Origin of the sequence: Microbacterium sp. zg-YB36, from assembly GCF_024623575.2 — a bacterium.
In the GTDB taxonomy this organism is placed as follows: domain Bacteria; phylum Actinomycetota; class Actinomycetes; order Actinomycetales; family Microbacteriaceae; genus Microbacterium.
In genome coordinates this window covers 1-55,666 of sequence record NZ_JANJFD020000012.1, presented here as the reverse complement: position 1 = coordinate 55,666, position 55,666 = coordinate 1, and the positions used below count along the sequence as shown (strand labels likewise).

At 70.4% G+C, this 55,666-nt stretch carries 58 protein-coding genes (1 of these 58 cut by a window edge); 47 read left to right on the top strand and 11 right to left on the bottom strand.

Going from position 1 to position 55,666, the window contains the following annotated elements:
* The 3 genes in view from NQ151_RS15285 to NQ151_RS15275 are tightly spaced (each overlapping or abutting the next) and all read left to right on the top strand, a layout consistent with a single transcriptional unit that may run on beyond the window.
* On the top strand, positions 1 to 1,193 hold the 3' portion of the coding sequence (locus tag NQ151_RS15285) for a hypothetical protein (RefSeq protein WP_257528618.1). It extends 439 nt beyond the left edge of the window; 1,193 of the gene's 1,632 nt are visible here — the last part of the coding sequence; its start codon lies beyond the left edge, outside the window; it ends in the stop codon at positions 1,191 to 1,193.
* A complete protein-coding gene (locus tag NQ151_RS15280; RefSeq protein ID WP_257510179.1) occupies positions 1,190 to 1,867 on the top strand; it encodes an ABC transporter ATP-binding protein in 678 nt (225 codons plus the stop codon). The genes NQ151_RS15285 and NQ151_RS15280 overlap by 4 nt, the downstream gene beginning before the upstream one ends.
* Positions 1,867 to 3,165 (top strand): ABC transporter permease, encoded by a 1,299-nt coding sequence (locus NQ151_RS15275; RefSeq protein ID WP_257528617.1) that lies wholly within the window; start codon positions 1,867 to 1,869, stop codon positions 3,163 to 3,165. The genes NQ151_RS15280 and NQ151_RS15275 overlap by 1 nt, the downstream gene beginning before the upstream one ends.
* Before the next feature lie 117 nt (positions 3,166 to 3,282).
* Here the strand turns inward: NQ151_RS15275 and NQ151_RS15270 are convergent, their stop codons facing one another.
* Positions 3,283 to 3,753 carry a GNAT family N-acetyltransferase gene (locus tag NQ151_RS15270; RefSeq protein ID WP_257528616.1) on the bottom strand — a complete coding sequence of 157 codons (471 nt, stop codon included), beginning with the start codon at positions 3,751 to 3,753 and terminating at the stop codon, positions 3,283 to 3,285.
* A 31-nt stretch (positions 3,754 to 3,784) separates the two neighbouring features.
* Here NQ151_RS15270 and dapB point away from each other — a divergent pair, with 31 nt between their 5' ends.
* Positions 3,785 to 4,600: a 4-hydroxy-tetrahydrodipicolinate reductase gene (dapB, locus tag NQ151_RS15265; protein WP_257528615.1), complete on the top strand. Its 816-nt coding sequence runs from the start codon at positions 3,785 to 3,787 to the stop codon at positions 4,598 to 4,600.
* The gene (locus tag NQ151_RS15260; RefSeq protein ID WP_257528614.1) at positions 4,597 to 5,070 is read left to right on the top strand and encodes a hypothetical protein; all 474 of its coding nucleotides are present in this window, start codon (positions 4,597 to 4,599) and stop codon (positions 5,068 to 5,070) included. Before dapB ends, NQ151_RS15260 begins: the two co-directional genes overlap by 4 nt.
* Here NQ151_RS15260 and NQ151_RS15255 read toward each other — a convergent pair.
* The 4 genes from NQ151_RS15255 to NQ151_RS15240 all read right to left on the bottom strand — a co-directional run bounded on the left by NQ151_RS15255 (position 5,067) and on the right by NQ151_RS15240 (position 7,506).
* Positions 5,067 to 5,978: a TIGR01777 family oxidoreductase gene (locus NQ151_RS15255; protein WP_257528613.1), complete on the bottom strand. Its 912-nt coding sequence runs from the start codon at positions 5,976 to 5,978 to the stop codon at positions 5,067 to 5,069. The genes NQ151_RS15260 and NQ151_RS15255 overlap by 4 nt on opposite strands.
* The gene (locus NQ151_RS15250; protein ID WP_257510173.1) at positions 5,978 to 6,403 is read right to left on the bottom strand and encodes an OsmC family peroxiredoxin; all 426 of its coding nucleotides are present in this window, start codon (positions 6,401 to 6,403) and stop codon (positions 5,978 to 5,980) included. The genes NQ151_RS15255 and NQ151_RS15250 overlap by 1 nt, the downstream gene beginning before the upstream one ends.
* Before the next feature lie 85 nt (positions 6,404 to 6,488).
* Positions 6,489 to 7,076, bottom strand: a complete 588-nt coding sequence (locus NQ151_RS15245) for a DUF4395 domain-containing protein (RefSeq protein ID WP_257528612.1) — start codon at positions 7,074 to 7,076, stop codon at positions 6,489 to 6,491.
* A complete protein-coding gene (locus NQ151_RS15240; RefSeq protein WP_257528611.1) occupies positions 7,069 to 7,506 on the bottom strand; it encodes a TlpA family protein disulfide reductase in 438 nt (145 codons plus the stop codon). The genes NQ151_RS15245 and NQ151_RS15240 overlap by 8 nt, the downstream gene beginning before the upstream one ends.
* A 118-nt stretch (positions 7,507 to 7,624) precedes the next feature.
* Here NQ151_RS15240 and NQ151_RS15235 point away from each other — a divergent pair, with 118 nt between their 5' ends.
* The 3 genes from NQ151_RS15235 to NQ151_RS15225 are packed head-to-tail and all read left to right on the top strand — an operon-like array spanning position 7,625 to position 9,714.
* On the top strand, positions 7,625 to 8,434 hold the full coding sequence (locus tag NQ151_RS15235) for a thymidylate synthase (protein ID WP_257528610.1): 810 nt from the start codon (positions 7,625 to 7,627) through the stop codon (positions 8,432 to 8,434).
* Positions 8,431 to 8,940: a dihydrofolate reductase gene (locus NQ151_RS15230; protein ID WP_257510169.1), complete on the top strand. Its 510-nt coding sequence runs from the start codon at positions 8,431 to 8,433 to the stop codon at positions 8,938 to 8,940. Before NQ151_RS15235 ends, NQ151_RS15230 begins: the two co-directional genes overlap by 4 nt.
* Positions 8,941 to 8,949: 9 nt before the next feature.
* Entirely contained in the window at positions 8,950 to 9,714 is a 765-nt protein-coding gene (locus tag NQ151_RS15225; protein WP_257528609.1) for an SDR family NAD(P)-dependent oxidoreductase, read from the top strand.
* Here NQ151_RS15225 and NQ151_RS15220 read toward each other — a convergent pair whose 3' ends face one another.
* Positions 9,715 to 10,254, bottom strand: coding sequence for an NUDIX domain-containing protein (locus tag NQ151_RS15220; RefSeq protein ID WP_257528608.1), 540 nt, complete (start codon positions 10,252 to 10,254; stop codon positions 9,715 to 9,717). It lies immediately after the preceding gene.
* A 47-nt stretch (positions 10,255 to 10,301) separates the two neighbouring features.
* Between NQ151_RS15220 and dapA the strand changes: the two genes are divergently transcribed.
* The 13 genes from dapA (at position 10,302) to dapF (ending at position 23,839) form a co-directional block, all read left to right on the top strand.
* Positions 10,302 to 11,279: a 4-hydroxy-tetrahydrodipicolinate synthase gene (gene dapA / locus NQ151_RS15215; protein ID WP_257510166.1), complete on the top strand. Its 978-nt coding sequence runs from the start codon at positions 10,302 to 10,304 to the stop codon at positions 11,277 to 11,279.
* Entirely contained in the window at positions 11,276 to 12,955 is a 1,680-nt protein-coding gene (locus NQ151_RS15210) for a ribonuclease J (RefSeq protein WP_257528607.1), read from the top strand. The genes dapA and NQ151_RS15210 overlap by 4 nt, the downstream gene beginning before the upstream one ends.
* Before the next feature lie 274 nt (positions 12,956 to 13,229).
* Entirely contained in the window at positions 13,230 to 15,881 is a 2,652-nt protein-coding gene (locus tag NQ151_RS15205; protein WP_257528606.1) for an FtsK/SpoIIIE family DNA translocase, read from the top strand.
* Between the two features lie 24 nt (positions 15,882 to 15,905).
* On the top strand, positions 15,906 to 16,484 hold the full coding sequence (pgsA, locus tag NQ151_RS15200) for a CDP-diacylglycerol--glycerol-3-phosphate 3-phosphatidyltransferase (RefSeq protein ID WP_257510163.1): 579 nt from the start codon (positions 15,906 to 15,908) through the stop codon (positions 16,482 to 16,484).
* Positions 16,481 to 17,032, top strand: coding sequence for a CinA family protein (locus NQ151_RS15195; protein WP_374113826.1), 552 nt, complete (start codon positions 16,481 to 16,483; stop codon positions 17,030 to 17,032). Before pgsA ends, NQ151_RS15195 begins: the two co-directional genes overlap by 4 nt.
* Before the next feature lie 138 nt (positions 17,033 to 17,170).
* A complete protein-coding gene (locus tag NQ151_RS15190) occupies positions 17,171 to 17,485 on the top strand; it encodes a helix-turn-helix domain-containing protein (RefSeq protein WP_257510162.1) in 315 nt (104 codons plus the stop codon).
* Positions 17,486 to 17,492: 7 nt separating this feature from the next.
* Positions 17,493 to 17,717: a DUF3046 domain-containing protein gene (locus NQ151_RS15185; protein WP_257510161.1), complete on the top strand. Its 225-nt coding sequence runs from the start codon at positions 17,493 to 17,495 to the stop codon at positions 17,715 to 17,717.
* Positions 17,718 to 17,993: 276 nt separating this feature from the next.
* Positions 17,994 to 19,046, top strand: coding sequence for a recombinase RecA (gene recA, locus NQ151_RS15180; protein WP_257510160.1), 1,053 nt, complete (start codon positions 17,994 to 17,996; stop codon positions 19,044 to 19,046).
* Positions 19,046 to 19,828, top strand: coding sequence for a regulatory protein RecX (locus NQ151_RS15175; RefSeq protein ID WP_257528605.1), 783 nt, complete (start codon positions 19,046 to 19,048; stop codon positions 19,826 to 19,828). The genes recA and NQ151_RS15175 overlap by 1 nt, the downstream gene beginning before the upstream one ends.
* A 204-nt stretch (positions 19,829 to 20,032) precedes the next feature.
* Positions 20,033 to 21,583: a tRNA (N6-isopentenyl adenosine(37)-C2)-methylthiotransferase MiaB gene (miaB, locus tag NQ151_RS15170; RefSeq protein WP_257510158.1), complete on the top strand. Its 1,551-nt coding sequence runs from the start codon at positions 20,033 to 20,035 to the stop codon at positions 21,581 to 21,583.
* Positions 21,576 to 22,493, top strand: a complete 918-nt coding sequence (gene miaA / locus NQ151_RS15165) for a tRNA (adenosine(37)-N6)-dimethylallyltransferase MiaA (protein ID WP_257528604.1) — start codon at positions 21,576 to 21,578, stop codon at positions 22,491 to 22,493. The genes miaB and miaA overlap by 8 nt, the downstream gene beginning before the upstream one ends.
* Complete coding sequence (locus tag NQ151_RS15160) at positions 22,490 to 22,915, top strand: GNAT family acetyltransferase (protein ID WP_257510156.1); 426 nt, start codon at positions 22,490 to 22,492, stop codon at positions 22,913 to 22,915. Before miaA ends, NQ151_RS15160 begins: the two co-directional genes overlap by 4 nt.
* Before the next feature lie 48 nt (positions 22,916 to 22,963).
* Entirely contained in the window at positions 22,964 to 23,839 is an 876-nt protein-coding gene (gene dapF / locus NQ151_RS15155; protein ID WP_257510155.1) for a diaminopimelate epimerase, read from the top strand.
* Between the two features lie 46 nt (positions 23,840 to 23,885).
* On the opposite strand, the gene NQ151_RS15150 is transcribed toward dapF, so the two are convergent.
* Entirely contained in the window at positions 23,886 to 24,527 is a 642-nt protein-coding gene (locus tag NQ151_RS15150; RefSeq protein ID WP_257510154.1) for a class I SAM-dependent methyltransferase, read from the bottom strand.
* Positions 24,528 to 24,611: 84 nt separating this feature from the next.
* Between NQ151_RS15150 and hflX the strand changes: the two genes are divergently transcribed.
* On the top strand, positions 24,612 to 26,162 hold the full coding sequence (hflX, locus tag NQ151_RS15145) for a GTPase HflX (protein WP_257528603.1): 1,551 nt from the start codon (positions 24,612 to 24,614) through the stop codon (positions 26,160 to 26,162).
* A 74-nt stretch (positions 26,163 to 26,236) separates the two neighbouring features.
* Here hflX and NQ151_RS15140 read toward each other — a convergent pair whose 3' ends face one another.
* Positions 26,237 to 28,144, bottom strand: coding sequence for a S9 family peptidase (locus tag NQ151_RS15140; protein WP_257528602.1), 1,908 nt, complete (start codon positions 28,142 to 28,144; stop codon positions 26,237 to 26,239).
* Positions 28,145 to 28,294: 150 nt separating this feature from the next.
* Positions 28,295 to 28,993: a transcriptional repressor LexA gene (gene lexA, locus NQ151_RS15135; RefSeq protein ID WP_257528601.1), complete on the bottom strand. Its 699-nt coding sequence runs from the start codon at positions 28,991 to 28,993 to the stop codon at positions 28,295 to 28,297.
* Positions 28,994 to 29,249: 256 nt separating this feature from the next.
* On the opposite strand from lexA, the gene NQ151_RS15130 reads away from it, so the two are divergent.
* The 6 genes from NQ151_RS15130 to NQ151_RS15105 are packed head-to-tail and all read left to right on the top strand — an operon-like array spanning position 29,250 to position 33,561.
* Positions 29,250 to 29,609, top strand: coding sequence for a LysM peptidoglycan-binding domain-containing protein (locus NQ151_RS15130; RefSeq protein ID WP_257528600.1), 360 nt, complete (start codon positions 29,250 to 29,252; stop codon positions 29,607 to 29,609).
* A 28-nt stretch (positions 29,610 to 29,637) separates the two neighbouring features.
* Positions 29,638 to 30,723, top strand: a complete 1,086-nt coding sequence (locus NQ151_RS15125; RefSeq protein ID WP_257510149.1) for a histidinol-phosphate transaminase — start codon at positions 29,638 to 29,640, stop codon at positions 30,721 to 30,723.
* Positions 30,720 to 31,331: an imidazoleglycerol-phosphate dehydratase HisB gene (gene hisB, locus NQ151_RS15120; RefSeq protein ID WP_257510148.1), complete on the top strand. Its 612-nt coding sequence runs from the start codon at positions 30,720 to 30,722 to the stop codon at positions 31,329 to 31,331. Before NQ151_RS15125 ends, hisB begins: the two co-directional genes overlap by 4 nt.
* Positions 31,328 to 31,990: an imidazole glycerol phosphate synthase subunit HisH gene (gene hisH, locus NQ151_RS15115; protein WP_257510147.1), complete on the top strand. Its 663-nt coding sequence runs from the start codon at positions 31,328 to 31,330 to the stop codon at positions 31,988 to 31,990. The genes hisB and hisH overlap by 4 nt, the downstream gene beginning before the upstream one ends.
* 55 nt (positions 31,991 to 32,045) lie before the next feature.
* A complete protein-coding gene (gene priA, locus NQ151_RS15110; RefSeq protein ID WP_257510146.1) occupies positions 32,046 to 32,792 on the top strand; it encodes a bifunctional 1-(5-phosphoribosyl)-5-((5-phosphoribosylamino)methylideneamino)imidazole-4-carboxamide isomerase/phosphoribosylanthranilate isomerase PriA in 747 nt (248 codons plus the stop codon).
* The gene (locus tag NQ151_RS15105) at positions 32,776 to 33,561 is read left to right on the top strand and encodes an SseB family protein (RefSeq protein WP_257510145.1); all 786 of its coding nucleotides are present in this window, start codon (positions 32,776 to 32,778) and stop codon (positions 33,559 to 33,561) included. Before priA ends, NQ151_RS15105 begins: the two co-directional genes overlap by 17 nt.
* A gap of 156 nt (positions 33,562 to 33,717) precedes the next feature.
* On the opposite strand, the gene NQ151_RS15100 is transcribed toward NQ151_RS15105, so the two are convergent.
* Complete coding sequence (locus NQ151_RS15100; protein ID WP_257510214.1) at positions 33,718 to 34,128, bottom strand: DUF1844 domain-containing protein; 411 nt, start codon at positions 34,126 to 34,128, stop codon at positions 33,718 to 33,720.
* A gap of 270 nt (positions 34,129 to 34,398) precedes the next feature.
* On the opposite strand from NQ151_RS15100, the gene infC reads away from it, so the two are divergent.
* The 10 genes from infC to pheT all read left to right on the top strand — a co-directional run bounded on the left by infC (position 34,399) and on the right by pheT (position 44,096).
* Entirely contained in the window at positions 34,399 to 35,415 is a 1,017-nt protein-coding gene (infC, locus tag NQ151_RS16830; RefSeq protein WP_257528668.1) for a translation initiation factor IF-3, read from the top strand.
* A gap of 71 nt (positions 35,416 to 35,486) precedes the next feature.
* Entirely contained in the window at positions 35,487 to 35,681 is a 195-nt protein-coding gene (gene rpmI, locus NQ151_RS15090) for a 50S ribosomal protein L35 (protein WP_257510144.1), read from the top strand.
* A 30-nt stretch (positions 35,682 to 35,711) separates the two neighbouring features.
* Positions 35,712 to 36,092 (top strand): 50S ribosomal protein L20, encoded by a 381-nt coding sequence (gene rplT / locus NQ151_RS15085; RefSeq protein WP_257510143.1) that lies wholly within the window; start codon positions 35,712 to 35,714, stop codon positions 36,090 to 36,092.
* Between the two features lie 110 nt (positions 36,093 to 36,202).
* Positions 36,203 to 37,003 (top strand): TrmH family RNA methyltransferase, encoded by an 801-nt coding sequence (locus tag NQ151_RS15080; protein ID WP_257510142.1) that lies wholly within the window; start codon positions 36,203 to 36,205, stop codon positions 37,001 to 37,003.
* A gap of 85 nt (positions 37,004 to 37,088) precedes the next feature.
* A complete protein-coding gene (locus NQ151_RS15075; protein ID WP_257528599.1) occupies positions 37,089 to 37,883 on the top strand; it encodes an amino acid ABC transporter ATP-binding protein in 795 nt (264 codons plus the stop codon).
* 58 nt (positions 37,884 to 37,941) lie between these two features.
* On the top strand, positions 37,942 to 38,856 hold the full coding sequence (locus tag NQ151_RS15070) for a glutamate ABC transporter substrate-binding protein (protein ID WP_257510140.1): 915 nt from the start codon (positions 37,942 to 37,944) through the stop codon (positions 38,854 to 38,856).
* A gap of 76 nt (positions 38,857 to 38,932) precedes the next feature.
* Entirely contained in the window at positions 38,933 to 39,580 is a 648-nt protein-coding gene (locus NQ151_RS15065) for an amino acid ABC transporter permease (RefSeq protein WP_257510139.1), read from the top strand.
* Positions 39,577 to 40,485, top strand: coding sequence for an amino acid ABC transporter permease (locus NQ151_RS15060; RefSeq protein ID WP_257510138.1), 909 nt, complete (start codon positions 39,577 to 39,579; stop codon positions 40,483 to 40,485). Before NQ151_RS15065 ends, NQ151_RS15060 begins: the two co-directional genes overlap by 4 nt.
* A gap of 60 nt (positions 40,486 to 40,545) precedes the next feature.
* Positions 40,546 to 41,586, top strand: a complete 1,041-nt coding sequence (pheS, locus tag NQ151_RS15055; protein WP_257528598.1) for a phenylalanine--tRNA ligase subunit alpha — start codon at positions 40,546 to 40,548, stop codon at positions 41,584 to 41,586.
* The gene (gene pheT / locus NQ151_RS15050; protein WP_257528597.1) at positions 41,586 to 44,096 is read left to right on the top strand and encodes a phenylalanine--tRNA ligase subunit beta; all 2,511 of its coding nucleotides are present in this window, start codon (positions 41,586 to 41,588) and stop codon (positions 44,094 to 44,096) included. The genes pheS and pheT overlap by 1 nt, the downstream gene beginning before the upstream one ends.
* Positions 44,097 to 44,242: 146 nt before the next feature.
* On the opposite strand, the gene NQ151_RS15045 is transcribed toward pheT, so the two are convergent.
* Complete coding sequence (locus NQ151_RS15045) at positions 44,243 to 45,367, bottom strand: AAA family ATPase (RefSeq protein ID WP_257528596.1); 1,125 nt, start codon at positions 45,365 to 45,367, stop codon at positions 44,243 to 44,245.
* 131 nt (positions 45,368 to 45,498) lie between these two features.
* On the opposite strand from NQ151_RS15045, the gene NQ151_RS15040 reads away from it, so the two are divergent.
* The 9 genes from NQ151_RS15040 (at position 45,499) to NQ151_RS15000 (ending at position 55,273) form a co-directional block, all read left to right on the top strand.
* Positions 45,499 to 46,476 (top strand): NAD-dependent epimerase/dehydratase family protein, encoded by a 978-nt coding sequence (locus NQ151_RS15040; RefSeq protein ID WP_257528595.1) that lies wholly within the window; start codon positions 45,499 to 45,501, stop codon positions 46,474 to 46,476.
* A gap of 315 nt (positions 46,477 to 46,791) precedes the next feature.
* Positions 46,792 to 47,862: an N-acetyl-gamma-glutamyl-phosphate reductase gene (argC, locus tag NQ151_RS15035; RefSeq protein WP_257528594.1), complete on the top strand. Its 1,071-nt coding sequence runs from the start codon at positions 46,792 to 46,794 to the stop codon at positions 47,860 to 47,862.
* Positions 47,859 to 49,016 carry a bifunctional glutamate N-acetyltransferase/amino-acid acetyltransferase ArgJ gene (gene argJ, locus NQ151_RS15030; protein WP_257528593.1) on the top strand — a complete coding sequence of 386 codons (1,158 nt, stop codon included), beginning with the start codon at positions 47,859 to 47,861 and terminating at the stop codon, positions 49,014 to 49,016. The genes argC and argJ overlap by 4 nt, the downstream gene beginning before the upstream one ends.
* Positions 49,013 to 49,912, top strand: coding sequence for an acetylglutamate kinase (gene argB / locus NQ151_RS15025; protein WP_257510131.1), 900 nt, complete (start codon positions 49,013 to 49,015; stop codon positions 49,910 to 49,912). Before argJ ends, argB begins: the two co-directional genes overlap by 4 nt.
* Entirely contained in the window at positions 49,909 to 51,141 is a 1,233-nt protein-coding gene (locus tag NQ151_RS15020) for an acetylornithine transaminase (RefSeq protein WP_257510130.1), read from the top strand. Before argB ends, NQ151_RS15020 begins: the two co-directional genes overlap by 4 nt.
* Positions 51,138 to 52,061, top strand: a complete 924-nt coding sequence (gene argF / locus NQ151_RS15015; RefSeq protein WP_257528592.1) for an ornithine carbamoyltransferase — start codon at positions 51,138 to 51,140, stop codon at positions 52,059 to 52,061. Before NQ151_RS15020 ends, argF begins: the two co-directional genes overlap by 4 nt.
* The gene (locus NQ151_RS15010; protein WP_257528591.1) at positions 52,040 to 53,137 is read left to right on the top strand and encodes a heparan-alpha-glucosaminide N-acetyltransferase domain-containing protein; all 1,098 of its coding nucleotides are present in this window, start codon (positions 52,040 to 52,042) and stop codon (positions 53,135 to 53,137) included. Before argF ends, NQ151_RS15010 begins: the two co-directional genes overlap by 22 nt.
* Positions 53,138 to 53,146: 9 nt before the next feature.
* Positions 53,147 to 54,580 carry an argininosuccinate lyase gene (argH, locus tag NQ151_RS15005; RefSeq protein ID WP_257528590.1) on the top strand — a complete coding sequence of 478 codons (1,434 nt, stop codon included), beginning with the start codon at positions 53,147 to 53,149 and terminating at the stop codon, positions 54,578 to 54,580.
* Positions 54,581 to 54,628: 48 nt separating this feature from the next.
* Complete coding sequence (locus NQ151_RS15000) at positions 54,629 to 55,273, top strand: SatD family protein (RefSeq protein WP_257528589.1); 645 nt, start codon at positions 54,629 to 54,631, stop codon at positions 55,271 to 55,273.
* Positions 55,274 to 55,666: the final 393 nt, after the last annotated feature.

Sequence of the window (55,666 nt, the reverse complement as noted above, 5' to 3'; positions counted from 1 at the left end):
CGCTGTCGGTGGCGCTGGAGGTCGCCGGCCGGCCGGTCATCGTGCTGCCCGGCGACCTGCCCGCCTATCGCACGCTCGTGTACGGCCTCACCGGTCCCGACGTGGTGCAGTTCAAGGAGGCGATGCGCCAGGTGGGCATCGACGCCGGCGACCCCGCATCGGACCGCTTCGACGAGACCGCTGCGGCTGCCGTGACCGCGCTGTACACCCAGATCGGCTACCCCGCGCCGGCGGCGGATCCCGGTGCGGCCGACGCGGTGCGTGCCGCGCAGGAAGGCGTGAGCGCCGCGGAGCAGGCGCTCGCCGCCGCGCGGGCCGATCTCGGGCAGGCCGCCGGCGGCGCCTCCGCGGTCGAGATCCGCGCCGCCGACAACGCCGTCAACAGCGCTCAGCGTGCGCTCGACGTACGACGAGGCCAGCCCCCCGGAGATCCCGCGGAGGTGCCGGCGTGGCAGGCCGAGCTTTCCGACCTGCAGGACGCACTGGAGCTGCGGCAGCTGGAACGGCGCCAGCTGGATGCCGCTCCCGACACCAGCGGGCAGCGCGGAGCCGTCGAAGCGGCCAACCGCCAGCTCGCCGACGCGCGCGACGGCCTCGCCCGGGCGCGGGATCAGGCGCTGCCGGCGCTCCCGGCAGGCGAGGTGCTGTATCTGGGGGATCTGCCCCGTCGCGTCGACGCCGTCAACGTGGCGCGCGGCCAGGTGCTGCAGGGTGCGGCGATGATCGTGTCGGGTGCGACGATCACCGTGACCGGCAGCGCGGCCCCCGCGGACGCGGCGTTGCTGACCGTCGGGGGCGAGGCGACGTTCGAGCTGCCCGACGGCACCCCGCACCGCGCGGTGATCTCCGCCCTCACACCCGGGCCGACCCAGGGTGACCGCTGGGAGATCGCCCTGCAGCCCGACGAGCTCACGACCGAGCAGGCGATGCAACTGCAGGGCAGCAATGTGCGCGTGTCGCTGCCGGTGGGTGCGACCGCCGGCGAGGTGCTGTTCGCTCCGCTCGCCGCGCTCACTGCGGGCCCGGGCGGTGAGGCCCGCGTCGAGGTCGTCGAGGGCGATCCCCGCGACGGCGCCGACGCGGTCACCCGGCTGGTGGCCGTGGAGACCGGACTGGCAGCCGGGGGATCGGTGGAGATCGTGTCGGCCGACGGCGCACTGAGCGAGGGCGACCTCGTGGTGGTCGGCCGGTGACCCAGGCGCTGCTCGAACTGCACGATGTCACGCGGTCGTTCCCCGGGCCTCCGGAGGTGCAGGCGCTGAAGGGCGTGAACCTGCGGGTGGACCGCGGCGACTACGTGTCGATCGTCGGTTCCAGCGGCTCGGGCAAGTCGACGATGCTCAACATCCTGGGGTTGCTGGACCGCCCGAGCGTCGGGGAGTACCGCATCGACGGCGTCGTCACCGGCACGCTCACGGAGAACGAGCGCGCCGCCGTGCGCGCTCGCCGCATCGGTTTCGTCTTCCAGTCCTTCCACCTCATGCCCAGGCGCACCGTGCTGGACAACGTGCTCATGCCGATGCTGTACAGCGGGGTACCCCGCGGCGAACGGGAACACCGCGCCCGCCGCACGCTGGAGCGGGTGGGGTTGAGTCACCGCACGGAGTTCCTGCCCACGACCCTTTCGGGCGGGGAGCGGCAGCGCGTCGCCGTCGCGAGGGCCGTGGTGAGCACGCCCAGCGTGCTGTTGGCCGACGAACCCACCGGGAACCTCGATGCCGCGACGTCGGAAGAGGTCATGGCGCTGTTCGACGACCTCCGCGCCGACGGGCTCACGCTCGTGGTGATCACCCACGATGCCGCGGTGGCAGCACTCGCCGATCGTCGCGTGCGCATCGCGGACGGCCGCCTGACGGAGGAAGCCTGATGGTCCGCTGGTTCCGGCGGCGCCGCGCCGCGGCATCCGCCCCCCTCGCATCGCACGATCTCGTGACGCAGGTGCCGCGGGCCGACCGGTACACGGCGGCGGATCTGCTGGTTGAGGCCACCGCCGACATCGGGTCGCGTCCCGGACGGCTCGCCATGACCCTCGTGGGAACCGTGCTCGGCATCGGCGCGCTGGTCGCCACGATCGGCTTCTCGCAAACCGCCGCACACCAGATCGCCCGGCAGTTCGACGCCGTCAAGGCGACGCAGGTCGTCGTCGCCCCCGGTGAGGCGCGCACCTCCTCCGGCGGCAGCGCGGCGACCACACGGCTGCCGTGGGACGGTGTGGACCGCGTCGTGCGGCTGGTCGGAGTGGAGGCGGCCACCCTCATCGCCGACGTGTCGCTGGGCACCGACACCATCACGGCCGTGCCGGTCAACGACCCGTCGGCGCCGGCGACGGCCTCGCCGGATCTCATCGCCTCGACACCCGGTCTGCTCGACGTGCTGGGCGGACATCTCGTCACCGGGCGGATGTTCGACGCCGGCCATGACGAGCGCGCGGACCGCGTCGTCGTGCTCGGCGCCGGTGCCGCCGAACGGCTCGGCATCAACCGGGTCGACAGTCAGCCGTCGGTGTTCATCGGCGGGGTGCCCTACGCCGTGCTCGGCGTGTTCGACGGCGTCCAGGCGCGCGGCGACCTGCTCGACGCGGTCGTCGTCCCCATGCGCACCGCCCGCCATGAGCGCGCGCTGGGCGCTCCCGGCCAGATGCAGATCCGCATCGTCATGGGCACCGGCCCGCAGGTCGGGGAGCAGTCGGCGATCGCGCTGTCGCCGGATGCGCCGGAGAACCTCGAGGTCTCCGCGCCTTCGGCCCGCTCCGACCTCGGCGATTCGGTCAGCGCCGACGTCAACGTGGTGTTCCTCGTCCTCGGGGGCATCGTGCTCCTGGCCGGCGCGCTGGGCATCGCGAACGTCACCATGCTCAACGTCATCGAGCGGGTGCCGGAGATCGGGCTGCGCCGCGCGCTGGGGTCGACCGGGCGTCAGATCGCGTCGCAGTTCGTCGTGGAGTCGATCATCATCGGGTTGCTGGGCGGGCTGCTGGGCGCCGCCCTGGCGGTGCTGTCGGTGGTGGGTTTCGCCGCGGTGCAGCAGTGGACCCCGGTGGTCAACCCTTGGATCGCGGTGGGTGGCGCGGTGCTCGGCGCCGTGGTGGGGCTGGTCGCCGGTTGGTTCCCGGCGCGACGGGCGTCGCGGATCGAGCCGGTCACCGCGCTGCGCGGCGGGAGCTGAGCCTGCGCCGCTGCCGCCGAGTGAGTATTCGTCACGCCGAGTGAGTATTCGTCACCCCGAGTGAGTATTCGTCCGTGAGCTGCGGCATCCGTCCGGCGTCTTGGGCTGTGCCGAGGGCTACAGCACCTTTCCGTACCAGCGCGTCGCGTTGGGGTTGTCGTTGTAGGGCTCGATCGCCTGGAAACCGGATGCCGCGTACAGCCGTCCCGCGGGTTCGAGCGTGTGGTGGGTGTCGAGGACGAGTTCGCCCGCTCCCCACTCCCGCGCCCTCGCCTCGAGCCCGGCCAGCAGCACCCGCCCCCAGCCGCGGCCACGCGTCTCGGGTCGCAGGAACAGGTGCTTCACCTCATAGCGCCGGCCGTGGGGACCGTCGGGGATGAGACGGATGCCACCGCAGCCGACCGCTCGACCGTCGTCGTCGTCCAGCGCCAGCAGGAACACTCCCGCCGGGGGCGTGAACGTATTCACTTCGGGGAATACGGTGCGATACGCCTGCTCGGGGAAGCCCTCGGCCCGCATCCCGAAGTACTCGGTCAGCAGCTCTCGCGCGGTGGGATCGTCGACGGGCGCGGGACGCAGGCTCACCATGGCTTCGAGCGTAGCCCCGTAGGCTGGAGCCATGACGACACGCGTGGCCATCGTGGGCGGGACCGGCAAGCTCGGCAGCATCGTCCGCGACGTGGTGGCCGACCTGGACGACTTCGAACTGGTGGCTTCACTGTCGTCGTCGAGCGATCTGGCCGAGATGGATGCCGCCGACCTGGTCGTTGACACCTCGACCCCGGCCGTCTCGATCGACGCCGTGCGCCACGCCATCGAGCAGGGCAAGCAGCTGCTGATCGGCACCTCGGGCTGGTCGGCCGAGCGCATCGCACTGGTGCGCCCGCTCGTGCATCAAGCCGGCACCGGCGCGGTGTTCATCCCGAACTTCTCGCTCGGCTCCGTGCTCGGCTCGGCGCTGGCGGCGGCATCGGCCCCGTTCTTCCCCTCGATCGAGATCATCGAGGCGCACCGCGAGACCAAGGTCGACTCGCCCAGCGGCACCGCAGTGCGTACCGCCGAGCTCATCGCCGCCGGCCGCGCCGCCGTCGGCCCGGTCGAGTCTCCCTACGTCGACCAGCGGGCGCGCGGCCAGCAGGTCGCGAGCGTGCCGATCCATTCGCTCCGCCGCCCCGGCGTGGTCGCCCGTCAGGAGACGATCCTGTCGGGTCCGGGGGAGTCGCTGTCGATCGTGCACGACACGATCGATCCGGCGCGCGCCTACGCGCCCGGCATCCGGCTGGCGCTGCAGGCTGCCCGTGACGCCCGCGGTGTCACGGTGGGGCTGGACAGCTTCCTCGACATCGGGTTGCGCGTCCCTGGGCCCGAGCCGACCGGCAAGCCGGTCGACGAGGGCGGCGTACCGGGCCAGGTCGCTCGCACCACCGGCGCATGAGCACCCGCATCGGCGTCGCCGTGATGGCGACGATGCTCGCGCTGTACATCGCGCTGGTCGCCCACCGCGGCTGGCTACTGCTGACCAGCGGCGAGCCGGTGGGCATCGCCATGGGCGTCGCGCTGTTCGTGCTGCCGCTCCTGGCGGCATGGGCGCTGGGGCGTGAACTGTGGTTCGGCATCCGCGCGCAGCAGGTGGGGCGGCGGCTCGAGGCCGAAGGCGCCATCCCGACCGAGGCCGTCGCGACCCGTCCCAGCGGTCGTCCGCTGCGGGAGGATGCCGATGCCCTCTTCCCCGCGTACCGCGCCGCCGTGGAGGCCGCTCCCGACGACTGGCGTGCCTGGTATCGGCTGGGTCTGGCCTACGACGGCGCCGGCGACCGCCGTCGCGCCCGTGGCGCGGTGCGGCGGGCTATCGCGCTGGAGCGCAGGGACCGCAGGGAGCGCGCCGAGCGGGCCGAGCAGGGCTAAACCGCCAGCGCCGCCGCGACCGCCGCCTCGACGGTGGGGTGGTCGAAGGTGAATCCGGTGCGCTGCAGCACCTCGGGCACGACGTGCGCATCGGTCGTCAGCAGCGCCTCGGTCGCGTCGCGGCCCAGCACCAGCCGCAGTGCCCAGACCGGCGCGCGCAGCACGTAGGGGCGGTTCATCTGCACCGCCAGGGCGAAGCCGAGGTCGTTCGCCGTGGCCCGCTGCGGGCCGACCAGGTTGACCGGTCCCTCGATGTCGCCGGTGATGACGTGCCTGATCGCGCGCACCTGATCGTCCAGGGAGATCCACGGCCACACCTGCGTGCCGCGGCCGATGGGCCCGGCCAGCCCCGCCCGGGTGAGCAGCATGAGGGGCTTCAGGACCCCGTCGCGGTGGACCACCGGTGCGGTGCGCAGTACGGCGACGCGCGCGCGGTCGCCGGCGGCGAACGCCGCGGACTCCCACTCGCCGCACAGGTCCGCCAGGAACGTTTCGCCGCGGCCGGAATGCTCGGTCAGCGGTGTGCCGGGCGCCGAGCCGTAGTAGCCGACCGCCGATGCCGACACGAACGCCGGTGCGTCGTCGCCGAGGGCGCGCACGGCCGAAGCGAGGGCCTGCGTCGGGGTGATGCGCGACCACAGCAGTTCGTGCCGGTACGACGCCGTCCAGGGGAACCGGCCGATGCTCGCGCCGTTGAGACCCACGACGGCGTCCGCGCCCGCGAGCACCGCGGGATCCAGCGGCCGGTCGTCACGGAGCCAGGTCACCTCATCGGGTGCGGTCGGCTCGTGCCGCACGAGCGTGGTGACACCGATGCCGTCGGCGCGCAGCGATCGGGCGAGGGCGCGGCCGATCAGGCCGGAGGCGCCGGCGAGCACCACACGCCGCGGCATCGGTTGGTCCGTCATCAGGCGAGGGTCGCCTCGAGGGTGATCTCGATGCCGGCGAGGGCGGCCGAGACGGGGCAGCCGGTCTTGGCTTCTTCGGCCAGCCGGGCGAAGTCCTCCGGAGACAGGCCCGGCACGGTGGCGTTGACGTTGAGGTGGCTGCCGGTGATGCCCTTGCCGGGGACGAACGTGACCGACGCGGTCGTCTCGATCTGCTCCGGCGGGGTGCCGTTCTCGGCGAGGGCCAGGGAGAAGGCCATGCTGAAGCACGCCGAATGCGCGGCGGCGATGAGCTCCTCCGGTGTCGTCACCGACGACGATCCTTCGCTGCGGGCCTTCCAGTTCACTGCGAACGGGCCCTGGTTGGAGCTTTCCAGTGCGGTCTCGCCGGAGCCTTCGAACAGGCTGCCCTTCCACGTGGTGCTGGCTTCGCTCGTGACGCTCATGCTGGTCCTCCCGGTCCGGGGCGCGGGTGCGCTTCCGGTGCGAGCCTAACCGGGTGGATGCCGCGGCGAAACGCCGCAGGCCCGCTCAGGCCGCGGTGGGGCGGGCGCGACCGACCAGGCCGATCCGCTGCAGCAGCAGGTACAGCCGGCACCCGAGGCACAGCCCGAACACGGCGTTGAGGAAGGCCGCCATGAACGCCATCGCCGCCGCGATCGGCAGCGCCCAGGGGACCCCTGCCAGGTGCAGCGCGAGCCCGACGACGCTGACGAACAGGCCGACGCCCTGCGCGAACCGGGGCGGGCGGGGGTCTTCCAGGTCGGTCGGCGGCGCCAGTCGAGCCTGGATGAACCGGCGGTACAGCACGCCCCAGGGTGCGGTGCGCGGGGAGAGCACGCCCCACAGGAACAGCAATGCCACGACGAGCAGGGCGAGGAAGCCGGGGTCGAGGGCGCGCTGCGCGAGCGAGGCGGAGGAGACGGTCCAGCCCTGGGGCAGGAACACCTCGTCGGCGAGCGGCTGATAGGCGAACCAGCCGAAGGGGCCGCGCGCCGTGGAGATGCTGACCAGGCTCAGCAGCACCGTCCCCAGCAGCAGCACGGAGGTGATGCCGGCGGCGAACCGGGGGCCGCGCGGGTCGATGCCGCGCGGCGCGGCATCCGCCTGTTCAGGCACGCGCCGACGATCCGGTCAGCCGAGCCAGTTCCAGCTCGACCACGCGGCGGTTGGGAACCCCGCCGAAACGGGTCTGGATGACCCCGTCGCCGTCCAGGATGAGGGTCGTCGGGGTCTGCAGGATCTGGAAGTGCTTGGCGATGTCGGGCCGGTGCGTGAGATCGACATCCAGGTGCAGCACGCCGTCGCGGTCTTCGGCGAGGGCGGACAGCACCCGGTGCACGCCGGGGCAGCGCGCGCACAGCTCGGTGCTGAACTGCAGCAGCGTCGCGGTGTCGCCCAGCCGCTCGGCGCCGAGGCGCTGCGGATCGACGACTTCGTTGGGAATCTGCCGCTGCGGCCGGCCCTGTCGCCACCGTGCGAAAGCGCCAACGCCCAGCGTCACCGCGAGCAGCGCGGTGAGCACATAGACAGCATCGACGAGGTTCACCACGGCCCAGGCTAACGGGTGGCTCTGGACGAAGAGCAACAATGACGATTGTGACGGCGCGGCGACGCACCCTGCGGGCCCGCGGCCGGCGGGGTCGGCCGCGGGTATCGTGGCAGCCGTGACCACGGCGATCCCTACCCCTTACGAGGACCTCCTACGCGACGTGCTGGCCCACGGCACGCACAAGGATGACCGCACCGGCACCGGGACGACGAGCGTGTTCGGCCGTCAAATCCGGTTCGATCTGGCCGAGGGGTTCCCCCTCATCACCACCAAGCGCGTGCACTTCAAGTCGATCGCCTATGAGTTGCTGTGGTTCCTGCGCGGCGAATCGAGCGTGACCTGGCTGCAGGATCACGGCGTGACGATCTGGGACGAGTGGGCGGATGCCGCCGGTGAGCTTGGCCCGGTCTACGGCGTGCAGTGGCGGTCGTGGCCGACCCCCGATGGCGGTCACATCGACCAGATCTCGCAGATCATCGAGCAGATCCGCACCAACCCCGACTCGCGGCGCCTGATCGTGTCGGCCTGGAACGTCGCCGACATCCCGAACATGGCCCTCGCGCCCTGCCACGCGCTGTTCCAGTTCTACGTCGCCGACGGCAAGCTGTCCTGCCAGCTGTACCAGCGCAGCGCCGACATGTTCCTGGGGGTGCCGTTCAACATCGCCTCGTACGCGCTGCTCACGCTCATGGTCGCGCAGCAGGCGGACCTGGAGCCGGGCGACTTCGTCTGGACCGGCGGGGACTGCCACATCTACGACAACCACCTCGACCAGGTGCGGCAGCAGCTGGACCGCGCGCCCTACCCGTATCCGACGCTGCGCTTCGCCCGCACGCCGGAGTCGATCTTCGACTACCGGTTCGAGGACTTCGTCGTCGAGGACTACCAGCATCACCCCGCGATCCGCGGGGCGGTCGCGGTATGACCGCACCCATCGGCCTCGTCTGGGCCGAGGCCGAGGGCGGGGTGATCGGCGCTGACGGCGGCATGCCCTGGTACGTGCCCGAAGACCTCGCGCACTTCAAGGCCGTCACCGCCGGCGCCCCCGTGGTGATGGGGCGCCGGACGTGGGAGTCGTTCCCGGCGCGGTTCCGGCCGCTGCCCGGGCGCCGCAACATCGTGATCACGGGCAACGAGCAGTGGTCCGCCGATGGTGCGGAGCGGGCAGCGTCGCTTGACGCGGCGCTGCAGCTCGCGCAGGCCGCTGAGCCGGAGCGCATCTGGGTCATCGGCGGCGGCCGACTGTTCCGTGAGGCGATCGGGCGGGCCGACCGGCTAGAGGTCACCGAACTGGACACCCGCGTCGACGGCGACACCTTCGCCCCCGACCGCGACGGGTGGCAGGTCGTGGCCGCGGAACCGGACGCCGGGTGGTCCACCTCGCGTGAGGGCATCCGGTATCGCTTCCTCCGGCTCGAACGCGCGTCGTAGGGTCACCTCATGGCCAAGACGGCACTGATCACCGGCGCGAGCTCGGGCCTCGGCGCGGAATTCGCCCGGCAGCTCGCCGCGCGCGGCATGGACCTGGTGCTCGTCGCCCGCGATCGCGACGCGCTCGACGCCCTGTGCCGGCGCCTGCGCGACGAGCACGGCGTGCATGCCGAGGCGCTCGCCGCGGACCTGCTGGACCCGGCCCAGCTCGCCGACGTCGTGGCCCGGCTGCGCGACGGCGAGCACCCCGTGGACATGCTGGTCAACAACGCCGGGTTCGGGCTGCCGTTGGCGTTCGAGCGCAATGACATCGAGGACGAGCAGCGGCACCTCGACCTGCACGTGGCGGTGCCGATGCGCCTCATGCACGCCGTGCTGCCGGGGATGCTGGAGCGCCGTCGCGGCCGCATCGTCAACGTGGCATCCGTCGCCGCTTTCACCCCGCGATCGACGTACGGCGCCGTCAAGGGCTGGCTCATCAGCTTCAGCCGGTGGGCGAACGTGGCCTACGGCCCCCGGGGCGTGACGGTCACGGCGGTGTGTCCCGGGTTCACGCACACCAACTTCCACGAGCGGATGGGCATGGCCATCGGCCGCGAGGGCGTGCCTGGCTGGATGTGGCTGAACGCCGGTGACGTCGTCGCGGCGGCGCTGCGCGACGTCGCACGGGGCAAGAGCGTGTCGGTGCCGTCGCTGCGTTACAAGGTGCTCGTGGGCCTCACCCGCGTCCTCCCGGACCGGCTGGTCGTGGCGACCGCATCGCGGGGCCGCTGATCAGGCGAACCGCCCCAGCCGGATGCCGGCGTAGGCGAGCGCGGCCACCGTCTCCCCGTCCGAGATCGTCCCGTCCGCGATCATGGTGACCACCTCGCCGAACGGCACCCACCGCACCGCGCGGATGCCCTCCTCGGCCTGCGTGTGCGCGGCATCCGCCACCGCCGCGATGCCGCGGGCGAGGAAGACGTGCTCTGCGGCCACAGCGACGCCGTTGAGCGCGTTCATCGCGCCGATCGCCTGCCAACCGGATGCCGTGACGCCGGCTTCCTCGGCCAGCTCGCGCTGCGCCGCGACCAGCGGGTCCTCGCCGTCGGAGCCGCCGGCGGGCACCTCGAGCGAGACGCCGACGGTGTACCGGTCCACTTCGACCAGGCACACGCGGTCCGCTTCGTCGATCGCGACGACGAAGACGGCCGGATGCCGCATCTCGACGACGCCGTAGATGCCGTCCCCGGCGGGGCCGCTGACGGTGTCCTCCCGGACGCGGATCCACCGGTTGCCGTACACCTCGCGGCTCGTGCGCGTCTGCCAGGTCATGCCGCGACCCTATCGGGGCAGTGCGAACGAACCGATACCCTGGGAGCATGACGCATCAGGCCAACCCGTTCGGACAGGTCCTCGTCGCGCTGGTCACTCCGATGACCGCCGACGGCGAAGTCGACTGGCCCGCGGTCGAGAAGCACATCGACGACGTCATCACCGCCGGGGCCGACGGTATCGTCGTCACCGGCACGACGGGGGAGACGAGCACGCTCACCGACCCCGAGAAGATCCGCCTGGTGGAGGTGGGCCGGGACGTCGCGGCCGGACGCGCCAAGATCATCACCGGCGGCGGCTCGAACGAGACCGCCCACGCGATCGAGCTCTACAAGGCCAGCGAGAAGGTCGGTGCCGACGGCATCATGATCGTCACGCCGTACTACAACAAGCCCACGCAGGCGGGCATCCTCACGCACTTCCGGCTGGTGGCCGATGCCACCGACCTGCCGGTCATCCTGTACGACATCCCGGGGCGCACCGGCGTCCCGATCAAGTACGAGACGATCCTCCGTCTCGCCAAGCACCCGAACATCCTCGCGATCAAAGACGCCAAGGGCGACTTCAGCGAGGTCAGCCGGGTGCTGAACCAAACCGATCTGATGTACTTCTCGGGCGACGACGCGAACGCGTTGCCGCACCTCGCCATCGGCGCGACGGGACTCATCGGCGTGACCGCGAACATCGCGGCTGCGCCGTACCGCGTGATGATCGACGCCGTGAACCGGGGCGACCTCGCCGCGGCCACGGCGGCGCACCAGCAGTTGGAACCGCTGGTGCGGGCGGTCATGACCCACGTCCCGGGCACCGTGAGCGCGAAGTACATCCTGCACGGCCTCGGTCGCATCTCCAGCCCCCGCGTCCGCCTGCCCCTGGTGGGGCCGGAGGAGTGGGAAGCGGCGATGATCGAGGATGAGCTTGCCCTGGTGACCGACGTCGTCGGCGCTGATTTCTCCAATTTCCGTCCCGACCGCAATGCGGCAGCAGGCGGCGCACTCCCGAAGGTCCACGGCACCACACGATGAGCCCCAACGCGATCACTTCGCCCCCCACCCTCGCCCCCGGAACCCTCCGCGTCACGCCTCTCGGCGGACTCGGGGAGATCGGGCGCAACATGACCGTCTTCGAGTACGAGGGCAAGCTCCTCATCGTCGACTGCGGCGTGCTGTTCCCCGAGGAGCACCAGCCGGGGGTGGACCTGATCCTGCCCGACTTCGAGCCGATCAAGCACCGCCTCAATGACATCGTCGGGGTCGTGCTCACGCACGGTCACGAAGACCACATCGGCGCCGTGCCCTACCTGCTGCGCCTCAAGCGCGACATCCCGCTGATCGGCTCAGGGCTGACCCTCGCCCTGGTCGAGGCCAAGCTCAAAGAGCACCGCATCAAGCCGTACTCGCTCACCGTGAAAGAGGGCCAGGACGAGCGGGTCGGCCCGTTCGACCTCGAGTTCGTCGCGGTGAACCACTCCATCCCGGACGCGCTCGCCGTCGCGATCAAGACCCCGGCGGGCACGGTGCTGGCCACCGGCGACTTCAAGATGGACCAGCTGCCGCTGGACGGCCGCCTGACCGACCTGCGCGCCTTCGCCCGGCTCGGTGAGGAGGGCGTCGACCTGTTCCTCGTCGACTCCACCAACGCCGACGTCCCCGGCTTCACCCCGCTGGAGCGGTCGATCGGCCCGGTCCTTGACCAGGTCATCGGCAAGGCCCCGCGCCGCGTGATCGTCGCGAGCTTCTCCAGCCACGTGCACCGCGTGCAGCAGGTGCTGGATGCCGCACACGCCAACGGCCGCCGCGTGGCACTGCTGGGCCGCAGCATGCTGCGCAACATGACCATCGCCGCGGACCTCGGCTACCTCACCGTGCCCGAGGGCGTGCTGATCGACTACAAGAAGGCCCAGGACCTGCCCGACGACAAGATCGTCTTCATGTCCACCGGGTCGCAGGGCGAGCCGATGGCCGTGCTCAGCCGCATGGCCAACCTCGACCACGCGATCGAGCCGGGCCCGGGTGACACCGTGATCCTCGCCTCCAGCCTCATCCCGGGCAACGAGAACGCCGTCTACCGCGTCATCGACGGTCTCACCAAGCTCGGCGCCACCGTCGTGCACAAGGGCAACGCCAAGGTGCACGTCTCCGGTCACGCCGCCGCGGGCGAGCTGCTGTACTGCTACAACATCCTCAAGCCCAAGAACGTGCTGCCCGTGCACGGCGAGTACCGCCACCTCATGGCCAACGCGAAGCTGGCACAGGACACCGGCATCCCCGCCGAGCGCACCATCATCGGCGAGAACGGCACCGTGGTCGACCTCAAGGACGGCATCGCGACCGTCGTCGGTCAGCTCGACATCGGCTTCGTCTACGTCGACGGCTCGACCGTCGGCGAGATCACCGACGCCGACCTCAAGGACCGCCGCATCCTCGGCGAAGAGGGCTTCATCTCGGTGATCGTGGTGGTGGATGCCGCCACCGGCCGCGTCATCACCGGCCCCGAGATCCACGCCCGCGGTTTCGCCGAGGACGACTCGGTGTTCGACGACGTCAAGCCGAAGATCGCCGCCGCGTTGGCCGAAGCCGCGAAGTCGGGGGTGCGTGACTCGCACGCGCTGTCGCAGATCGTGCGTCGCACCATCGGCCGCTGGGTCAACCAGCGACTGCGCCGGCGTCCCATGATCGTGCCGCTGGTCATCGAGGCCTGACCCGCTTCTGCGCAACGCCCGCGAGCCGCTCACTGCGGCGCGCGGGCGTTCTGCGTCCGCGGCCGCGGTCACCCTTCGGCTCAGTCGTCGCGAACGGCCCTGTGCCGCCCCCGCGAGGGGCGGATGCGACGACCGAACCCCCGCGGGAGGGACGGGTGTGACCACCGAACGCGGGTGCGCACGGGTGTGCCACGGCGGTGAACGCGGCTTCCGGGGGAATGAAGGGGTCGCGTCGTTCCGGGCAATGTCGGTGGTACCGACGTACCGTGGATGAATGGCCAGGAGCAGCAATCCGACCACGAGCGGGCGCGCGCCCGCGAAGGGTCCCGCGAAGGGGGCGTCTCCGCGCGCCCGAAAGCCCGCTCCCGCCCCGAAACGCTACGTCGATGAGGCGGAGAAACCGCCGCTGATCTCGCGCGCCTGGATGGGTCTGGCCCACGCGACCGGCGGGCTGTTCCGCGCGTTCGGCCCGGAGAACCTCGAAAAGGACCAGCGCCGCGACGGCTTCCCGTTCCTGCTGGTGCTGATGGCGGTCGCCGGGTCGGTCGTGGAGTGGTTCTTCATCGGCACCGAGCTGGCGGGCACCATCAGCGCCTACACCGCGGGCGGGATCATCGGGCGCGTGGCGTTCATCCTCCCGGTGCTGCTGCTGTGGCTGGCCGGCTGGCTCTTCCGGCATCCGCCCTCGGTGCACGACAACGGGCGCATCGGCATCGGCTTCGGCCTGCTGGTGCTCACGATCGCGGGGTTCTGCCACGTGCTCGGCGGGCGTCCGCAGCCCAACGCCGGGCTTCCCGCGCTGAGCACGGGTGGCGGGTTGTTCGGCTGGATGGTCGGCGAACCGCTGACCTTCCTCACGCAGATCGGTGCGTGCGTCGTGCTGGGCCTGTTCGCCGCGCTCAGTGTGCTGATCCTCACCAAGACCCCGCCGAACCGCATCGGCCACCGCCTCGGCGACCTGTACGCCTGGATGTTCGACGCCGAGCGCGTCGAGAAGCCCGCCGCAGCGCCGGCGGAGACCTCCGACGACTCCGACGGGCTGCCGTGGTGGCGTCGCAACAAGTCTGGCCGCGAAGAGGACCCGCACGACGGGCTCGGTTCGCAGGACCTCACCTCCCTGCTGTCGCCCTCCGGCGACACCGGCGGGTTCGAGCAGGCCATCGCACCGGTCTCGCCCCCGCCGCCGCTGCCGGACGCACCCACCGAGGTCATCAGCCCCGGCGTCGTGGAGGCCGTGCGCAGGGGCGCCCGCCGTGTCGACACCGGCATCCGCGAAGATGCCACCGAGGTGCTCGATGACGGTGAGCTGCCCGGCCTGTCCGGACTGGGTGGCGACGGCGACGGCTTGCCGCCCAGCGCGGTCTACCGCCTGCCCTCCGCCGCGGCGCTGGCAGCCGGCACGCCGCACAAGGCGCGCTCCGAGGCCAACGACGCCATGGTGAAGGCCATCACGAGCGTGTTCTCGCAGTTCTCCGTCGACGCGACGGTCACCGGATTCTCGCGCGGCCCGACGGTCACGCAGTACGAGATCGAGGTCGGCTCGGGCGTGAAGGTCGAGCGCATCACCGCGCTGACCAACAACATCGCCTACGCCGTCGCCTCCAACGAGGTGCGCATCCTCGCCCCGATCCCCGGCAAGAGCGCCATCGGCGTGGAGATCCCCAACACCGACCGCGAGATCGTGACCCTCGGCGATGTGCTGCGCTCCCCGGCATCCACCAACTCGGTGCACCCGATGACGATCGGCGTCGGCAAGGACGTCGGCGGCGGCTACGTCGTGGCCAACCTGGCCAAGATGCCCCACCTGCTGGTGGCCGGCTCCACCGGCTCGGGAAAGTCGAGCTTCGTGAACTCGATGATCACGAGCCTGCTGATGCGCGCCAAGCCCACCGAAGTGCGCATGGTGCTCATCGACCCCAAGCGCGTGGAACTGACCTCCTACGCGGGCGTTCCGCATCTCATCACCCCCATCATCACGAACCCCAAGAAGGCCGCCGAGGCGCTGCAGTGGGTCGTGAAGGAGATGGACATGCGGTACGACGACCTCGCGTCGTTCGGCTACCGGCACATCGACGACTTCAACCGCGCTGTCGTCGCCGGCGAGGTCAAGCTCCCCGCCGGCAGCGAGCGCGTGCTCAAGCCCTACCCGTACCTGCTGGTGGTCGTCGACGAGCTCGCCGACCTCATGATGGTCGCCCCGCGCGACGTCGAGGACTCCATCGTCCGCATCACCCAGCTGGCGCGAGCCAGCGGCATCCACCTGGTGCTTGCCACGCAGCGCCCGTCTGTCGACGTCGTCACCGGTCTGATCAAGGCCAACGTGCCCTCGCGGCTCGCGTTCGCCGTCACCAGCGTCACCGACTCGCGCGTCATCCTCGACCAACCAGGCGCCGACCGCCTGATCGGTCAGGGCGATGCCCTGTTCCTGCCGATGGGCACGTCCAAGGCCATCCGGGTGCAGGGCGCCTGGGTGAGTGAGAGCGAGATCGAGAAGGTCGTCGCGCACGTCACGGCGCAGGCCCGCCCGGAGTACCGCAAGGACGTCGCGGCCGTCGTGGAGAAGAAGGAAGTCGACGCCGACATCGGAGACGACCTCGAGCTGCTGCTGGCCGCCGCCGAGCTGGTCGTCTCGACGCAGTTCGGCTCGACCTCGATGCTGCAGCGCAAGCTCCGCGTGGGCTTCGCGAAGGCGGGACGCCTCATGGACCTGCTGGAATCCCGCGAGATCGTGGGCGCTTCCGAAGGCTCCAAAGCGCGCGACGTGCTGGTCACGGTGGAGCAGCTGCCCGGTGTGCTGGCGCGGCTGCGCGGCGAGGACGACCCCGACGAGAAGGACGACGATCCCGTCGATGAGCAGTTCGCCGGCTACGAAGTGGTCGAGGAAAGCGGCGAGGACGAGGATGCCTGGGGCCTGACCGGCCGCTGAGGCGTGCAGCACTAGGCTCGAACCGTGGCGATTCCGAGGCAGCTTCCCAACGCGATCACGATCGTGCGGATCCTCTGCGCACCGGTGTTCCTGTGGATGCTGCTAGCGGACGGCGGGGCCGACGGGCCGCTGCGGTGGTGGGCTGCGGTGCTGTTCATCGTCGCGATCGCCACCGACGGCATCGACGGCTACCTCGCCCGGCGGCACAACATCGTCACCGACCTCGGCAAGCTGCTGGACCCCATCGCCGACAAGGTGCTCACCGGCTGCGCGTTCGTTGGTCTGTCGATCCTCGTCGAACTGCCCTGGTGGGTGACGATCCTCGTGCTGGTGCGTGAGATCGGCGTCACCGTGCACCGCCTCGTCGTGGCGAGCAACCACGTCGTGGCTGCGGCCTGGATGGGCAAGGTCAAGACCGTGGCTCAGGCGGTCGCCCTCTCGCTCGCGCTGCTGCCGCTGTGGACGGTCGTGGGGGAGTGGATCCACTGGGTCAACACCGTCACGATGACCATCGCCGTGCTGCTGACGGTGGCCAGCGGCATCGACTACATCCTCACCGAGGTGCGCGGCGCCCGGCGGCTGCGCCGTGAGGAAGCGTCGTGAGTCCGTTCCGCCCCGCACCCGACCCCGACCTTCCCGACGAGGCCGAGCAGACGCTGGTCTCCAGCGGGCGCCGCAGCGAGGCTGAGGTGCTCGTGGAGCGCCTGCGGGAGCTGGGGTGGACCGTCGGGGTGGCCGAGTCGCTCACCGGCGGCCTGGTCGTTGCCTCCCTCGTCGCAGTCCCCGGTGCCTCCGCCGTCGTCCGGGGCGGCATCGTCGCGTACGCCACGGAGCTGAAGGCGACACTGCTCGGCGTGGACCAGGTGCTGCTGGATGCCCACGGTCCGGTGAACGAGCGGGTCGCCCGGCAGATGGCCCGCGGCGCCCGGCGCGCGCTGGGCGCGCCCGACCGTCCCGCCGACATCGGCATCGCCACCACCGGCATCGCCGGACCCGACTCGCCCGACGGTCAGCCGGTGGGCACCGTCCACATCGCGGTGTCGACCTCCCTGGGCTCGCGGGTGGAGTCGCTCCAGCTGGAGGGCGACCGGGAGCAGATCCGCACCGCCGCCGCGGTGCGCGCGATCTCGTTCGCACTGGAAGCGCTGTGACGGGAACAACGCGCTCCGGGCGTGCGTTGTCCGTTACATGATTCCCATGGGACGCACAACAACCGGGATTACAGTGACACCGTTCGGTGTTGTACTGTTGTGCACCCAATGGGCATGGATAGCGAGAGGGGGCCCGAAATGATCCTGGTTCGTCAAGAGATCGGCGAAGTCCTACGTGACTTCCGTCTGCAGAAGGGGCGCACCCTCCGTCAGGTGGCGGGTCGCGCCAGCGTGGCCTTGGGCTACCTGAGCGAGGTGGAGCGCGGTCAGAAGGAAGCCTCCAGCGAGATTCTCGCCGCCGTCGCCGACGCGCTCGATGTACCCATCTCCGCCGTCATGCGCGAAGTGGGCGACCGCATCTCGGTCCTCGAGGGCATGCACACCTTCCCCGATGTCGTCCCCGACGACCTCGTGGCTTCGGTCGAGGCCGAGCCCGCACTGTCGCTACGCTGACCGCGGAATGCGTCGAAGCGAATTCGACCGCGCCGTGACCGACGAGTTCGGCACTCGCGGCTCTGCCCTCGTGGCCGACCTGGTGCTCACGCGCGTCGGCGGGCTCACCGCTCGGGAGGCGCTGGCTGCCGGAACTCCGGCTCGCGAGGTGTGGGTCGCGCTGTGCATCGAGGCAGATGTGCCCGACGACCGCCGGTATGGCGTGGGTCGGCTCGACGCCCGTCGACGCTGACGCGTCCCCGCCCGCCGGATCCGGCTTTCGTCGGTACCGCCGAATCGCGTTCGGCGTGTCGTCGAAGATCTGTTCGATGCGGTCGTAGGCTCCTGTACAGAGGTGTCGAGGGCGTATCCGTCCACATTTCCGGGAGGCGATCGACTCAATGTCGGAGGCCATCCGTAGCGTGGACCACGTCATCGCACACCACACGCCTTGTCGCAGCATCCGTCCCAGCCGGGGCGGAGCGCGTCAGCCTACAGGCGACCGACCGCGAGCAGAGAAGAGCACGTCATGCCATCACCCGCTGACCGCGAGAAGGCCCTCGAATCGGCCCTCGCCCAGATCGACCGGCAGTTCGGAAAGGGCTCGGTCATGCGACTGGGCAGCGACGAGCGCGCTCCGGTCGCCGTGATCTCCACCGGCTCCATCGCCCTCGACGTCGCGCTCGGCGTCGGCGGTCTGCCGCGCGGCCGCATCATCGAGATCTACGGTCCGGAGTCGTCGGGTAAGACGACTCTCACCCTGCACGCCATCGCCAATGCACAGCGCGCCGGCGGCATCGCCGCCTTCATCGACGCCGAGCACGCGCTGGACCCCGACTACGCGCAGAAGCTCGGCGTCGACATCGACCAGCTGCTCGTGTCGCAGCCCGACACCGGCGAGCAAGCCCTGGAGATCGCGGACATGCTCGTGCGCTCCGGTGCCATCGACCTCATCGTCATCGACTCCGTCGCCGCTCTCGTGCCCAAGGCCGAGATCGAGGGCGAGATGGGCGATTCGCACGTCGGTCTGCAGGCGCGACTGATGTCGCAGGCACTGCGCAAGCTCACCGGTGGCCTGAGTCAGACCAACACCACCATGATCTTCATCAACCAGCTGCGCGAGAAGATCGGTGTCTTCTTCGGCTCGCCCGAGACCACCGCCGGTGGCAAGGCGCTGAAGTTCTACGCGTCGGTGCGCCTGGACATCCGCCGTATCGAGACGCTGAAGGACGGCACCGACGCAGTCGGTAACCGCACCCGCGTCAAGGTCGTCAAGAACAAGATGGCCCCGCCGTTCAAGCAGGCCGAGTTCGACATCCTCTATGGCACCGGCATCTCCCGCGAGGGCAGCCTCATCGACTTCGGTGTCGAGCACGCACTCGTGAAGAAGTCGGGCGCCTGGTACACCTACGAGGGCGATCAGCTCGGTCAGGGCAAGGAGAACGCCCGCAACTTCCTGCTGCGCAATCCCGACATCGCCAACGACATCGAGACGAAGATCAAGCAGAAGCTCGGCGTCGGTCAGCCGAAGGTCGTCGAGGAACCCGCGGGCGACGAGCTGGCCGCACGCCGGCCCGCCTGATGGTCCGGTTCTCCAGTGACGGGGGCGTCCCCTCGGACGCCGAGGGGATCGCCCCCGTCATCCCGCTGTTCGGCGGGCGCCGTGTGGCCGCCGAACCGGCGCGGGCCAGGGCCGCTGCCGCTGCGCCCGGTCGCGCGGCCGTCGGGGACGCAGACCCCGTCGCCGAGGCTGCCGATGCCCTCGCCCGCCTCGGGCGACGCTCGCCCGCCGAATCCAGCGAGCGGCCGCCGCAGTGGCGCACCGGGTGGGCTCAGGAAGCAGCGCCCGTCGAGGAGGAGTCCGACGAGGAGCTCGCCGACCGGGTCGCCGCTGCCGAGCGCATTCTTCTGAAGAAACTCCGCGCCCGGCAGCTGTCGGTCTCCGAGGCCCGCGCGGCCGCCGCCGAGCACGACCTCCCCGCTGACGATCTCGAAGCCCTGCTCGACTCGTTCGCACGACTGGGTTACCTCGACGACGCGCGGCTGGCGGAACAGCTGATCCATGCCGGCACCCACCGCAAGGCACAGGGGCGGCGCGCGATCGCGCAGACGCTCTCATCGCGCGGCATCCCTCGGGAGATCGCCGACGAGGCGTTGGACGAAGAGCCCGACGACGAGGCACAGCGGGCGCTGGAGTTCGCGCGGACCAAGGCGCGCCAGCTGGACAGTGTCGATCAGGAGACCGCGATGCGCCGGCTGATGGGACAGCTGTCCCGGCGCGGCTACTCCGGTTCGGTCGCGGCCACCGCGGCCCGCACGGCGCTGACGGAGAAGCGCGCCCCCGGCGGCGTGCGCTTCAGCTGACGCTCCCACGCAGCAGAAACGCCGAGCCTTCGGGCTCGGCGTTTCTGCTGTGGCGGCGCGTTGCGGCGGGGGCGAGCGGTGTGGCCATTCGGTCGTCGCACCCGTCCCCGTCCCGCTGAATCTGGGGGCGTTCGTGACGACCGAGCGTGAGTCCACCGGTGCCCGACCACACCGCTCGCATCGGAATCTACAATGGGGAACATCATGACCTTCCCGTCCGCCATTCCCACGCTCATCGCCCCGTCATCGGCGGCGCACACGGTCGACGGTCGCGCGCGCACCTACGAGGTGCGCACGTTCGGCTGCCAGATGAACGTGCACGACTCCGAGCGTCTGTCCGGCTCGCTCGAGAGCGCCGGATACGTGCCGGCCACCACGGGCGAGGATGCCGACGTCATCGTCATCAACACCTGCGCGGTGCGCGACAACGCCGCCGGCAAGCTCTACGGCACGCTCGGGTACCTGAAGTCCCGCAAGGACAAGCACGAAGGCATGCAGATCGCCGTCGGCGGCTGCCTCGCGCAGATGGACAAGGAGACCGTGCAGCGCAAGGCCCCCTGGGTCGACGTCGTCTTCGGCACCCACAACATGGGGTCCCTCCCCAGCCTGCTCGAACGCGCCCGTCACAACGGCGAAGCCGAACTGGAGATCCTCGAGTCGCTCGAGGTGTTCCCCTCGACGCTGCCCACCAAGCGCGACGCCGTGCACAGCGGGTGGGTTTCCATCTCGGTCGGCTGCAACAACACCTGCACCTTCTGCATCGTGCCGAGCCTGCGCGGCAAGGAGAAGGACCGTCGCCCCGGCGACATCCTGAACGAGATCCGCCTCCTCGTCGACGACGGGGCGATCGAGGTGACCCTGCTGGGACAGAACGTCAACTCGTACGGCGTCGAGTTCGGCGACCGCGCCGCGTTCGGCAAGCTGCTGCGCGCGGCGGGCGAGATCCCCGGCCTGGAGCGCATCCGGTTCACCAGCCCTCACCCGGCGGCCTTCACCGACGACGTCATCGCCGCCATGGCGGAGACCCCCGCCGTCATGCCGCAGCTGCACATGCCGCTGCAGTCCGGCAGCGACCGCATCCTCAGGGCGATGCGCCGCTCGTACCGGTCGGAGCGTTTCCTCGGCATCCTCGATCGGGTGCGCCAACGGATGCCGAACGCCGCGATCTCCACCGACATCATCGTCGGCTTCCCCGGCGAGACCGAGGCGGACTTCGAAGACACGATGCGGGTCGTGGCGGCAGCGCGGTTCGCGACCGCCTTCACGTTCCAGTACTCCATCCGCGAGGGTACCCCGGCGGCGACCATGCCCGACCAGGTGCCCAAGCACATCGTGCAGGAGCGCTACGAGCGCCTCACCGCGCTGCAGGAGCGCATCTGCCTCGAGGAGAACCAGAAGCAGGTCGGCCGCGAGGTGCAGGTCCTGGTGTCCACAGGTGAGGGCAAGAAGGATGCCGAGACGCACCGGCTCACCGGCCGCGCCGAGGACAACCGGCTCGTGCACTTCGAAGTGCCCGCCGGATCGGCCCTGCCGCGGCCGGGCGATGTGGTCACGACGGTGATCACACACGCCGCGCCGTTCCATCTGCTGGCCGACGCTCCCGATGGCGCGCCGCTGCGAATCCGCCGTACGCGCGCCGGCGACGCGTGGGACCGGACGCAGGCGGAGTCTTGCGGCGTCCCGGCTCCGGCCGCTGAGTCCGGTGCGCCCCGGGCCGTCTCGCTCGGGCTTCCCACACTCCGCATCGGTGTCTGAGCCGTCCCTGTGGGCCGTCGTCGGCGCCACGGGCACCGGTAAGACCGCGCTGTCACTCGACCTCGCCGAAGCGTTGGGCTCACGCGGACGGGCCGCCGAGATCGTCAACGCCGATGCGATGCAGCTGTACCGCGGTATGGACATCGGCACCGCGAAGCTGCCCGAAAGCGAACGCCGCGGCATCCCGCACCACCTGTTCGACGTGCTCGACCCCGCCGATGACGCCGCCGTCGCCTGGTACCAGCAGGCGGCCCGCGCCGCGATCACCGCGATCCACGGCCGGAGCGCCGACGCGATCCTGGTGGGCGGCTCCGGGCTGTACGTGTCCAGCGTCCTGTACGACTTCCGGTTTCCGCCCCGCGACGCCGAGCTGCGCGCGCGCCTGGAGCGGGAGCTCGACGACCTCGGCCCCGGCGCCCTGTTCGCTCGGCTGCGCGAGCTGGATCCGGCGACGGCCGAGCGCGTCGACCCGCGCAACGGGCGACGGATCGTCCGGGCGCTCGAGGTGCTCGCGCAGGGAGAGGCGACGCACGGCGCGGCGCTGCCCGACGCCCCGGTGCTGTGGCACACCCCGACACGCATCGTGGGGGTGGCGGTGCCGCGCGACGAACTGGTCGCCCGGCTCGACGCGCGCGTGGATGCCATGTGGCGCGACGGCCTGCTCGACGAGGTCGCCGCGCTGCGCGCGCAGGGACTGGAGGACGGAGTCACCGCGCGCCGCGCGATCGGCTACGCCCAGGCCCTCGCGCAGCTGGACGGGCAGCTGACGCAGCAGGACGCGATCGCGCAGACCCAGGCGTTGACGCGGCGGTACGCCAGGCGCCAGGTGTCGTGGTTCCGCCGCTACGCCGATGTCACCTGGGTGGCGTCCGGGGCGGATGCCGCTGCGCTGGCAGAATCCCTCGTATGACCGTCGCGCTTCGACCGTTCGCCGTCGCGGACACCGAACAGGTGGTCGCCCTGTGGGAAGCGGCGGGACTCACGCGGCCGTGGAACGACCCGCGGGCCGACATCGCCCGCAAGCTCACGGTGCAGCCGGAACTGTTCCTCGTCGCCGTCGACGGCAGCGGTGTCGTCGGCAGCGTCATGGCAGGGTACGACGGGCACCGCGGCTGGCTGCACTACCTCGCCACCGCGCCGGGGAGACGCTCCCAGGGCATCGGGCGGGCGCTGGTGGCCGAGGCCGAGGCGCGGCTGCTCGCACTCGGATGCCCCAAGGTGCAGCTCATGGTGCGTCCGGACAACCCCGGCGCCCGCGGTTTCTACCGAGAGCTGGGGTTTGAGCCGTTCGAGATCTGGGCGACGGGGAAGCGGCTGATCGCCGACGACTGAGGCCACCGGACTCGGCATCCGCGTCATGCGCGCCGATACACTGGAGGGATGCCGCAGACCCTCCCGTTCACCAAAGGTCACGGCACCGGCAATGACTTCGTGATCTTCGCCGACCCGGACGGCGCGATCGACCTCTCCGACGACCAGGTCGCCGTGCTCTGCGATCGACGCTTCGGCATCGGCGCCGACGGCATCCTGCGCGTGGTGCGCTCCGCAGCGCTGCCGGACGGACTGGACGCGGCCGCAGCCGGTGCGGAGTGGTTCATGGACTACCGCAACGCCGACGGTTCCGTCGCGGAGATGTGCGGCAACGGCATCCGCGCCTACACCCGCTACCTCGTCGACCGGGGTCTGGCCGACCTCCCCGAAGGCGGCCACCTCGACATCGGCACCCGCGCCGGCGTGAAGCGGGTCACCCGCTCCGACGACGGGTTCGAAGTGGACCTCGGCCTGTGGCGGGCGGAGGCCGCGGACGTCCTGGTACGAGCGCGCGGACTCGACGTGGCCCGCCCCGGGCAGGGCATCGACGTCGGCAACCCGCACGTCGTCGTTGCGCTTCCCACCCACCTGGAGCTGGACGGACTCGACCTCACGGTGCAGCCGATCCTCGACCCGGCGCCGCGTCACGGCGCGAACATCGAGTTCGTCGTTCCGGCCGATCCGCTCGTGCGGGACGGCATCGGCGCGATCACGATGCGCGTATTCGAGCGCGGCGTCGGCGAAACGCTCAGCTGTGGCACCGGGGTGGCCGCCGCCGCCCTCGCGGTGCGGTACTGGGCAGGACCGGCGGCACCCAATCAGTGGCGCGTCGACGTGCCAGGCGGCACGCTCGGCGTGCGGGTGCGCATCGACGACGACGGCGAGCACGTGCTGCTGTCGGGACCGGCGACCCTCGTCTTCAGCGGCGAGGTCGCGTTGGCCTGAGCGCCGCGCGGACGAGCAGCCGCGGCGGGCGGCCTCGGGAGCCTCGTCAGGGGAGGGTGATCTCGGCCGTCGGCGTCGACCCGTGGCGGCGCACCTTGATGACCCGGAATCCGCGGCCGGTCGCCGCCCGGTGCACGCTGTAGCCGTCGGCGAACGTGGCATCCAGCCAGCGCTGCAGCGAATCGGACCCCAGGTTGCGCTGCACCACGAGCCACGCGTCGCTGCGTTCGCCCAAGCGCGGGATCCAGTGCTGCAGCAGGCCGTGCAGCACGTTCTTGCCGACCCGGATGGGCGGGTTCGAGCGAATGGTGCGGAACATCACGTCGTCGGGAACATCGTCGGGAAGCACGGCGTTGACGTTGTCGAGCCCCAACGTCTCGGCGTTGCGGCGCACGAGATCCAGGGCGCGCTCGTTGACATCGACGGCCCACACGGTCGCGTGCGGCGCATCGATGGCGAGAGACAGCGCGATGGGGCCCCAGCCGCAGCCGAGATCGAGCAGATGCCCGCCCGGTGGTGGCGGCGGGGTATTGGCCAACAGCACTTCGGTGCCCGAATCCACGTGCCCCGGACTGAATACCCCGCCCGCTGTGGTGACCTCCACATCGCGTCCGGCAAGGGTCACCCGGACACGGCGAAGATCATCGGAGCTGGACGGGGACGCACTGAAGTAGTGATCATTCCCCATGCTGCGAGCGTAGCGGAGGCCGCCAGCAGGGCGGAAAGCTAGAGTTTATGGATGCCGCCTCGCGCGGCGTCCCGGAAGGACTACATGACAGACACCACCATTCCCGAGAACGCCGATTCGACACCGATCGATCCGGTCGACCGGGTGCTGGCGCGCGCTGAGGCGCGCCGGAACGTGCGGGTGAGCAGCTTCGCCGACGCCCAGACCCACGGGCTGGGTGCGGCGCAGGCGCTGCAGGACGAAGCCACCGCCTATGGCGACAGCGACGGCGAGCAGTGGGAGCGCGAGGAACGTGCCGCGCTGCGGCGCGTGCCTGGCCTGTCCACCGAGCTCGAGGATGTCTCCGAGGTCGAGTACCGCCAGCTGCGGCTGGAGAACGTGGTGCTCGTCGGGGTGTACCCGCAGGGCTCCCAGGAGGATGCCGAGAACTCGCTGCGCGAGCTGGCGGCGCTGGCTGAGACGGCCGGCGCGGTCGTGCTCGACGGTGTGCTGCAGCGGCGACCCCACCCGGACCCGGCGACGTATGTGGGGCGCGGCAAGGCGCAGGAGCTGCGCGACATCGTCGTGTCGGTCGGGGCGGATACCGTCATCGCCGACACGGAGCTGGCGCCGAGCCAGCGGCGTGCCCTCGAGGACGTCGTCAAGGTCAAGGTCATCGACCGCACCACGGTCATCCTCGACATCTTCAGCCAGCACGCCAAGAGCCGCGAGGGCAAGGCGCAGGTCGAGCTGGCGCAGCTGGAGTACCTGATGCCGCGGCTGCGCGGCTGGGGTGACTCCATGAGCCGTCAGGCCGGTGGCCAGGTGGGCGCCGGCGGCGCGGGTATGGGTTCGCGCGGACCCGGTGAGACCAAGATCGAGCTCGACCGTCGCCGCATCCGCACGCGCATGGCGCTGCTGCGCCGCCAGATCCGCGATTTCGCGCCGGCACGCGACGCCAAGCGCGCCGAGCGCCGACGCAACACGATCCCCTCGGTGGCGATCGCCGGGTACACCAACGCCGGCAAATCCAGCCTGCTCAACCGCCTCACCAGCGCCGGCGTGCTCGTGGAGAACGCGCTGTTCGCGACGCTGGATGCCACCGTGCGACGCGCCGAGACCGCCGACGGGCGCGTGTTCACCCTCACCGACACCGTGGGGTTCGTCCGCAACCTGCCGCACCAGCTGGTGGAGGCGTTCCGTTCGACCCTGGAAGAGGTGGCGGCCTCGGACGTCATCGTGCACGTCGTGGATGCTTCGCACCCCGACCCGGCGAGCCAGCTGGCGACGGTGCGCGATGTGATCGGCGACGTCGGCGCGCGCGATATCCGCGAGATCGTCGTGTTCAACAAGGCCGACCTCGTCGACGAGGACACCCGGCTGGTGCTGCGTGGCCTGGAGCCGGACGCCATGTTCGTCTCTTCGCGCACCGGTGAGGGGATCGCGCAGCTGCGGGAGGTCGTCGAGGCGGCGTTGCCGCTGCCGGCGGTCGAGGTGCGAGCGCTCGTGCCGTACGACCGCGGCGATCTGGTGTCGGCCGCCCACGAGACGGGGCACATCGTGGCCCAGTCCCACGAGGAGGAGGGCACCGCGCTGCACGCGCACGTGTCACCGCGGCTGGCCGCCGAGCTGGAGCGCTTCCGCACCGACGCCTGACCCGCGACGTTCGGTCGTCGCATCCGTCCCTGTGCTGAGTGTGCGCGGGGCCGGACGCGTCGACCGAACGCGGGTCAGCCGGCGGGGGAGAGCTCTACCGGCGCGACGCCCGGAGTGTCGAAGCCGAACACCTGGCCCAGGAACGCCAGCTCCGACTCCAGCGCGTGCACGACGGTCTCGGCGCGGCGGAAGCCGTGGCCCTCGCCCTCGTACAGCACGTACGCGTGCGGCACGCCGCGCGCGGCGAGGGCGTCACGGATCGCTTCGGCCTGTGACGGCGGCACCACCTCGTCCTCGGCACCCTGCAGCAGCAGCACCGGGACGCGGAAGCGCTCCGGGCGGCTGAGCGGGGAGCGCTCGGTGTAGACCGCGTCGGCTTCCGGCAGCGGGCCGATGAGCCCGTCGAGGTACCGGGCCTCGAAGTCGTGGGTGTCCTCGGCGAGGGTGCGGGCGTCCCCGACGCCGTAGCGGGAGATCCCCGCCGCGAAGACGTCGGTGCGCACGAGCGCCGACAGCACCGTCCAGCCGCCGGCGGAGCCGCCCTCGATCGCCAGCCGCGCGGCATCCGCCCGGCCCTCGGCGGCAAGGCCAGATGCGGCAGCGGCGACGTCGTCGACGTCCGCGATGCCCCACTGCCCCCGCAGCCGTTCCCGGTAGGTACGGCCGTAGCCGCTGGAGCCGGCGTAATTGACGTCGAGCACCCCGATGCCCCGGCTGGTGAAGTAGGCGATCTTGCCGGATGCCGCCGCCGCCACGTGAGCGGTGGGCCCGCCGTGGACGAACACGACGTACGGCGGCAGTTCGCCCTCGGGTGCGGTGGCGTCGGGGTTGGTCGGCGGGTAGTCGTAGGCGTGCACCGGGCCGTGGGGACCGTCGACGGTGAATTCTCGCGGCTGCGGCAGCCACGCGGCATCCCACGGCGACTGGCCGCCCACGAGCGGCTGCGCCTCGCCCGGGCGGTCGACGTCGACGAGCCACAGGCCCGCGGGGTGCTGGACACCGGCACCGGTGAGCAGCACCCGTGACCCGGCGGCATCCTCGATCGACACGCCCGCGGTGGTGGGAAGCCCCAGTGCGCGCGCCTGCCCGGCGGGGGAGATCAGCACCACTTCGTCGTTGCCGTTGGTGCGCACCGCGACGATGCGGCCGTCCGCGAGGGTGGCGAACCAGCGCTGGCCCAGCACCCACAGCGGTCCGCCGGTGTCGGCGTCGGCGGGGGACACCGCGACCGGTTCGCCGTCCGGAAGCGAGACCCGCCACAGGTTCCAGCGGCCGGTGGGGTCGTCGGCGTAGACGAGGCGGTCATCGCCCTGCCACTGCGGCTGCAACGGCGAGGTCACGCCGGAGGAGATCACCGTCGGCTGCGCGACCCGGCCCGCCTCCAGCCGTCCGACGAGCAGGCGCGCGCGGTCCCACGCCATGTCGGGGTGATCCCACGCGATCCACGCCAGGTGGCGGCCGTCGGGCGAGAGGGCGGGGTGGGCGACGAAATCGCTGCCACCGGCGACCTCGACCACGCCGGCGGTCCCGATCGACACGATGTGGCGCACCGGGCGCTCGCCGCGGGTGTGGTCCTCGCGCACCGCCAGCAGGGTGCCCGCCTGCCAGGTCAGCCCGCCGTAGCGCACATCCCCGGCAGCGGGCGTCAGCGCCACGGGCTCTGCGCCGGGACGATGGACGTAGACGCGCTGATCGGCCTTCTCGACGAAGTACAGCCGGCCCTCGGGCGAGGCCGTCCACGCGCCGCCGCCGTATTCGTGCACGCGGGAGCGGACGTTCCAGCCTGCCGGCAGCACGTCCGACACCGTGCCGTCGGGCCGTCGCCGCCGCACCGTCGTGCGCCCGCCTTCCGCAGGCACCGTCTGCCCCCACCACACCTCGTCGCCGACGAAGCGCGCGCCTTCCAGCCGAGGCGAGGCCTCGGACACGTCGGCCGCAGACAGCGGGGAGGGCCAGGAACCGTACGGAAGGACGTCGACCATACATCCCACGTTACGCGGGGACACAGATCGTCACATCCGACCGCGGCCGCCGGTCGCGTGGCTACCGTGGGGGCATGACGCGGCAATGCGAAGGGGGGATGCCGCGGTCGTAGCGGCATCCCCCCTTCGTCGTCGTCGACGGTGCGTCGATCAGATCGCGCGCAGTACCGCCACGACCTTGCCCAGCACCACGGCCTCGTCGCCGAGGATCGGTTCGAACGCACTGTTGCGGGGGAGCAGCCAGGTGTGACCGTCGCGCTGGCGGAAGGTCTTCACCGTCGCCTCACCATCGAGCATGGCCGCGACGATCTCGCCGTTGTCGGCGGTGGCCTGAGAGCGCACGACGACCCAGTCGCCGTCGCAGATGGCGGCGTCGATCATCGACTCGCCGCTGACCTTCAGCATGAACAGGTCGCCCTTGCCGACCAGCTGGCGCGGCAGCGGGAAGATCTCCTCCACCTGCTGATCCGCCGTGATCGGCACGCCGGCGGCGATGCGGCCCACCAGCGGCACCAGGGCGGCGTCGCCCACCGCGGGGGAGGCATCGGCCGGGTTCTCGGCGGCACTGCCGGGGAGGTCGATCAGCACCTCCATCGCGCGCGTCTTGCCCGCGTCGCGACGGAGGTACCCGCTCAGTTCGAGCTGGTTGAGCTGGTGGGTCACGCTCGACAGCGACTTGAGCCCGACCGCATCCCCGATCTCGCGCATGCTCGGCGGGTAGCCGTGGCGGGCGATCGACCGCTGGATCACTTCGAGGATGGCGAGCTGCTTGTCGCTCAGGCTCTTGCGGCGGCGCGTCTGCGGTTTCTCCTGCGCGCGCTCGCGGCCGCCCGGTGTCGTGTCGGTCATCTCGCCCTCTCCCGTCTCGCCGCACGGGGCAGCGGTCTTCGAATGTCGGAGGTCCGTGGTGGGGTGCTCCTATCGAAACCGTATCCGGTGACGGATGCCACGGCGACGAGGTGTACGCGTGTCGCGTGCGATTTGATCTCCGAGCAGGTTTCGTACTTGACACCCTAGAACATCGAAGATAACTTCGGAAGAGAACTTCGCATCCGGCTCTCCCGGCCGAGGGCCGGATGCGAAGATCGCCACAGAGGAGGACCCCATGACCACCATCGAGATCGCAGGCACCGCACCGTCCACGACGCGACTGCGGATCACCCCGCGCGGTCGCCGCGTGCTCGCCGGCATCGCCGCACTCCCGGCGGTCGCCGCCCTCGGCTTCGGTATCCTCAGCGGCGGCGGTGCCCTCGCCACGATGGATGCTCCGGCTCCCCCCGGCACGTTCGAGACCGTCACGGTGAGTGCCGGCGAATCGCTGTGGGGGATCGCCGAAGAGGTCGCGCCCCAGGCGGACCCGCGCGATGTGATCGACGCGATCGTGCGTCTGAATGCGCTGGAGTCGTCGAACCTCGCCGCAGGCCAGCGCCTGTCGATCCCGCTGGAGTACGTCGCCGGCCACTGAGCCTCCCATGCGCTCTAGCATTGGAGGGGTGATCGTGAGTCTTGACGACCTGCCCCTCCGCGCCGACCTGCGCGGCCAGACCCCCTATGGCGCCCCGCAGGCACCCCTGCCGGTGGCCCTCAACGTCAACGAGAACACCCATCCCATCCCGGATGAGGTCGCCGGTGACATTCTCGACTCCGTCGCCCGGGCGCTGCGTGACATCAACCGCTACCCGGACCGCGAGTTCACCGCGTTGCGCGAGGGCTTCGCCGACTACCTCGGCCACGGCCTGACGGCCGACCAGATCTGGGCGGCCAACGGCTCCAACGAGGTGCTGCAGCACGTGCTGCAGGCCTTCGCCGGACCCGGCCGCACCGCGTTCACCTTCGCGCCGAGCTACTCGATGTACCCGCTGCTCACGCGGGGTACCGGCGCGACCTGGGTCGCGGGCCACCGCGCCCATGACTACACGCTGAGCCCGGCTGATGCGGCATCCCAGGTCGCCGACGCGTCGCCCGACGTCATCTTCCTCTGCGCCCCGAACAACCCCACCGGCACGCCCATGTCGCTGGATGTGATCGAGGCGGTGTACGAGGCCAGCCACGGCATTGTGATCGTCGATGAGGCCTATGCCGAGTTCGCCCCGCACGAGGAGCGCACCGCGCTGTCGCTGCTGCCGGGGCGGGAACGCCTGGTGGTCTCGCGCACCATGAGTAAGGCGTTCGCGTTCGCCGGCGCCCGCGTCGGCTACCTCGCCGCCGACCCCGCGGTCATCGACGCACTGCGCCTGGTGCGTCTGCCCTACCACCTCAGCGCCCTCACGCAGGCCGCCGCGACCGCCGCGCTGCGGCACGCCCCCGTCATGCTGCGCATGGTCGACGACATCGTCGCGCAGCGCGACCGCATCTCGGCCACGCTCGAAGCGCTCGGCTACGAGCCCCACGAGTCCTGGACCAACTTCGTGCTCTTCGGCGGGGTGGACGACCCCGCCGCGACCTGGCAGGCGCTGTACGACCGCGGCATCCTGATCCGCGACGTCGGCATCCCCGGTCACCTGCGGGTGACGGCGGGCACCGAGGCGGAGACCACAGCGTTCCTCGACGCGCTGGCCTCGGTAGACTCGAAGTCATGACCCGTCCCGAGGCTCGCACCGCATCCGTGCGCCGTGCGACCAGCGAATCCACCGTCGAACTCGAGCTCGACCTCGACGGCACCGGACGCAGCCACATCGACACCAGCGTGCCGTTCTTCAACCACCTGCTGACGGCGTTCGCCAAGCACTCGCTGACCGATCTCACCGTGCGCGCTTCCGGTGACACCGACATCGACGCGCACCACACCGTGGAGGACGTCGCGATCGTCCTCGGCCAGGCGATCCGCGAGGCGCTCGGTGACAAGACCGGCATCTCCCGCTACGGCGACGCGCTCGTCCCGCTCGACGAGGCGCTCGCGCAGGCGGTCGTCGACATCAGCGGCCGGCCCTACCTCGTACACACGGGGGAGCCGGTGGGCTTCGAGCACCACCTCATCGGCGGCCACTTCACCGGATCGCTCGTGCGCCACACGTTCGAGGCGATCGCGTTCAACGCGGGCCTCACCGTGCACGTCACGGTGCTCGGCGGCCGCGACCCCCACCACATCGCCGAAGCCGAGTATAAGGCCTTCGCGCGCGCATTCCGCCAGGCGAAGTCCCTCGACCCGCTCGTGCAGGGCGTACCCAGCACGAAGGGTGCTCTGTGACCGGCATCAACGGAGATCGGCCCGTCGTCGCGGTTCTGGACTACGGATCGGGCAACGTCCACTCTGCCGTCAAGGCGCTGGTCGCGGCGGGTGCCGACGCACGGCTGACGTCCGATCGCGGTCTGGTCCGCGAGGCGGACGGCCTGGTGGTGCCCGGAGTGGGCGCGTTCCGCGCCGTGATGGACGCCCTCCGCGCGAGCCGCGCCGATGAGCTGATCGACCGCCGCCTCGCCGGCGGCCGGCCGGTGCTCGGCATCTGCGTCGGGATGCAGGTGCTGTTCGAGCACGGCGTCGAACGCGGCGTCGACACCGAGGGCCTGGGCGAATGGCCCGGCGCCGTCACCGAACTCGACGCCCCGGTGCTGCCCCACATGGGCTGGAACACCGTCGAGGCGGGGGAGGGCTCGGTACTCTTCCGCGGCATCGAGCAGGAACGGTTCTACTTCGTCCACTCCTACGCCGCCCAGTCATGGACCCTCGATGTCATGCCGCCGTTCCCGAGCCCCGCGCTGACCTGGAGCCGCCACGGTGCGCCGTTCCTGGCCGCGGTCGAGAACGGGCCGCTGTCGGCGACCCAGTTCCACCCGGAGAAGTCGGGCGAAGCCGGCATCCGCCTGTTGTCCAATTGGATCGGCGCCTTGCCCCGGACTACGCTCTGACATCGTGTCGTCGCGGCCCTCGCCGCGCCACCGAACCTGTACCACCCCTGGAGCCATGAACGATTTCGCGTCCACCCCCGAGCTGATCCTCCTCCCCGCCATCGACGTCGCCGACGGCAAGGCCGTGCGCCTGACGCAGGGGGAGGCCGGGTCGGAGACCAGCTACGGCGACCCTGTCGAGGCCGCGCAGCTGTGGGCCCGCCAGGGTGCGAAGTGGATCCACCTGGTCGACCTCGACGCGGCGTTCGGCCGCGGCAACAACACCAGCGTGCTGCGCAAGGTGATCAAGCACGTCAAGGGCGTGCAGGTGGAGCTGTCCGGCGGCATCCGCGATGACCGGACGCTGGATGCCGCGCTGGAAAGCGGCGCCACCCGCATCAACCTCGGCACGGCGGCGCTGGAGAACCCGGAATGGGCCTCCGACGTCATCGCCCGCTACGGCGACGCGATCGCCGTCGGGCTCGACGTGCGGGGCACGACCCTGGCTGCGCGCGGCTGGACCCGCGAGGGCGGGGACCTCTGGGAGGTCATGGACCGACTCGAGCAGGCCGGCTGCCGCCGCTACGTCGTCACCGACGTCACGAAGGACGGGACGCTGCGCGGACCCAACCTGCAGCTGCTGCGCGACGTGACCGCGCGCACGACGAAGCCGGTCGTCGCCTCCGGAGGCATCTCGAGCCTGGACGACATCGCGGCGCTGCGCGAACTCGTGCCGCTGGGCGTCGAGGGAGCGATCGTCGGCAAGGCGCTGTACGCGAAGGCCTTCACCCTCGCCGAGGCGCTGGATGTCGCCGGATCCTGAGCCCGGCTGCGCGCACACCGGCGACTCCGCCGGGGTGCCGTGGGAGGGCCGCAGCTTCCAGTCAAACCCGCATGCGGGCGATGACGGCTCCGCCGATCCCTCGTTGCTCGCGGCGCTGCAGGCATTCCGCGCCGGCACCGGTGACCAGACCGCTGTCGTCGAGGCGTACCGCACCGCGCGGCTGCTGATTCCGCTCGTCGCCGAGAAGGGCGACGAGGGCGTCGGGCCGACCGGGCTGGTCGTCGACAAGACGCAGGAACTGTCGATCGTGACGGTGGCCGCGCCGGACGGGCGACGGGTGCTCCCGGTGTTCAGCTCGGTCGCGGCGATGCAGCGGTGGGATGCCACCGCGCGCCCCGTGCCTGCCGACGGTGTGCGCACCGCGGTGGCCGCCGCGCACGATGACACCGACCTGATCGTGATCGATCCGACGAGTGAGACCGAGTTCGTGCTGCGCCGGCCCGCCGTCTGGGCGATCGGTCAGGGCCACGAGTGGGAGCCGAGCTTCGCGTCCCCGGAGGTGTACCGCGGACTGCAGGAGAGCATCGGGGGAGAGCTGGCGGTGCTCGATCTGTCGATGGAGCCCGGCGATCCCGACGCGCGGCTGCGCGGGCCCGAGCTGCTGGTGCGGCTGCAGCTGGTCGCCGGCCTGGAGCAGGCCGAGCTCGACGCCGTGCTGCAGCGGCTCGCCGCGCGCTGGGCCGCCGATGACCGTATCGCGGTGCTGGTCGATTCCCTGACCGTGAAGCTCACCCGCCCCGCCGAGTGAGTATTCCCGCCGCCGAGTGAGTATTCGTACTGCCGAGTGAGTATTGCGGCCGCCGAGTGAGTACTCACGCCGACGCGAATACTCGCTCGCGGGCTCGAATACTCACTCGAGGATGCGAATACTCACCCGCGGGCTCGAATACTCACTCGCGGGCGCTCAGGTGACGGGGCCCGTCAGCTTCTCGCCGGGGCCTTTACCGATCGGGTCGGGGACGACGGATGCCTCGCGGAACGCAAGTTGCAGCGACCGCAGGCCGTCCCGGAGCGACCGGGCGTGCATGTCGCTGATCTCGGGGGCACCGGCGGTGATCAGGCCGGCCAGCGCGTTGATGAGCTTGCGCGCCTCATCGAGGTCGGTCTGCGTCTGCGGGTCGTCGGCGAGCCCGACCTTCACTGCGGCGGCGCTCATCAAGTGCACCGCGGTCGTGGTGATCACCTCGACCGCGGGCACGTCGGCGATGTCCCGGGTCGCGGAGTTGGCGGCGCGATCCTGCTCCTCCCAGCGGGCCTCGGTTGCGGCATCCGGGGCACTCCCGGAGGTCGGCTGATCGTCGTGCCCAAGGGGAATCGTGTTCACATCACACTTTCTGCTAGACTTTCGCGGGCACCGGGGGGTTCTCCCCCGGATCGAAAGAGGATCACATCCCACCCGCGCTTGCCGCTCAAGGCTACCGGGTCCACGCACTCCGCTCCGTCTCGTACGGAGTAGCCAGGGTGCACAAGCTCGGCGCAGGTGCGCTGTGCGGGTGGAACGTGCGAATCTTCCGCCCGCGAGGGACCGCTGAAATGCGGATCGTCGCGGTGGCCGGTCCTATTCGTTACGTAAGAGGAGCTCCGCATCAGCGATCCCCGCACCAATGACCGCATCCGCGTCCCCGAGGTCCGCCTCGTCGGCCCCGCGGGTGAGCAGGTCGGCGTCGTCCGCATCGAGGTGGCGCTGCGCCTGGCCCAGGAGGCCGAACTCGACCTGGTCGAGGTGGCCCCGAACTCGAAGCCGCCCGTGGTCAAGATCATGGACTACGGCAAGTTCAAGTACGAGGCGGCGCAGAAGGCCAAGGAAGCGCGGCGCAATCAGGCGAACACGGTCCTCAAGGAGGTCCGATTCCGACTGAAGATCGAGGCGCACGACTACATAACCAAGCTCAAGCGCGCCGAGGGCTTCCTGCAGGCCGGCGACAAGGTCAAGGCCATGATCCTGTTCCGCGGTCGCGAGCAGTCGCGCCCCGAACAGGGTGTGCGTCTCCTGCGCAAGTTCGCCGAGGACGTGGCGGAGTTCGGCACGGTCGAATCCAGCCCCACGATCGACGGTCGCAACATGGTCATGGTGGTCGCTCCCCACAAGAACAAGTCCGAGGTCAAGACCGAGCAGAACGCCGCGCGCGCTGCCAACAAGGAAGCGGCCCGTCAGGCCCGCTCCGGCGGTCCCGACGACGACCACTACGACGAGCACGACGACGACGACCTCGACGAGCAGATCGACGAGCAGGAAGAGCAGCCCGTCGAGAAGCCGGTCGAGCAGCCTGTTGCCGAGCCCGTCGAAGAGCCTGCTGCGCAGCCTGCCGCCGAGCCGGTCGAGGAGCCTGTCGCCGCGCCGGTCGAGGAGCCTGCAGCCAAGCCCGTCGCAGCGCCCGTCGAGCAGCCCGCCGCAGCACCGGCCGCAGCACCCGCTGCCAAGCCCGCCGCAGCACCGGCCGCCAAGCCTGCTGCCAAGCCGGCCGCAAAGCCCGTCGAGCAGCTTGCGGACAAGCCGGCCGCAAAGCCGGTCGCAAAGCCGGCTGCCAAGCCCACCCCCAGGCCGGCGGCAAAGCCCACCCCGAAGCCGGCTGCCAAGCCCGCCGAACAGACGGCCGAATAGGCCCCCACATACTCCCGCACCGCGGGGTACCGACTCCCGCCTGCGCGGGACGTGAACGAAGGAAGAAAGAGATGCCGAAGCAGAAGACCCACTCGGGTGCCAAGAAGCGCTTCAAGCTCACCGGAAGCGGCAAGCTCATGAAGCAGCAGGCCGGCATGCGCCACAACCTCGAGGGCAAGTCGAGCCGTCGTACCCGCCGCCTCAACCAGGAGCAGGTTCTGGCCCCGGGCGACGCCAAGGTCGCCAAGAAGCTGCTCGGTCGCTGAGCCTCCACGCACGTTAGAAAGTAGAAGAAAATGGCAAGAGTCAAGCGGGCTGTAAACGCCCACAAGAAGCGTCGCGTCATCCTCGAGCGCGCGTCCGGTTACCGCGGTCAGCGCTCGCGTCTGTACCGCAAGGCGAAGGAGCAGGTCACCCACTCGCTCGTCTACGCGTACCGGGACCGCCGCAAGCGCAAGGGCAACTTCCGTCGCCTCTGGATCCAGCGCATCAACGCCGCTGCCCGTCAGAACGGCATCACGTACAACCGCTTCATCCAGGGTCTGGGTATCGCGGGTGTGCAGGTCGACCGTCGCATGCTGGCCGAGCTGGCTGTGCACGAGCCGGCCGTCTTCGCCTCGCTCGTCCAGACGGCAAAGACCGCGCTGCCGGCCGACGTCAACGCTCCCAAGGCCTGAATCGACCTGATTCCGTCAGCGCCTGGCGCTCATCGGAAAGGGGCGTCCTCCTCGGAGGGCGCCCCTTCGTCGTACCCGGACGGCGCACATTCGCCGCTTAGGATGGGACTGTGCTCGAGAATCCGCGTTCGCCTCGTGTGCGTGCTGTCGCCAAACTGACCAAGCGCAGTGCCCGCCAGGAGACCGGCCTCTTCCTCCTCGAGGGACCGCAGGCCGCGCGTGAAGCGCTGGCGCACCGCCCCGACACGCTCGTCGAGCTGTTCGCGACCCCCAGTGCGCTGGAACGCCACGCCGACGTGCGTGAGGCGGCGCAGGATGCCGGCATCGACGTCATCTTCACCACCGAAGCGGTCCTCGACGCCATGGCCGACACGGTCACCCCGCAGGGTATCGTCGCCGTCGCCCGGCAGGCGCCCACTTCGGTGCGCGACGTGTTCGCCGCCGGTCCCAAGCTCATCGCGATCTGCGAAGAAGTGCGCGACCCGGGCAACCTCGGCACCATCATCCGGGCAGCGGATGCCGCCGGCGCCGACGCCGTCATCCTCACTGGGCGCACCGTGGATCTGTACAACCCCAAGGTCGTGCGTGCCACGACCGGCTCGCTCTTCCACATCCCGGTCGCCGTGGGCGCCGACCTGGAGACCACGGCCGCACGCGCACGCGCCGCAGGGATGCAGGTGGTCGCCGCCGACGTCGGGGGAGAGGACTTCCTGGCCCGGCGGAGCCTGTTGGCACAGCCCACCGCGTGGCTGTTCGGCAACGAGGCCCGCGGGCTCGATGACGCCGCGCTCGCCCACGCCGACATCGCGCTGCGCCTGCCGATCTACGGTGGCGCCGAGTCGCTCAACCTCGCCACCGCCGCGAGCGTGTGCCTGTACGAGAGCGCTTTCGCGCAGCGAACCGAGGACTGACCGCTCGCGTCGGTTTTGTTTCAGAACGGTAAAGGTCGCGTCAAGCGCCCTACTCCGTGCCGCAACGCATGAATAGGGTGTCCCCATGGCGATTCCAGACCCGCAGGCTGCTCCGCGCACCTCGAACATCGATGTCCAGCGTGGGCAGCCCCTCGTGGTGGTCTCCGATGTGCAGAAGCACTACGGCGACTTCCAGGCGCTCAAGGACATCAACCTGACGGTCAACCGCGGCGAGGTCGTCGTGGTGATCGGCCCCTCGGGCTCGGGCAAGTCGACGCTGTGCCGCACGATCAACCGCCTCGAGACCATCACCAGCGGCACGATCACGATCGACGGCAAGGAGCTGCCCAAGGAGGGCAAGGCCCTCGCCGCGCTGCGCGCGGACGTCGGGATGGTCTTCCAGTCCTTCAACCTCTTCTCCCACCTCACCATCCTCGAGAACGTCACGCTGGGCCCGATCCGGGTCAAGAAGATGAAGAAGGCGGATGCCGAGGCGGAGGCGCGGATCCTGCTGGAGCGCGTCGGGGTGGCCCAGCAGGCGGAGAAGCTGCCCGCACAGCTGTCCGGTGGTCAGCAGCAGCGCGTCGCGATCGCGCGGGCGCTGGCGATGAAGCCGAAGGTGATGCTCTTCGACGAGCCCACCAGCGCCCTGGACCCGGAGATGATCAACGAGGTGCTCGACGTCATGGTCGGCCTCGCCCAGGATGGCATGACCATGATCGTCGTCACCCACGAGATGGGCTTCGCCCGCAAGGCCGCCGACCGTGTCGTCTTCATGGCGGACGGGCAGATCGTCGAGGCGGCGACTCCGGACGAGTTCTTCACCAAGCCCAAGAGCGAGCGGGCCAAAGACTTCCTCTCCAAACTCATCACCCACTGAATACGTCGCGCCCTGCACCGGCGCGGAGACCGAAGATACCCACGACCAGGAGGATCACATGCGAATCAATCGGATTGGCGGAGCGTTCGCGGCCGTCGCGATCGCCGCGCTCGCACTGACCGGCTGCAACAGCGGCACCCCCGGTGGCACGGAGACCCCCGCCGACGCCGCCGAGGAAACCACGAGCGGCACCCCCTGGGAGGTCGCCGAGGACGTCACGCTCGAAGGCAGCCCCACGTTCGACGCCATGACCGAGCGCGGCAACGTGGTCGTGGGCGTCAAGGAGGACCAGCCCGGCCTGGGCTTCCTCGACCCCACGACCGGAGAGCGCACCGGCTTCGACATCGACATCGCCCGCTGGATCGCGGCGTCGCTGGGCTTCGATGAGGAAGACATCGAGTTCGTCGCCATCCCCTCCACGAACCGCGAGCAGGCGATCGTGAACGGCGACATCGACTACTACGTCGGCACCTATTCGATCACCGACAAGCGCAAGCTGGACATCGACTTCGCCGGTCCGTACTTCGTCACCGGCCAGGGCCTTCTGGTCGCGGCGGACAATGATGAGATCACCGATGTCGATTCGCTGACGGCCGACGACATCGTCTGCTCGGCGACCGGGTCGACCTCGATCCAGCGGATCAAGGACGAGACCCCGGCACAGACGAAGGAGTACGACACGTACTCCACGTGCGTCGAGGACCTGAAGAACAACCAGGTCGACGCGGTCACCACCGACGAGGCCATCCTCATCGGCTACGCCGCGCAGGACCCTGACAACCTGAAGGTCGTCGGCGACGTGTTCAGCGAGGAGCGCTACGGCGTGGGCCTGACCAAGGGGGATGCCGCGCTGCAGGAGCACATCAACACGCTGTTCACCGACGGCGGCGAGGTGTGGGATGTCATCTTCGAGAACAACCTGGGTGCATCCGGCGTGAGCGCCGAGCAGCCCGAGGTCGACGCAGTCGAGTAACACCGTTCCGGCGGCGGCGCGCCCGCGCCGCCGCCGGAGTGTCTCTGCTGGACTGTGAACTACGAGAGGCGGATCGATGGGCGTCATCACCGACAACCTCGACCTGTGGGGCGAAGCGATCACCGGCACCCTGGTGCTGTTCTTCGGCGGCGGCGTGATCGCGCTGGTGCTGGGTCTCATCGTGGGGGCGATGCGGGTCTCACCCGTCCCGATCGCGCGCGCGGTCGGCACGGTGTACGTCAACTGGATCCGCAACACCCCGCTGACCCTGGTGATGTTCTTCTTCGCCTTCTGCCTGCCGATCCTGCTGCAGGAGCGTATTGACGCGATTCTGCTGGCCACGGTCGCGCTGGGCATCTACACCGCCACCTATGTCGCCGAGACCATTCGCTCGGGCGTCAACACCGTCCCGGTGGGCCAGGCAGAAGCTGCCCGCGCCGTCGGCCTCACGTTCAGCCAGGTGATGACGCTCGTGGTGCTGCCGCAGGCCACTCGGTCGGTCATCCCGCCGATGATGAGCGTGTTCATCGCCCTGCTGAAGAACACCACGGTGGCTGCGGGCTTCTCCGTACTCAACCTCGGCTCGGTGCGCTCCTGGCTCAGCGAGCGCGGTGAGAACCAGCTCGTCGTGCTGCTGTGGGTGATGGTCATCTTCGTCGTCCTCGTGCTGCTGATGGCCTGGCTACAGCGGGCGATTGAGAACAAGTGGAGGGTCGCGCGATGAGCTCCGTCCTGTACGACGTCCCCGGGCCCAAGGCCATCGTCCGCAACCGCATCATCGGAGTCGCCACGATCCTCGTGGTCCTCGCCATCTTCGGGTGGGTCATCTGGCGCTTCGCCGAGACCGGCCAGTTCAGCGCCCAGAAGTGGGAGCTGTTCGGCTACGCGAGCATCTGGATGCTCTTCCTCGAGGCCACCGGCAACACCCTCGCCGCCTTCGGGGTCGCCGCCGTCGGCGCCCTCGTGCTCGGTTTCGTCCTCGCCATCGGCCGTATGTCCGACCATGCCTGGATCCGCGTCCCGGTCGGCTGGATCGTCGAGGTGCTGCGGGCCATCCCGGTCCTGGTGTTCATGACCCTGCTCTACTACGGTCTGCCGGTCATCGACGTCAAGATGGAGCCCTACTGGGCCGTGGTCATCGCCCTCATCGCGTACAACGGTTCGGTGCTGGCAGAAGTGCTGCGCGCCGGCGTCGAGTCGCTCCCGCGCGGGCAGCGGGAAGCCGGCTACGCAATCGGCCTGCGCAAGGCGGGCGTGATGCGCCTGGTGCTGCTGCCGCAGGCGATCCGCGCCATGATGCCGGTCATCGTCGCCCAGCTCGTCGTGACTCTGAAGGACACCGCGCTGGGCTTCATCATCACCTACCCCGAGCTGCTGTACCTGGTGAAGCTGCTGGGCTCCAACGCCGTCTACGGTTCGCCGCTGATCCCCGCCGCCCTCGTCGGCGGTGCGATCTACATCGTGCTGTGCCTCGTACTGTCCTACATCGCGCACGTGCTGCAGAATCGCGTGCGCCGTTCGCCCCGAGTGTTCGTCGACCAGACGCACCATCCCGTCGCCGAGACGACCGACACCGAGGTGATCTCGATGCAGCTGGGCGCCGGCAAGTACGACAGCAGGGGCGAGTAGTCGTCGTCGGCTCACCCCGTCGCCAGGTTCGCCCTGCAGCGGTCGGTAGACTCGTTCTTCGTGTCTGACTCTCCCGAGATCACCCCTGAAGCGGTGGATGCCGCGGTCGACGCGGCGCTGGCCGCGATCGCCGTCGCCGCCACCACGGCCGAGCTGAAGGCGGCGCGCTCCGCGCACTCCGCCGAGGGTTCGCCGCTGGCCGCCCTCAACGCGCAGCTACGTTCCGTGCCCAACGAGCGCAAGGCGGAATTCGGCAAGCTCGTCGGCCAGGCGCGCGGTCGCGTGAACCAGGCGCTGGCCGCGCGGGAGGCGGAGCTGGTCGCGGCGGAGACCGCCGCCCAGCTCGAGGCGGAGCGCGTGGACATCACCGCGCTCGCGCAGCGTGCGCGCACCGGTGCGAGGCATCCGCTGAGCCTGCTGCAGGAGCAGATCGCGGACCTGTTCGTCGGCATGGGCTGGGAGATCGCCGAAGGCCCCGAGCTCGAGCACGAGTGGTTCAACTTCGACGCCCTGAACTTCGACGTCGACCACCCGGCACGCCAGATGCAGGACACCTTCTACGTCGACCCGGTGCAGCGACACCTCGTCATGCGCACGCACACCAGCCCAGTGCAGGTGCGCAGCATGCTCGAACGCGACCTGCCGATCTACATCCTCGCGCCCGGCCGGGTGTACCGCACCGACGAGTTCGATGCCACGCACCTGCCGGTGTTCAGCCAGTTCGAAGGTCTCGTCGTCGACAAGGGCATCACGATGGCGCATCTGAAGGGCACGCTCGACCACGTCGCGCGCACCCTCTTCGGCGCCGAGGCGAAGACGCGCATGCGCGCCAACTACTTCCCCTTCACCGAGCCGTCCGCCGAGTTCGACCTGTGGCATCCCACCTTCAAGGGCGGGGCGCGCTGGATCGAGTGGGGCGGCTGCGGCATGGTCAACCCCAACGTGCTGCGCGCGGCCGGGATCGACCCCGAGGTCTACTCCGGCTTCGCGTTCGGCATGGGATTCGAGCGGACTCTCATGTTCCGCAGCGATGTCCAGGACATGCGCGACATGGCCGAAGGCGATGTCCGCTTCAGCGAGCAGTTTGGAATGGTGGTCTGATGCGCGTTCCGCTCTCGTGGTTGCGTGAATACGTCGACGTTCCGGCGGACGCGACGCCCGACGACGTCCTTGCGGCCCTCGTGTCGGTGGGGTTCGAAGAGGAGGACGTGCACGGCTTCGACCTGCAGGGCCCCATCGTCGTGGGCCGGGTCGTGGAGTTCGTCGAGGAGGCGCAGTCCAACGGCAAGACGATCCGCTGGTGCCAGGTCGACGTCGGCGAGGCCAACGGCGGGGTACGCGGCATCGTGTGCGGCGCCCGCAACTTCTTCCCCGGCGACAAGGTCGTGGTGACCCTTCCCGGGGCCGTGCTGCCCGGTCCCTTCCCGATCGCGGCGCGCAAGACCTACGGCCACGTCTCGGACGGCATGATCGCCTCCGCCAAGGAACTGGGCCTCGGCGACGAGCACAGCGGCATCCTGCGTCTGGTGGAGCTGGGCCTGGATCCCGAGGTGGGGACGGATGCCATCGCCCTGCTGGGCCTGGACGACGTCGCCGTCGAGATCAACGTCACCCCCGACCGCGGCTACGCGCTGTCGATCCGCGGCGTCGCCCGCGAATACGCCCATGCCACCGGCGCGGACTTCCGCGACCCGGGGGAGCGCGCCTGGGTCGAGCTGCAGCAGCCCGTCGAGGGCTTCGCCGTCGCCGTGGACGATCAGGCGCCCATCCGCGGGCGTGTCGGTGCGAGCGAGTTCGTCGTGCGCATCGTGCGCGACGTCGATCCGACCAAGCCCACGCCGCCGTGGATGATCGCGCGGCTGACGCTCGCCGGCATCCGCTCGCTCGGCATCCTGATCGACATCACCAATTACGTGATGCTCGAGCTCGGAAACCCGATCCACGGGTACGACCTCGACAAGCTGCAGGGCGGCATCACGGTGCGTCGCGCGCAGGAGGGGGAGAAGCTCACGACCCTCGACGGCAAGGAGCGCACGCTCAGCGGCGAGGACCTGCTCATCACCGACGAGTCCGGCCCCATCGGCCTGGCCGGCGTCATGGGCGGCGGCCCCACCGAGATGACCGACGCCACCCGTAACGTGCTCATCGAGGCCGCGATCTTCGACACCGTCTCGATCGCCCGCACCGCCCGGCGGCACAAGCTGCCCAGCGAGGCATCGCGCCGCTTCGAGCGCGGCGTGGACCCGCTGATCCCGTTCGTCGCGGCGCGGCGCGTGGCCGACCTGATGGTCGAGTACGCGGGCGGCACGCTGGACACCGAGGTCGGCGGCGCCCTGTTCGCCGACGTGCACATCGCGGGCATCGACCTGCCGCGGGAGTTCGTGCCCGGGCTCATCGGCGTGGACTACAGCGATGCGGAGATCGTCGGCGCTCTGGAGACGATCGGCTGCGAGGTCACCGAGACCGGTGCCGGCTGGGTCGTGATCCCGCCGTCGTGGCGACCGGACCTCACCGACAAGTGGACCCTCGCCGAGGAGGTCGCCCGCATCAACGGGTACGACCGCATCCCCTCGGTGCTGCCGGTGCCGCCGTCGGGCCGCGGGCTCACCCCTGCGCAGGCGGGGCGTCGCCGCGTGGCCAACGCACTCGCGGCCGCCGGGTACACCGAGACCCCGTCGTTCCCCTTCACGACGGCGGAGCAGAACGACCTGCACGGGTCGGCCTCCGGAGAGCACCTGTCCAGCGTCAAGCTCGCCAATCCGCTGGACGGCCAGGCGCCGTTCCTGCGGCGTTCGCTCGTGCCGGGCCTGCTGCAGGTCGCGCACCGCAACCTCGCCCGCGGGTTCGGCGACCTCGCGCTGTTCGAGACCGGCACGGTGTTCCTGCCCGAGCCGGGCGTCGCGTACGGCACCGACCAGGTGCCGCCGCTGGCCGTGCGGCCGGATGCCGCGACGCTCGCGGCGCTGGACGCGTCGATCCCGCCGCAGCCGCGTCACGTCGCCGTGCTGCTGACCGGTCACCGCGTCGCGAAGCAGCCGGGGCAGGCCGCCGAGGCGTTCGACCTCGGCGACGCGCTGGACGCCGTCCGCACGATCGCGGTGGCCGCGGGCGTCGAGATTTCCGTCGCGCAGGGGGAGCGCGCCGCGCTGCACCCCGGGCGCACCGGCGTGCTGACGGTCGGCGACATCGAGGTGGGGTACGTCGGCGAGGTGCTCCCCGCCGTCTCGGAGGCCGCGGACCTGCCCGGTCGCGTCATCGTCGCCGAGCTGGACCTCGACCTCGTGCTGTCCCTCGCCGGCGACCGGGTCGTCGTCGCGTCACTGTCGGGATACCCCGCCGCGACGCAGGACGTCTCGCTCGTCGTGCCGCGCGAGACGCCGGCATCCGCCGTGCGCGCCGCGCTCGTCGACGGTGCGGGGGAGCTGCTGGAGTCACTGCGTCTCGTGGACGACTACCGCGGCCCGGGCCTGCCCGACGACGCGAAGAGCCTCACGTTCGCGCTGCGCTTCCGCGCTCCCGACCGCACGCTGACCGCCGCCGAGGCGACCGAGGCGAAGCTCGCCGGCGTCGCCGTGGCCGCCGAGCGCCTCGGAGCCGCCATCCGCGACTGACCTCGCTGTCGAGTGAGTATTCGTGCTGTCGAGTGAGTATTCGCGCTGTCGAGTGAGTATTCGTCTCGAGTGAGTATTCGCGCTGTCGAGTGAGTATTCGGCGGCGCGGCGCGTGTGGGAAGCGCTCGGTCACCGCCGCGTCGCGATCAGCGCGATCCCCAGTTCCAGGCAGGGGCGTCGAGCATGCCCTGGCCGGCGACGACCGTGCCGTCCGCAGTGCGCTGCAACTCGACCTGTACGGCATCCGACAGTCCCTCGGCCAGCTGCGTGGCATGCGTCACCACGAGCAGCTGGGTACGGTCGGATGCCGCGGCGATGAGCCCGGCCAGTGGCTCGAGCAGGTCCGAGTGCAGGCTCGCCTCGGGCTCGTTGAGAACGATCAGCGGGGCGGGGCGCGCCGGCAGCAGGGCCGCGCACAGGAGCAGGTACCGGAGGGTGCCGTCCGAGAGCTCGGCGGCCTGCAGCGGGCGCAACAATCCCGGCAGCCGCAGGGAGAGTGAGAACAGTCCGTCGGCGCCGGTGACCTGCACCTTCGCCCCGGGGAACGCCGCGTCGACGGCGCGGTCGAGGGGATCGCCGAATCCGGCATCCTGGATCGTCGCCCACACCGCCGCGAGGTTCTCGCCGCCATGATCGAGCGTGTGGGACCGTGTGCCCACCTGGGGGCGACGAGCGGGGGCTTCGGCGTCGACGCGGAAGTGGTCGTAGAAGCGCCAAGAGCCGAGCATGCGCCGCAGCGTCAGGAGTTCGGGTGCGGTGTCGCCATCGGCGAGGTCGGTGACGATGCTCTCGAACGGGGCGAGCGGCTGGTTGAGGGTGGTCCAGCCCCCGTCGCGAACGCGCGTGGCGCCGCGCAGTCGGTCGATGAGCAGGGTCGCGGGTTTGGCGAGCGGGCCGGCGAAGACCTGCTCTCGTTTGACCTCGGGGTCGCGGGCGAAGACGCTGGTCGGGTCGACCTGGGGGATGCCTAGGTCGACGAGGTAGCCGAGCTCGTCGCTGGCGAAGCCGAGTTGCACGGCGACCGGTCCTCTCCGCTGTGTGCCTTGTCCGCCGCCGTTCTCCGGACCCGCCCAGAGCACCGACGGGAGCCCGCCCTCGCGCGCGACGGCCGCGATGAGCGAGCCGCTGGCGGTGGACGCGAGCAATCGGAGCGCCCGGTACAGGTTGGACTTTCCCGAGCCGTTGGCACCCGTGACGACGGTGAGCGGTGCGAGCGGCACGACGACGTCGCGCAGCGACCGGTAGCCGGAGACGGCAAGCGTGGTGAGCATGGCTCGATCCTGGCAGTTGCCTCCGACCCCGCTCGCGCCGCCGAGTGAGTATTCGTCGCGCCGAGTGAGTATTCGTCGCGCCGAGTGAGTATTCGTCGCAGCCGCGGCCCCGCGTCCGGTTGAATCGACCCATGACAGACGTATTGATCCTCGGTGGCACCGGGTGGCTGGGGTCCCGCATCGCCGATCAATGGCTCACCCGGGGAGCGAAGGTCACATGTCTGGCACGCGGCGGGCGTCCCGCGCCCGATGGCGCCCGGCTGATCGCCGCCGACCGCACCGCCCCCGACGCCTACGCCGCGGTGGCGGGCCGGGAGTGGGATGAGATCGTCGACCTGTCGTCGGATGCCGCAGCCGTGGCATCCGCCGTTGTCGCGCTGGCATCCACGACGCGGCATTGGACCTTCGTCTCGACCGTCTCGGTGTATGCCGACGACGACGTCGCCGGCGCCGACGAGTCCGCACCGGTGGTGGCACCGCTGGCGGAGGGCGAGGAATCGGACTATCCGCATGAGAAGGCGGCGGCCGAGGCATCCGTGCGCGCGGCGCTCGGGCACCGCGCCGCGATCGTGCGCCCCGGGCTCATCGCGGGGCCGGAGGATCCGAGCGATCGATTCGGCTACTGGGTGGCGCGTTTCGCGCTCGCCGAGGATGCCGCGGTGCTCGTTCCTCCCACCGAGGGGCGCGGTGCCGCGGTGATCGACGTCGACGACCTCGCCGATTTCGTCGTGGCGATCGGGGATGCGCGCTGGACCGGTGTCGTCAACGCGGTGGGGGATCCGCACCCGCTGGGCGCGGTGCTCGCCGAGGCGCGCGAGGTGGCCGGGCACACCGGTGCGGTGGTCGAGGCGTCGGACGAGTGGTTGCAGGCGCACGGTGTGACGTACTGGGCGGGGCCGCGGTCGCTGCCGTTGTGGCTGCCACCGGGGCGCACCGGGATGTGGTCGCGCTCGCACGTGGCATACACGATCCTCGGTGGGCGGCTGCGGCCGTTGCGGATGACACTGGAGCGCACCCTCGAAGCAGAGCGGCGGGCCGGTCTCGAGCGCGCGCGCCGTTCCGGCCTCACCCGCGCCGAGGAATTGGCCCTTCTCGCTGATCTCGGGTGAGGAGCCGCGGTGGATGGCGGTGGCGCCCACCGCGAATACTCACTCGGCACCGCGAATACTCACTCGGCACCGCGAATACTCACTCGGCACCGCGAATACTCACTCGGCAGCGCCCGGGGATTTGCGGGCGGGGGGAGAGGGGGGATATCGTCGCGGCATGTCTTCGGCCGCGCACGGTGTCTCGCTCGTCATGAGCGTCGCTGTCGCGCGCCGGCGTCTGGACGGCCGCCGACTCTAGGCGGCCCTGCGCGCGACGACCCGTCGCGTCGGAGTCGCCGTCTCTGGCCCCGTTTCCCAGACAATAAGGTTGAACCCATGACCTATTCGGTCGCCGTATCCGGCGCTTCCGGCTATGCGGGCGGCGAGATCCTGCGCCTGCTCGCCGCTCACCCCGACATCGAGATCCGCACCGTCACAGCGCACTCGAACGCCGGACAGCCCCTCATCGACCACCAGCCGCACCTGCGCTCGCTCGCGCACCTGCAGCTGCAGGACACCACCGCCGAGGTCCTCCGCGGCCACGACATCGTGTTCCTCGCGCTGCCACACGGCCAGTCCGGCCAGTACACCGACGCGCTCGCCGACACCCCACTCGTCATCGACGCGGGGGCCGACCACCGGCTGACGTCGGCGGATGCCTGGGAGCAGTTCTACGGCGGACACTTCCACGAGTCGTGGACCTACGGCGTGCCCGAGCTTCCCATCGCCGGCGGTAAACAGCGGGACCGTCTTGTCGGCGCCACCCGCATCGCCGCCCCCGGATGCAACGCCTCCACCGTGAGCCTGAGTCTCGCCCCCGGCGTCGCCGCCGGCGTCATCGACCCCGGCGACATCGTCACTGTGCTCGCCGTCGGTCCCTCCGGCGCGGGCAAGAGCCTCAAGCCGAACCTGCTCGCCGCCGAAGTCCTCGGCACCGCGAACCCGTACGCCGTCGGCGGCAGCCACCGGCACATCCCCGAGATCCGCCAGGCGCTCGCCGAAGCCGCGAGCAAGCAAACCGACTCCGCCGGCAGGACGGCCGCCATCCGCATCTCCTTCACCCCCGTGATCGTGCCGATGTCCCGTGGCATCCTCGCCACGAGCACCGCGCCGATCGCAGCCGGAGCGACGGATGCCGACATCCGCCGCGCCTGGGAAGACGCCTACCGCGACGACACCTTCGTGCAAGTGCTGCCGGAGGGCCGCTTCCCGCGCACCGCAGACGTGCTCGGCGCCAACACCGCCCTGATGGGACTGGCCATCGACCGCGCCGCGAACCGCGTCGTCGTCGTCACCGCCGTGGACAACCTCGTCAAGGGCACCGCGGGTGCCGCGATCCAATCAATGAACATCGCCCTGGGCCTGAACGAGGCCGCAGGCTTGACCGTGAACGGAGTAGCACCGTGAGCGTCACGGCAGCACAGGGATTCGAAGCCGCAGGGGTCGCGGTGGGCTTGAAGTCCAGCGGCAACGCCGACGTCGCCGTCGTGGTCAACCGGGGACCCCGCAAGGTGGGGGCCGCCGTCTTCACGAGCAACCGGGCCAAGGCCAACCCGATCCTGTGGTCGCAGCAGGCGATCGCCGACGGCGTGGTCGAGGCGGTCGTGCTCAATTCCGGCGGCGCCAACTGCTTCACCGGCTCGTTCGGCTTCCAGACCACCCACCAGACGGCGGAGAAGGCGGCGCAGCTGCTCGGGGTCAGCCCGGGGGACATCCTCGTCTGCTCCACGGGCCTCATCGGCACCGGCGACGAGGTGTTCCGCGGCAAGGTGCTCGACGGCGTCGAGCAGGGGATCGCGGCGCTGAGCCCCGACGGGGGAGAAGCGGCATCCGAAGCCATCATGACCACCGACTCCGTGCCCAAGCGCAGCGCCTACCGCGGCGAGGGCTGGACCATCGGCGGCATGGCCAAGGGCGCCGGCATGCTCGCCCCGGGCCTTGCCACCATGCTGGTGGTGATCACGACGGATGCCGTGCTCGATGCCGCCCAGGCCGACGCGCACCTGCGCGAGGCCACCCGCGTCAGCTTCGACCGGCTCGACTCCGACGGGTGCATGTCCACCAACGACCAGGTGACGCTCATGGCCAGCGGCGCGAGCGATGTCGTCCCCGACCCGCACGCCTTCCGCACCGCGCTCATCGCGGTGTGCAGCGACCTGGCCCGCCAGCTGCAGGGCGATGCCGAGGGCGCGAGCCACGACATCACGATCCAGGTCACGAACGCCGCGACCGAAGCCGACGCCGTCACGGTGGGGCGCTCGGTGGCCCGCAACAACCTGTTCAAAGCCGCGATCTTCGGCAACGACCCCAACTGGGGTCGCGTGCTGGCGGCGATCGGCACGACGGATGCCGCCTTCGACCCGTACGACGTGGATGTGTGGATGAACGACGTGCGCGTGTGCACTGCCGGCGGCCCCGACCGCCCCCGCGAGGAGGTCGACCTCACGCCCCGCGCCACGCGCGTGCTCATCGATCTGAAGTCGGGCACCGAGACGGCGAGCATCCTCACCAACGACCTCACCCACGATTACGTCCACGAGAACAGCGCGTACGCCTCATGACCGACATCCAGCAGACCACGCCCGAAGAGGCGGCGATCAAAGCCGGCGTCCTCATCGAGTCGCTCCCGTGGCTCAAGCGTTTCAGTGAGCAGATCATCGTGATCAAGTTCGGTGGCAACGCGATGGTGTCCGAGGAGCTGCAGAACGCCTTCGCCGAGGACATCGCCTACCTGCGCTTCGTGGGAGTGCACCCCGTCGTCGTGCACGGCGGCGGTCCGCAGATCTCGAAAATGCTCGACCGCCTCGCGATCCCGAGTGAGTTCAAGGGCGGCTACCGGGTGACCTCCACCGAGGCGATCTCGGTGGTGCGCATGGTGCTCACCGGCCAGATCAACCCGCAGCTGGTCAGCCGCATCAACACGCACGGCCCGTTCGCCAGCGGATTGTCCGGTGAGGATGCCGGGCTGTTCGGCGGCCGCCGCCGCGGCGTGCACATCGACGGCGTCGAGCACGACCTCGGCAACGTCGGCGACGTGGTCGAGGTGGACCCGCAGCCCGTGCTCGATCAGCTGGCGGCAGGCCGCATCCCCGTGGTCTCCAGCATCGCTCCCGACCTGGACAACCCCGGCCAGTCGCTCAACGTCAATGCGGATGCCGCGGCGGCGGCGCTGGCCGTGGCGCTGGGCGCCACCAAGCTCATCGTCCTCACCGACGTCCCCGGCCTCTACGCCGATTGGCCCGACCGCAGCTCGCTGGTCTCGCACCTGACCTCGACCGAGCTGCGCGCCATGCTGCCGCGCTTGGAATCGGGCATGATCCCGAAGATGCAGGCGTGCTTGGATGCGGTGGACGGCGGCGTGGACACCGCCGCGATCATCGACGGACGCCAGCCGCATTCGCTGCTGGTGGAGATCTTCACAGCGCAGGGCGTCGGCACGGAGGTGGTGGCGGGATGACCGCAGACAACTGGCAGGAAGACGCGCAACGGGACCTGGTGCGCAACGTCGGCGACCGTTCGGCGCTGTTCGTGCGGGGGGAGGGTGCGGCGCTGTGGGATGCCGACGGGCGCCGCTACCTGGATTTCCTCGCCGGCATCGCGGTGAACTCCCTCGGCCACGCCCACCCCGCGTTCGTCGAAGCCATCTCCGCCCAGGCGGCGACGCTCGCGCACGTGTCCAACCTGTTCGCAACGCCCTGGCAGCTGCAACTGGCCGCGCAGCTGAAGCGGCTGGCCGGCACCGGTGATACCGGCCGGGTGTACTTCGGCAACTCCGGCGCCGAGGCCAACGAGGCGGCGTTCAAGCTCGCGCGGCTGCACGGCGGAGCCGATCGCCCACGCATCCTGGCGTTGAAGGACGCCTTCCACGGCCGCACCATGGGGACGCTCGCGCTGACCGGCAAGCCCTACATGCAGGAGCCGTTCCTGCCCATGGTGCCCGGTGTCGAGACGATCGAGTCCACCATCGAAGCGCTCGAGGCGGCGATCGACGATCGCGTCGCGGCGCTGTTCGTCGAGCCCATCAAGGGCGAGGCGGGCGTGGTCGAGCTCCCCGAGGGGTACCTCCAGGCGGCGCGGGAGATCACCGAACGCCACGGTGCACTCCTCATCATCGACGAGATCCAGACCGGCGCCGGCCGCACCGGCGCCTGGTTCGCGTTCCAGCACGCCGGCATCACCCCCGACGCCATCACCGTGGCCAAGGGCATCGGCGGCGGCTTCCCGATCGGCGCGCTCATCACCTTCGGTGCCGCGGCGGAGCTGTTCTACCCCGGCACCCACGGTTCCACGTTCGGCGGCAACGCCCTCGGCACCGCGGTCGCCGCGGCGGTCCTCGCCGAGATCGAGAGCGCCGACCTCGTCGGCAACGCCGCCGTCCGCGGGCCCCAGATCCGCGAGGCGATCGCCGCGATCGACTCGTCCCTGGTGGAAGGATGCCGCGGGCAGGGACTGCTGATCGGTGTCGCGCTGCGGCATCCGGTCGCCGGTGCCGTCGTCGCCGCCGCGCACGAACACGGTCTCATCATCAACGCCGCCAACGACAGCACCGTGCGGCTGGCGCCGCCGCTGACGATCGGCGACGTCGAGATCGACGAGTTCGCCGAACTGTTCGCGCGCGCCCTCTCCACCGTCGAGCAGGCACTCCTGCTCGATGTCCCTGCCGATACCGAGGAGGCATCCGAGTGACCCGTCACCTGCTGCGCGATGACGACCTGACCGCCGCCGAACAGGCCGAGATCATCGAGCTCGCGATCGACCTGAAGAAGGACCGCTGGAAGACCAAGCCGCTCGCCGGCCCGCAGACGGTCGCGGTGATCTTCGACAAGTCATCCACGCGCACCCGCGTCTCCTTCGCCGTCGGCATCGCCGACCTGGGCGGTTCGCCGCTGGTGATCTCCACCGCCAGCAGTCAGCTGGGCGGCAAGGAGACCCCTGCCGACACCGCGCGGGTGCTGGAACGCCAGGTCGCCGCGATCGTGTGGCGCACCTACGCGCAGGCCGGGCTCGAGCAGATGGCGGCCGGCACCACCGTGCCGGTGGTCAACGCCCTGAGCGACGACTTCCACCCCTGTCAGTTGCTGGCCGACCTGCTGACGATCCATGAGCACAAGGGCGAGCTCAAGGGCCTGACGCTGACGTTCTTCGGCGACGGATGCAGCAACATGAGCCACTCCTACGCCCTTGCCGGCGTCACGGCGGGTATGCACGTGCGCATCGCGTCGCCCGAGGCGTATGCGCCGCGCGCGGACGTCGTCGCCGACGCCGACCGTCGCGCCGCCGAGACCGGTGGATCGCTGACGCTGTACACCGACCCGATCGAGGCGGCCGCCGGTGCCGACGTCATCGTCACCGACACGTGGGTGTCGATGGGCAAGGAGGAGGAGAAGATCGCGCGCCTGCGCGACCTCGGCGCCTACAAGGTGACCTCCGAAACGATGACGCTGGCCGACCCCGGGGCGATCTTCATCCACTGTCTGCCCGCAGACCGCGGCTACGAGGTCGACGCGGAGGTCATCGACGGCCCGCAAAGCGTCGTGTGGGATGAGGCCGAGAACCGGCTGCACGCGCAGAAGGCCTTGCTGGTGTGGCTGCTGCGGCAGCAGTAGGCGGCCTCAACTCGCCCGGCCGGCTGGCCGGGATCGATCTCGCGCGCGGTCTGGCGATCGTCGGTATGCTCGCCGCCCACCTGCTGGACGGCGTCGAGTGGAGCTGGACCGACCCGGCGACGTGGACGGCGATCGCCGACGGCCGTTCGTCGATCCTGTTCGCCACCCTCGCGGGAGTGTCGATCGGCATCATCACCGGGGGAGCGGCACCGCTGACCGGTGACCCGCTGCGCGTCGCCCGGGGGCGACTCGCGGTGCGCGCCGGCATCCTCTACCTGCTCGGTGTCGCGCTGATCGCCACCGGGGTCCCGGTCTACGTGATCCTGCCGGCGTATGCGGTGCTGTTCGTCCTCGGCATCCCGTTCACCCGGCTGGGAGCGCGGCCGCTGCTCATCACCGCCGCGGCAGTCGCGGTGACCATGCCCATCGTGCAGGCCTGGCTGGATCGGTGGGAGTTCTGGGAGACTCCTGCCGGCGGGGACCTCGCCCTGCTGCTGGGCTGGCACTACCCGTTCTTGGTGTGGCTCGCGTTCATCCTGGCGGGGATGGGGCTGGCGCGCACGAACCTGCGGGATCTGGAGACGCAGTTGCGGATGCTCCTGGTCGGGGTGGCGCTGGCGATGATCGGCTACGGCCTGGATGCCGCGTCCGGGGCAGAGGAGTTCGCCGAGGCGGAGTCTCTCGCGGGGGCGGTGTGGACGGCGCGGCCGCATTCCAGCGGCATCCTCGAGGTCATCGGCTCGGGAGGCTTCGCGATCGCGGCGATCGCGGTGTGCCTGCTGCTGTGCCGCACGCCGCTGGCCTGGGTCGTGCTGCCGCTGCGCGCGGCCGGTGCGATGCCGTTGACGGCGTACGTCGCGCAACTGGTGGTCTGGGTCGTCTGGGCGCTCGCGGCGCTCGGGCGCACTGAGGATCTCACCGGGTTCCGAGCCCTCGAGCCGTTCTGGCCGATCACACTGGGGCTCCTCGCCGGCTGTACGCTCTGGGCGCTGCTGCTGGGCCGCGGTCCGCTGGAGCGGCTGGTGGCGCTGCTGTGCCGGGTCGCCGTACCCGGGCGGACCGCCGCGCCCCGGTAGGCTGGGCGGGTGAGTGGATCCAAGAGCGAAGGCACGAATGCGGGCGCACTGTGGGGCGGCCGATTCAGTTCCGGCCCCTCGCCCGAACTGGTGGCGCTGAGCCGCTCGACGCATTTCGACTGGGCGCTCGCCCGGTACGACCTGGCTGGCTCGCATGCCCACGCGAAGGCGCTCGCCGCTGCCGGCTACCTCACTGCCGACGAAGAGGCCCGAATGCATGCGGGCCTGGATGCGCTGGCCGTCGCGGTGCAGGACGGAACCCTCGCCGCCGACCCCGCAGACGAGGACGTGCACGGGGCGCTGGAGGCGGCACTCATCGTTGAGGTCGGCGCGGATCTGGGCGGCAAACTCCGTGCGGGGCGCAGTCGCAACGATCAGATCGCCACGCTGGTGCGCCTGTACCTGCTGGACCATGCGCGCACGATCGCGCACGAGATCCTGCAGGTCATCGACGCGATCGTGGCGCAAGCCGAGGCGCACCCGACCGCCATCATGCCCGGACGCACCCACCTGCAGCATGCGCAGCCGATCCTGCTGGCGCACCATCTGCAGGCCCACGCGTGGCCGCTGGTGCGCGATCTGGAAAGACTGCGCGACTGGACGGCGCGCGCCAGCGTCTCGCCGTACGGCGGCGGGGCCCTGGCGGGGGCGACCCTGGGACTTGATCCGCAGCTGGTGGCCACCGAACTGGGGCTTGCCCGCCCGGCGGAGAACTCCCTCGACGGCACCGCCGCGCGTGACGTGGTGGCGGAGTTCGCGTTCATCACGGCGATGATCGGCGTCGACGTGTCCCGGTTCGCCGAGGACATCGTCATCTGGAACACCCGCGAGTTCGGCTTCGTCACCCTCGATGACGGCTACTCGACGGGGTCGAGCATCATGCCGCAGAAGAAGAACCCCGACATCGCCGAGCTGGCGCGCGGCAAGGCGGGGCGCCTGATCGGCAACTTGACCGGGCTCCTCGCCACGCTCAAGGGACTGCCGCTGGCGTACAACCGGGACCTGCAAGAGGACAAGGAACCGGTCTTCGACTCGGTCACGACCCTCGAAGTCGTGCTGCCCGCATTCGCGGGGATGGTGGCGACGTTGCGATTCCACACCGAGCGCATGGCGCAGCTGGCACCGCAGGGTTTCTCACTGGCCACCGATGTGGCGGACTGGCTGGTCAGGCGCGGCGTCCCGTTCCGGGATGCGCACGAGATCTCCGGTGCGCTCGTGCAGGCGTGCGAGGAGCGGGGGATCGACCTGGACGAGGCAGATGACGACATGCTCGCCGCCGTCTCATCGCAGCTCACTCCCGATGTCCGCAGTGTGCTGACGATCGAGGGATCGGTGGCCAGCCGCGACGGCGTAGGGGGCACCGCGCCGGCGCGGGTCACCGAGCAGCGGGCCGAACTCGTGGCGCGCGCGCAGGCCGCAGCCCATGCGGTCGGCATCCGCTAGATAAGCCCAGTACTGATATTTCGCGAAGATAAGCGTTAGGCTTATCTCATGAATGCCGCGGTGATCGCCGACATCGTCGGCTCCCGTCGCCTGGAGGACCGCGCCGCGGCCCAGCGCGACCTCGACGACACGATCGCTCGCGTCGAGTCAGACTTCCCGCTCGCGGTGCGGGCGCTGCGTCCGATCGTCGGTGATGAGCTGCAGGGGGTCTATCCCTCGCTGGTCGCGGCTTCGGCGTCGCTGCTACTGCTGCGCCTGGCGCTTCCCGACGGCATCGAGTGCCGGTTCGGCATCGGCGTCGGGCCGCTTGCGGATGTCCCGTCGATCACCGTCGGCACGATCTCCGAGGGGCCCGCGTGGTGGGCGGCGCGCGCGGCGATCGAGATCGTGCACCGCAAGCAGAGCCGGTCGTTGTCGAACGCGCGTACGTGGGCGGTCGCCGCTGCGGGGGAGGGAGCCGGCGACGGCGCCGCGGTTCGACTGGCGAACTCGTCGTTCCTCACGCGGGACCAGCTGGTGGGGGGGATGTCTGAGCGCACTCGGCGCATCACGTACAGCCGGTGCCTCGGGGCCACCCAGCGGGAGATCGCCGCCGCCGAGCAGATCACGCAGTCGGCGGTGTCCCAGGCGCTGGCAGCCTCGGGCGGCGCCGTGCTCGCCGATGGCTTGAGCACGCTGCTCGCCGCGGAATGACGCGCGACACTCCCGGGATCCCAGCTGGATTTGCCGAGTCCCTGGGATCCACGTAAAGTCTTCTCTGTTGGCCCCACAGGGACAGCGGAGAGGCCCTAGGCCCCGCACCCCTCAAGCGGCCACAAACCATCCTCTCGGTCCCCGGATCGAAGGTCTTCTGACCTGGATGGACTTGCCCATCTCACCGGCGTGTCGATTTGACAAGCCAAGCGAGATGGTTAAGATAGAGAAGTTGCCCTGCAGGGCAGGCCGTGAGGCCGGCCGGCAGGAGCATCCGATCCTTGAGAACTCAACAGCGTGCACTTGTCAAATGCCAAATAACCTCGTCCCAGCTTTGGCTGGGTGAGATTCCTTTGGATCAAAGTCCGATTCCCTTTGGGGGGTCGGCAACGG

Bases quoted from the DNA above. Each gene is read 5' to 3' on its own strand.
- NQ151_RS15275 (WP_257528617.1), top strand. From the start codon at position 1,867: ATGGTCCGCTGGTTCCGGCGGCGCCGCGCCGCGGCATCCGCCCCCCTC.
- NQ151_RS15270 (WP_257528616.1), bottom strand. From the start codon at position 3,753: ATGGTGAGCCTGCGTCCCGCGCCCGTCGACGATCCCACCGCGCGAGAG.
- dapB (WP_257528615.1), top strand. From the start codon at position 3,785: ATGACGACACGCGTGGCCATCGTGGGCGGGACCGGCAAGCTCGGCAGC.
- NQ151_RS15260 (WP_257528614.1), top strand. From the start codon at position 4,597: ATGAGCACCCGCATCGGCGTCGCCGTGATGGCGACGATGCTCGCGCTG.
- NQ151_RS15255 (WP_257528613.1), bottom strand. From the start codon at position 5,978: ATGACGGACCAACCGATGCCGCGGCGTGTGGTGCTCGCCGGCGCCTCC.
- NQ151_RS15250 (WP_257510173.1), bottom strand. From the start codon at position 6,403: ATGAGCGTCACGAGCGAAGCCAGCACCACGTGGAAGGGCAGCCTGTTC.
- NQ151_RS15230 (WP_257510169.1), top strand. From the start codon at position 8,431: ATGACCGCACCCATCGGCCTCGTCTGGGCCGAGGCCGAGGGCGGGGTG.
- NQ151_RS15225 (WP_257528609.1), top strand. From the start codon at position 8,950: ATGGCCAAGACGGCACTGATCACCGGCGCGAGCTCGGGCCTCGGCGCG.
- NQ151_RS15220 (WP_257528608.1), bottom strand. From the start codon at position 10,254: ATGACCTGGCAGACGCGCACGAGCCGCGAGGTGTACGGCAACCGGTGG.
- dapA (WP_257510166.1), top strand. From the start codon at position 10,302: ATGACGCATCAGGCCAACCCGTTCGGACAGGTCCTCGTCGCGCTGGTC.
- NQ151_RS15210 (WP_257528607.1), top strand. From the start codon at position 11,276: ATGAGCCCCAACGCGATCACTTCGCCCCCCACCCTCGCCCCCGGAACC.
- NQ151_RS15205 (WP_257528606.1), top strand. From the start codon at position 13,230: ATGGCCAGGAGCAGCAATCCGACCACGAGCGGGCGCGCGCCCGCGAAG.
- NQ151_RS15190 (WP_257510162.1), top strand. From the start codon at position 17,171: ATGATCCTGGTTCGTCAAGAGATCGGCGAAGTCCTACGTGACTTCCGT.
- NQ151_RS15185 (WP_257510161.1), top strand. From the start codon at position 17,493: ATGCGTCGAAGCGAATTCGACCGCGCCGTGACCGACGAGTTCGGCACT.
- recA (WP_257510160.1), top strand. From the start codon at position 17,994: ATGCCATCACCCGCTGACCGCGAGAAGGCCCTCGAATCGGCCCTCGCC.
- NQ151_RS15175 (WP_257528605.1), top strand. From the start codon at position 19,046: ATGGTCCGGTTCTCCAGTGACGGGGGCGTCCCCTCGGACGCCGAGGGG.
- miaB (WP_257510158.1), top strand. From the start codon at position 20,033: ATGACCTTCCCGTCCGCCATTCCCACGCTCATCGCCCCGTCATCGGCG.
- NQ151_RS15160 (WP_257510156.1), top strand. From the start codon at position 22,490: ATGACCGTCGCGCTTCGACCGTTCGCCGTCGCGGACACCGAACAGGTG.
- dapF (WP_257510155.1), top strand. From the start codon at position 22,964: ATGCCGCAGACCCTCCCGTTCACCAAAGGTCACGGCACCGGCAATGAC.
- NQ151_RS15150 (WP_257510154.1), bottom strand. From the start codon at position 24,527: ATGGGGAATGATCACTACTTCAGTGCGTCCCCGTCCAGCTCCGATGAT.
- hflX (WP_257528603.1), top strand. From the start codon at position 24,612: ATGACAGACACCACCATTCCCGAGAACGCCGATTCGACACCGATCGAT.
- NQ151_RS15140 (WP_257528602.1), bottom strand. From the start codon at position 28,144: ATGGTCGACGTCCTTCCGTACGGTTCCTGGCCCTCCCCGCTGTCTGCG.
- lexA (WP_257528601.1), bottom strand. From the start codon at position 28,993: ATGACCGACACGACACCGGGCGGCCGCGAGCGCGCGCAGGAGAAACCG.
- NQ151_RS15130 (WP_257528600.1), top strand. From the start codon at position 29,250: ATGACCACCATCGAGATCGCAGGCACCGCACCGTCCACGACGCGACTG.
- hisB (WP_257510148.1), top strand. From the start codon at position 30,720: ATGACCCGTCCCGAGGCTCGCACCGCATCCGTGCGCCGTGCGACCAGC.
- priA (WP_257510146.1), top strand. From the start codon at position 32,046: ATGAACGATTTCGCGTCCACCCCCGAGCTGATCCTCCTCCCCGCCATC.
- NQ151_RS15105 (WP_257510145.1), top strand. From the start codon at position 32,776: ATGTCGCCGGATCCTGAGCCCGGCTGCGCGCACACCGGCGACTCCGCC.
- rpmI (WP_257510144.1), top strand. From the start codon at position 35,487: ATGCCGAAGCAGAAGACCCACTCGGGTGCCAAGAAGCGCTTCAAGCTC.
- rplT (WP_257510143.1), top strand. From the start codon at position 35,712: ATGGCAAGAGTCAAGCGGGCTGTAAACGCCCACAAGAAGCGTCGCGTC.
- NQ151_RS15075 (WP_257528599.1), top strand. From the start codon at position 37,089: ATGGCGATTCCAGACCCGCAGGCTGCTCCGCGCACCTCGAACATCGAT.
- NQ151_RS15070 (WP_257510140.1), top strand. From the start codon at position 37,942: ATGCGAATCAATCGGATTGGCGGAGCGTTCGCGGCCGTCGCGATCGCC.
- NQ151_RS15065 (WP_257510139.1), top strand. From the start codon at position 38,933: ATGGGCGTCATCACCGACAACCTCGACCTGTGGGGCGAAGCGATCACC.
- NQ151_RS15060 (WP_257510138.1), top strand. From the start codon at position 39,577: ATGAGCTCCGTCCTGTACGACGTCCCCGGGCCCAAGGCCATCGTCCGC.
- pheT (WP_257528597.1), top strand. From the start codon at position 41,586: ATGCGCGTTCCGCTCTCGTGGTTGCGTGAATACGTCGACGTTCCGGCG.
- NQ151_RS15045 (WP_257528596.1), bottom strand. From the start codon at position 45,367: ATGCTCACCACGCTTGCCGTCTCCGGCTACCGGTCGCTGCGCGACGTC.
- NQ151_RS15040 (WP_257528595.1), top strand. From the start codon at position 45,499: ATGACAGACGTATTGATCCTCGGTGGCACCGGGTGGCTGGGGTCCCGC.
- argC (WP_257528594.1), top strand. From the start codon at position 46,792: ATGACCTATTCGGTCGCCGTATCCGGCGCTTCCGGCTATGCGGGCGGC.
- argB (WP_257510131.1), top strand. From the start codon at position 49,013: ATGACCGACATCCAGCAGACCACGCCCGAAGAGGCGGCGATCAAAGCC.
- NQ151_RS15020 (WP_257510130.1), top strand. From the start codon at position 49,909: ATGACCGCAGACAACTGGCAGGAAGACGCGCAACGGGACCTGGTGCGC.
- NQ151_RS15000 (WP_257528589.1), top strand. From the start codon at position 54,629: ATGAATGCCGCGGTGATCGCCGACATCGTCGGCTCCCGTCGCCTGGAG.